This window comes from Pseudomonas sp. DD1, from assembly GCF_044510355.1.
Taxonomy (GTDB): domain Bacteria; phylum Pseudomonadota; class Gammaproteobacteria; order Pseudomonadales; family Pseudomonadaceae; genus Aquipseudomonas; species Aquipseudomonas shahriarae.
In genome coordinates this window covers 518,300-575,970 of record NZ_MSAJ01000029.1, presented here as the reverse complement: position 1 = coordinate 575,970, position 57,671 = coordinate 518,300, and the positions used below count along the sequence as shown (strand labels likewise).

Here is a 57,671-nt window from a genome sequence, read left to right as displayed (position 1 = left end):
TCGGCCACCGCCTGGCGGATGCGCTGCTCGGTCAGGTCGCTCTTGATCCGCGGATCGTCAGGGCGGTACTGCAACGCCGGGTCTTTCCAGGCCCAACTGCGGTAGGCGGCAAAGTCGCGGCTGGCGTCAAAATCGTGATTGACCTGATGAGTCTGGCAACCGCCCAGCAGCACGGCAAAAGCGAGCAAAGCGATACGACGCAACATGGTAGTTCTCCAAAGGGCAAACCGAGCCTGAAATGAGAATAGCTGTTAACTGGGAGGATACGCCGTCATGGCCTTCTGCACAGCCTGGCGCAAGGCATCGCCGCGTTCACTCAGGCTGCCCTGGCTGCCCGTTTCGGCGCTGGCGCTCCATACCGCCTGGCCCGTGCGGGCGTCGAACAGGTTGACGCGCACCACCACGACTTGCACTTCATAGGTGCGCACGATCGGCACCGAGTTGTACATGCCGTAGCCGTTGCCATAGCGGTTGTAGCCACCGTAGCCGTAGCCATAATCGTCCTGCACCTGGCGCAGGCGTTTTTCCAGATGCACATCGGCGCTGACCAGCAAGTCCGGCGCGCGCTGGTCATGCACCGGTCGCAGACCACGCTGGTCAAGGGCACCGCTGACGGCTTCGGCGATCTGCGCAGGATCTGCCCAGGCCGAGCCGGCCGGCAACTGGCCGTTGCGCCAGGCCCAATTGCGATAGGCACCGTAGTCACGCACCGGCGCCGGGTAGGCGCTGGCATCAAAGGTGTTGGCCGCCTGGGCAGGCGCCGGCGGCATGGGCTTGGAGGCCGCCACATACGGGTTGTTGCTGGAGCAGGCCCCCAGCCCCAGGCACAGCAGGATCAATGCACAGCGCTTCATTTCGATCTCCGCAGACTGGGCCGCTTAAACCGGACGGCAGATCCAGTGCAAATAACGCCCAAGTCCGGCAAAGCTTGGGTGACGACGGTGAGCGAGTTCCATCTCCAACAAGTCCTGCAAATCGGCGCGGGCCTGGAATTCCACCGGCATATAGTCGTGGAAGACCCGCACCCCGCTCTGGCTTTCGACCTGCCACAAGCCTTCAAGTTGCGCCGCCAGTTCCCGTGGGTCCAGGGGCTGTTGCGGGGTCAGGCTCTGCTTTTCGCCGGCCATGTCATTTTTGCGCATCTTGCGAAAGTGGCCCTTGAGCAAGTTGCGGTAAATCAGCGCATCACGGTTATAGAACGCCAGGGACAACCAGCCACCCGGCGCCGTCAACTGGTGCAGCACCGGCAGGATCGCATGGGGTTCGGCCAGCCATTCCAGCACGGCGTGGCACAGCACCAGGTCGTAGGGCTCGGTGAGCTGACCCAACAGGTCCTGCCAGGGCGCCTGGATGAACGTTGCACTCTGCCCCGCTGCGGCGAACCGCTGGCGGGCGCCTTCGAGCATCGGCTCGGCGGGCTCGGCCAAGGTCACATGATGCCCGCGCTCGGCCAGCCACAACGACATATGGCCCAGGCCGGCGCCGATATCCAGCACGCGCAACGGCCGCTCCGGCAGGGCCTCGGTCAAGTCGGCCTGCAACACCGCCAGGCGAATCGCGCCCTTGGCACCGCCGTAGATCTTCTCGGCAAAGCGCGTAGCCAACTGGTCGAAATGGCGATCACTCATGGGTAAACCGCCGCTCGTTGTCGGCCAGCTTGGCGCTGACCACTTGATCCATATCCAGGCCCAGCTCACCGCAGAGCAGCAGCAGATAGAGCACGATGTCCCCCACTTCCTGGCCGGCATGGGCGAGTTTGTCGGCGGGCAACTGGCGCGACTGGTCTTCGCTCAGCCACTGGAAAATCTCCACCAGCTCGGCCATCTCTACGCTGGCGGCCATGGCCAGGTTTTTCGGGCTGTGGAATTGTTTCCAGTCGTTGTTATCGCGGATGCGATGCATGCGTTCGGTAAGGTGTTCGAGATTCATGGGGCGCTCCTGAAGGGGTATAGCTTCAGGCTCAAAGGCGGGGATGGCAAATAAATTTGCGGTGCTTGTCAGGGCGCTATCGCAGGCAAGCCAGCGCCCACATTGGACGGTGTTAACAAATCAAACTGTGGGAGCCGGCTTGCCTGCGATGGCGATTTTAATCAACCACGCTGAACTCAACCCTGGCCGTCTGCCCCGCCTCATCGAGCACACTCAGTTGATAGCGCCCCAACTGCTCCAGGCTGGCATTGATGCTGTCCTGGTTGGCACTGTCGCCCAGCGGCGCACCATTGAGGAACCACCAGCGCCGCCCACTGCCGCCCAGGGCCGAGAGCTTCAGGCGCAGTTGCTGCTGGCTGCCCGCCGGCAAGCGCAGTTGATCGCCCTCACGCACACCCACCACCGACAACGGCGACGACGCCGCCAGCGCCGGTGGCGGGCAATCCGGGTCTGGCGCGGGGATGCGTGCGTCACGCCGCTCGATCCTCGGCAACCACGGTTCCAGCGGTGCCGGCCACAGGGCAATGTCCCGCGATACCGCGCCTGGGCAACTGGCCGCCACGCGCAGGCCCTTGGCATTGACCCACACGGTTTCCATCAAGCCGACACCCAAAGGTTGGTCCAGGGCCTGCAAGGTCGGCGGCGTGGTGTTGTCCAGCGTCCAGGCAAACCGCTGGCGCCGGCAATTGGCGTCGCTGCGGCTCATGGGCTGGCCCAGGGGCCAACAGATCGCCGCCACGCCGACATTCATCGGCACGGGTTTAACCGGCGCGGTAATGCCGCGCTGGCTGTCGCGGTTGGTCAACACATCGTGCACTTGCAGCATCAACGGCGCCGCCGAGGCCAGGCCAAACTGGCCGGGCACCGGGGTGCCGTCCGGGCGGCCGATCCACACACCAATCAAATAGCGCGGCCCGACGCCAATGGCCCAGGCATCGCGAAAGCCGTAGCTGGTGCCCGTCTTCCACGCCAACACCGGGCGCTGCACCAGCTCGGCCCGGGGATCACGGTCCGGCCGCGCCTGGCCACTGAGGATGCGCCGCACAATCCACGCCGAACCCGGCGATAACAACGGCCGCTCCTTGAGCACATCATCGGGCTGCAAACGGATGGCCGCGCTCTTGCCGTCACGGGCCAACGCGCTGTAGCCACCGACCAGGTCTTCCAGGCGGCTGCCGGCGCCGCCCAGGATCAACGCCAGGTTCGGCTCAGCCAGCGCCGGCAGCGCCAGGGGCATGCCGCCGATGCGCATTTCGCCAGCAAAGCGCTTGGGCCCATAGGCTTCCAATAGTTGCACCGCCGGCAGGTTCAGCGAGCTGGACAGCGCCGTACTGGCCGGCACCGCGCCGGTAAAGCCCATGGAGAAGTTGCCCGGCCGGTAATCGCCATAGCGCCGAGGCACATCCTGCAACAGCGATTCGGAGTGAATCAGCCCCGCGTCCAAAGCCATGCCATACAGGAAGGGTTTGAGGGTCGAGCCCGGCGAGCGCAGGGCGCTGATCATATCCACATGGCCAAAGCGCCGCGCATCGTTGATATCCACCGAGCCCAGGTAGGCGCGCACGGCCATGCTTTCTTCTTCGACCACCAGGATCGCGGCCGAGGTGTGCTCCGGCAGCCGCGCGCGCCAACCCAGTAGCAGGTCTTCGAGACGGCGTTGCAGGGTCGCGTCGAGAGTGGTGCGAATCAGCGGCGGGCTGTCGGGACGGTTCAGGCGGCGCGCCAGCAGCGGCGCCAGGCTGGGTTCCAGGCGCGGCGCCAGCAACAGGGGTTCTTCCAGGGCTTCGTCGACCGCCGATTGCGGCCACACCTGGAACTCGGCCAGGCGCCGCAGCACTTTGTCCCGGGCCTCCTGGGCGCGCTGCGGGTGACGGTCCGGGCGCAGACGGCTCGGTGCCTGGGGCAGTACCGCGAGCAACGCTGCTTCGGCGTGGGTCAGCTGTTGCGGCGACTTGCCCAGATACGCCCAACTGGCTGCCGCCACGCCCTGCAAGGTGCCGCCAAAGGGCGCGCGATTGAGGTACAGGTTGAGGATCTGGTCTTTGGACAGGTGCCACTCCAGCTGCGCGGTGCGCCACAGCTGGCGCAACTTGCCCGGCAGGGTGCGCGAATGGGGATCGAGCAGGCGCGCCACCTGCATCGACAAGGTGCTGCCGCCAGACACTACCCGCGCGCCGGTCAGGTTCTGCCAGGTCGCCCGCACCAGGGCCAGCGGGTTGACGCCGGGGTGCTGGTAGAACCAACGGTCTTCGTAGGTCAGCAGCGCATCGAGGTAATACGGCGAGACTTCATCGGTCGCCACCGGGTAACGCCATACGCCGTTGGCATCGGCAAAGCGCCACAACGGCGTGCCGTCCTCCGCCAGTACCACACGGGCCAGATCGTCCTTGGGCAACGGCAGGGGCCAGAGGCGGTCGGCCAGCCACAGCAGGGCTATCACCACCAGCAGGCTACCCAGGGTAGCGCGTGCAACTATTCGCAAATTCAAACGGGCAAACCTCTATGCTTCTAGGGAACTCGCCCAAGGGATTGGCGACCAAAGGCTCAGGTCCGGCAGATACGCCCACCCTTTCATCAGGAAACTCATATGCAGGTAGAAAGCTTTTTCGAATGGCTGGGCCAGGCGCTCGGTTCGGTCATCCGCTTTATCGTCGATGGGCTCAGCGGCTTGTTCGGCGCCCTGACCAATGCCGGCGGCAACTTTATCGACGGCCTGTCGCGCACCCTGGGCATGGACACCTCGATCATCAGCATCATCACCCTGATCATTGGCCTGATGCTGCTGTACTCGGCAGTCCGGGCGTTTATGCGGGCCTCGATCATCATGGGGATTATCTGGTTGATGCTGGGGTTGTGGCTGCTCAGTTGGGTTGTGCATTAAATACAGACCCTGTGGGAGCGATCTTGCTCGCGATAGCGGTGTGTCAGTCGCCGAATACATCGGCTGAAAAACCGCTATCGCGGGCAAGCTCCCACATTAAAGGCAGCACCAGTTCCTACAGAAGGCGCTTAACGCCCCTTGATCACCATATCCACTGGGGTATCCCCCACTGCCTGCCAGTTCGGCCGGTACATCGACTCCACTTGCGGCGGCGGTACGCGATAAGTCCCAGGCGTGACAGCGCGGGCCAGGTACAGCAGGTGCGTGGTGCCGTAGCCGTCCAGGTTCAGCGCGGCCACATAGCGATCATCGCGGTATTCCTGATGCTTGATCGACGCATTCTGCATCGACTCGCGCCATTCCTTGACCTGACTGCTGGCGTTTTCCAGGCTGGCGGCGCTTTGGCCCAGGTTCTGGTTCTCCAGCTCCAGGCCAGCTGGTAGCAGGTCGACCACCAGTGCATCCGGCACCCGTTGCTTGTTGGCGCTGACCGCAATGTGCACCAGCACCAGGTCGCCGCTGCGCAGGTTTTGCAGGTTCAGCGGCTGGCCGTTCATCCCCAGGTACTCACGACGAATACTCAGGTTTTCGCCACCCGCTACCGGCGCGTGCTGTGGATAACCGGAGATGCTCAGTTGCTGGTAAATCGGCTCGCTGCCCGGGTTGCGCAGGGTCAGCGGTGAAGCCAGCAACGGGCCTTCCAACTTCAGGCCGGACTGGCCGTTGTTCAGCTCGCGGGTTTCGCCGCCGCTGCTCAACTGCGCCGTCCAATTGGTTTCCGGTTTGCCCAGCAGGCCACGGCCGGCGAGGAACAGCGAGTTGCGCTCCTGGGTCGACAGCCATGGGCTGGCCGCCATCTGGTCCGACAGCTCGAACAGGCGCTCTTCACGCTTGCCCTTGGCCAGGTCGTTTTCTTCCAGCAAGGCCAGGATCATCGCCTGATCACGCAGTGGGCTGCCGTAGTCGGCCAGCCATTCATTGGCTTTGCGCTTGACCGCCAAACCGGCAAGCAATGCCTGGTCGGCGCGCGGCTGGTCGCCCATTTTCTGCAAGGCAATCGCCAACTGCACCAGGGGCAGGCCGGAACGCGCATCGCTGCGGCGTTCGAACAAGCTGCGCAATGCGCCCAGCGGCGCCTGTTGACTGCGCGCCAGCACCAGCCCGGCGTAGGCCTGCACGGCAAAGCGCGTGTGGTCGGCGTTGTCGCTGTAGTCGACTTCAATCAGATTGCGTTCCTGCACATAGCGCAGCAGGCGTTCGCTGGCCTTTTTCAGCGCTTCAGGCGGTACGGCAAAACCCTGGTCGCGGGCGCGCAGCAGGAAGTCGGTGACGTACGCCGTCAGCCAGTATTCTTCCTCGCCATCGGCGCCCCACAAACCAAAGCTGCCGTTGTAGCGCTGCATGCCCAGCAGGCGCTCGATGCCCAGTTCGATCTTGCGTTTGCGCTCGGCATCCGGCTCGCCGGTCAACCCCAGGCGCGTCAGCACGGCGGCGTCGGCGTACAGCGACGGGTACAGGCCGCTGGCGGTTTGCTCCAGGCAGCCATACGGGTAGGCCTTGAGCGCACGAATCTGCTCGCCCAGGTTCAACGGCGGGCGGCTCGACAGGCTCAACAGCGCCTCACGCCCGGCCGGTTCAAACAGGGCCAGTTCGCTGTCCGGCAGGCTCCAGGCTTCGTCCTTGAGCACTGCGCGGTATTGCTTGAGCAGCGCCGGATAAGCCGGGCGCACACCCAATGTCCATTCGCGGGTAAACGCCGGCAGGTTCTCGCCCGGCAGGTCCAGGCCGTTGACCGTAACCTTGATCTTGCCCTGGCCAAAACCGCCCAGCGCACGCACTGGAATCTGCAAGGTGGTGCGCTGGCCCTGGGTCACTTGCACGCTTTGCGATGGCTCGCCCAGCAGGGTCAGTTGACCTTCGGCGGTCAGTTGCACATCGAGCTTCTGCGCCTTGCCCGACAGGTTGGACAGGTCCAACGCCAGGCGCGTCTGGTCGCCACCAGCGAGGAAGCGTGGGGCCGACAGCTCGGCAATCAAGGGCGCGGCGATCACGGTCTTGGCTTCGGCCATGCCGTAGCGGTCATCGCTCCAGGCCTGGGCCATCAGGCGCAGCTCGCCGTTGAAGTCGGGGATATTGACGCTGACTTCGCCCTCGCCTTTCTCGTTCAGGGTCACCGGCGCGCTTTGCAGGGCGACGATGGTGACGCTGGTGTCCGGGCGCTTACCGCCCTTGGCCAGCGCCGCGTCACCACCAAAGGCCAGGCTGGCCAGGCGGCCCTGGCCGGCTTCGATCAACTGCCCATAGATATCGAACTGATCCACGCCATACGCCTTGCGGCCGAACAGGCTGGAGTAAGGATCCGGGGTCGGGTACTCGGTGATATTGAGGATGCCCACGTCCACCGCCGCCACCAGCACATGCACCTGTTTCGGCACGCTGCCATCGGCATTTTTTGCCGCGACCTTGACCGTCAGTGGCTGCTTGGGGCGCATTTTTTCCGGTGCAGTCAGGGTCAGGCCCAGTTTGCGCTGGGTACGATCCAACGGCAGGTGCAGCAAGCCCACGGCGCGTTTGGGGGTGATGTTGGCTTTGCGCTCGCCGGGACGGATCACCAACGCGCTGACATACAGATCATGACGCGACCATTTCGGATCGAGCTTCACTGCAAAGCTCTTGCCTTCGGCCGGCACCTCGATTTCCTGCCACCACAACGGGCCTTCACTGGATTCGACCAACAGGTAGCCCTTGCCGGCTGCCGGCGGGGTGACGGTGACGTTGGCCGTATCGCCATCGCCATATGCCGGTTTGTCCAGCGCCAGCTTGACCTGGTCCGGGCGCACGGCGCCGCCTTCGGTGTTGTCCTGAGCCTGGTAGCCAGCCCAGAAGCGCTTGCTGCTGATCAACCCGGTCTGTGGGTCTTCGACTTCGACGCGGTAAGGGCCCCACTCCACCTGGAAGCTGACCTTGGCCGTATCGCCGGCCTTGATGTTGACGGTCTGCTCATCGAGGTTGAGGAATTTCTCGTTGTAGTGATAGCTCCAGCCGTCGTTGTCCGAGTAGTTCCAGTAGTAGTCGCGGCGCTCGCGGATCAGGCGGACCTTGAGGTTGTCCGCCGCCAGCTTGTCACCTTGCTGGTTGGCCAGCAGTACTTCGAATTCCGCCGGGCCATCGCCATCGGTCTCCTTGCCATCGAACAAGCCGCGCAGGCCGGGCAGTTGCTCGGCCGGCCATACCGGCTGTACCAGGCGGCGGGTGATCGGGCGCCCGCCGGATTCTTGCAGGCTGGCCTGCACGATCAGTTGCAGCGGCGACTTGGCCTCGCTCCATTTGCTTTCCAGGGTCAGCTTTTCCTGGCCCTGGGCATCGAGCACGCTTTCGTCCAGTTCAAAATCCTGGCTCAGCTCTTCTTCCGTTACCGAGCCAAACTCGTAGCCCGGCAGGGCTTTGACCGCCTCGCGCAGAGGGCGCACATACACTTGCCCGCTCAGGCGATTGCCCGCCGCCGGGGCGCCGTAGAGGTAGCGGCCGTTGACCTGGATAACGGCGTTGTCCGCCGGGCTCAACGGCGTGTCGCTGCCCTTGAGTTCCAGGGCCAGGCGCTCGGGCAGGAAGTCCTCGACGAGGAATTCATACAGCTGCGGCTTACCGTCACCCAGGTCAAACACCAGCTGCCAGCGCCCGGTCGGCGCTTCGCCGGCCAACTGCAACTGATACTGATAGAGGCCAGAGGCATCGGCGTCCCATACGAATTTGCGGCTGACCTGTTCATCCGGGCGGCGCACTTCGACACTCACGGGCTGCGGCTTGACGGCATTGCCGTCCTTGTCGCGCAGCAGGGCGTTGAGCAGCACGGTTTCGCCAGGACGGTACAGATCACGCGGGCCGAACACAAAGAATTGCAGCGGGTGCGCGGGCTGGCCACCGATATCGAACTCGGCCAGGTCCAGCGCTGCGCTGTCGAGGCGCAACAGGCTGGTTTGCTCGCCCTGCTTGGCCAGCAGTACCTGGGCCTTTTTCGGCAATGGCAGTTCGGCGTGGCCGCCCTTCTCGGTCTTGCCCTGGCCCAACACGCGGCCTTCGGCATCGAGGATTTCCAGCTCGACGCCATCGAGTGCCTTGCCGCCTTCCAGCGCCTGGGTAAACACATCCAGGCGGTTGGCGTAACGGTGCACCGACAGGCCGATATCACTGAGGGTGAACAGCGTGGCCGGTTGCGAATAGTTGTAAGTGCCCGAGGCGCGCATCACCGCCAGGTACACGCCCGGCTGTTGCAGTTGCTTGAGGCCGGCGATGGGCAGCAGCAGGGTTTCACGGGTATTGCGCGCAGGATTGAGGTCGAAACGGCCGCCGTACACCAGGTCGGCCATGGGCAGTAGTTCGCGGGATTCATAGCTTTGCAGGCTGGTATTGCGGCCCCACTGGGCGAGAAACGCCGGCAGCGATTCGGACTTGATGCGGAAGAATTCGACGTCGATCTTGTCGACATTCAGCGCGATCACCGGCAAACCTTCGGCCAGACGGGTGGGCAACAGGGTGCCACGGCTGGCGAAGCCGACGGTGGCTTGCAGGTCGCGGGTTTCCAGGCGGCTGACGTACTCGGCGGCGAGCTTGGCGTCATTCACCCCACGCAGGCCGGCGTCCACGGTCAGCACCAGTTTGCGCTGGGGCTCCAGGTGGCGCAGGCGCAGTTCCATCAGGTTGTCGGAAAGCTCCCAGGCACCGTCGACCTTGCCGGATTTGCTGTCCACCAGGTGCAGCTTGTCGGCGAACTTCTGGTCCGGGTCCAGCGGAATCGAAAAACTCACCGACAAGGTGCTGGCGCCATCCAGTTGCACCTCAGACACGTCCACCACGCTTAACTCACGGCCGGCATAACGCTGCTTGAGCGTCGCCACGTCTACCGCGGCCTTGGCCGGCGCCGTCACCGCTGCCGCAGGGGCTGCTGGGGCTGCTGGTTTGTCGGAAGAATCGCAGGCGCTCAGCAGGGCCAGCGTGCAGGCCAGGAACAATCCTTTGTTAAGCATAGGGCACTCGTTGTGAGGGTGTCTGAGGGGGGAACTATATATCAGCGCCAGTGAAGCGGGTTATGGTGGCGATCACATTGACCGACGGAGGGCGATTTGGTTCTGCGTGCAGGCCAAGTCAGGTCAAACCCTACCTCTGAAATGCTCCAGCGCCCGCTATTTGCGGATGCCTCGCCCCAACCTCCCGCAAAAATTCACCCGCGCTGAGCTTGAGCCACTCAATCAACCGGGCGATGGCCGGCTCGGACTGTCGACCATTGCGGCAAATAATGTAGTACGCCGCCGGCGACATCATCACCGGGCTGCTCAAGGCAACCAACGCCCCCTCTTCCAATTAGTCGTATACCAACGCCGTCCGGCCCAGAGCGATCCCACCCCCCTTGACCGCAAGGCTTATAGCCAGGCTCGAATCCGGAAACCGAGGCCCAGGGTGATACGGGGGCGCCGCCACCCCCTGGAACGCAAACCAACTCTCCCACCCCGGACAGATCTGATCATCCGCCCGGTGAATCAATGGGTACCGGGCGATATCCTTCGGCGCAATATCGCCATGCTCGCGATAAAACGCCGGCGAACATACGGGAAACACCGCATCGCGCATCAGCAACTCGACATGATGCTCCGGATAGTCCCCACCACCTATGACCACTGCGACATCAAATTGATGAGCACCCAGGCTGGCAGGGCTCATATCTGCGCTGGTCAGCACCAGGTCGAGATTGAACGAGGCGTCAGTATGCGAGCCATGCACTCTGGGAATCAGCCAGGTCGAACAGAGTGAAGAGGTGCACGAGAGGTACAACGGTTGGGCTTCGCGCGGATTGAGAACCTGCAACGCCGCCTCCAGCCCTTTGAAAAACCCATCAGTGACCGGCAACAAGGCGTGCCCTGCCGACGTCAGCTTGACGCCACGTGAGTGCCGCTCAAACAACTGCACGCCCCACCACTCTTCCAGGCCCGCAATTTGATGGCTGATGGCACTGGCGGTGAGGTTAAGCTCAGATGCCGCACGCGCGAAACTGCCCGTTTGCGCGGCGCTGACAAAAGCCTGAAGCATCGCAGTAGGTGGAGGACGCTGAGCCATCAAGTGCTCACTTTGATCAGGATGATCCCGCAAACAATGACGCACGCCGAGAGCATCCGTCGCCAGCCGAACCGTTCATGAAAGAACAGCGCGGCAATAATGGCGCCGATAATAACACTGGTTTCCCGCAGCGCTGAGACCTTGGCCACCGCGTCCAGCGACAGCGCGAACAACACCAGGCCGTAGGATGCCAGGTAACCCCCCCCCCCCCCAAGACACCCACTCGCCAATGACTGCCAATGGTTTGGACAAGTGCCGCACGCTCCTTGCAAAACGCCAGCAGCGGGATAGGAATGTTCTGGAACACCGTCAGGTAAATAATGTATTGCAGCACCGTTTCACTGGCTCTCACACCCTTGGCGTCCACCACTGTGTAGGACGCAATAAACACTCCAGCGCCCACCGCCATCAGGATTGGTTTGAGCATGTGCGCGGTCATCCTGCGCACAAATGTCAGGCTGATGATCCCCAGGCAAATCAACAACACCCCGGCCATCGCCTGGAACGACAGTTGCTCATGCAGCAGAAAGTAGGAAAACAACGCCACCAGCACCGGCGGCACACCACGCATCACCGGGTAGACCTGACCGAAGTCGCCCGTCTCATAGGCCTTGATCAGAAACAGGCGATAGACCGTATTCAATATCACCGAGAGCAGTACATAACCCCAGACTTGCAGGCTCGGCACATTGACCAGCGGCAGCGCCGCCAGGCAGATCACCAGCGCCGTGCCATCGACGATGGCCAGGGTCATGAAGCGGCTGCTGCCGGCTCGGACAACAGCGTTCCAGGTGGCGTGCATGAAGGCGGAGATCAGGACCAGGGTGATCGCGATATCGGAGTTATCCATGGAGTTTGGCTGTTCTGAGGAGAAGGCGGGTATTTAACTCAGCCTCGCGTGCTGGCCAGAAGCGAAAGCTCATCAGCGCAGCCATGAGCCTTCATCATGCCGACATTGCCACCCACAACGCTGGGACCTGCTGTGGGAGCTGGCTTGCCTGCTCCCACATTGGGTCTGCGATGCTGCCCAGGCAGCGTTACAATGCCGCTCCCCCAAGGAGCCCGCATGTCCACCTTACTCACCGACTGGCGTCATCGCCCCACTCACCGCCGTGTCTGGGCCCTGGCCGCGCCGATGATTCTGTCGAATATTTCGGTACCGCTGGTGGCGCTGGTGGACAGCATGGTCATCGGCCACCTGCCCCACGCCCACCAATTGGGCGCCGTGGCCGTAGGGGCCAGCCTGTATACCTTCCTGGCCTGGGCCATGGGCTTTCTGCGCATGGGCACGACCGGGTTTGCCGCCCAGGCCGCCGGGCGCAATGATGGCGCGGCGCTGCGGCAAATCCTGCTGCAAGGTCTGCTGCTGGCACTGGGGTTGGCGATGGTGCTGGGCACGGTGGGCATTCCCCTGAGCCACCTGGCGCTGGAGTGGATGCAGCCCTCCGCCGAGTTGAATCAACTGACCCGCGAGTTCTTCCACACCCGCCTGTTCGGCCTGCCCGCCGCCCTGGCTACCTATGCCTTGGTGGGCTGGTTCCTGGGCACGCAAAACGCCCGGGCCCCGCTGGCGATTCTATTGACCACTAACCTGGTGAATATCGCCCTGAACCTGTGGTTTGTGCTGGGCCTGGACTGGGGCGTGGTCGGCTCGGCGCGGGCCTCGGTGATTGCCGAATGGACCGGCGCCCTGCTCGGCCTGGCCCTCACGCAAAAAGCCCTGCGCGCCTACCCTGGGCATATCGCCTGGGCGGCGCTCAAGGTCTGGCAAAGCTGGCGCGCGCTGCTGGCGGTCAACCGCGACATCTTTATCCGCAGCCTGGCGCTGCAGTCGGTGTTTTTCATGATCACGGTGCAAGGCGCACGGTTGGGCGACGCCACCGTCGCGGCCAATGCCCTGCTGCTCAACGGGCTGTTGCTGACCGCCCATGCCCTGGATGGCTTGGCCCACGCGGTAGAAGCGCTGTGCGGCCACGCCATCGGCGCCCGTGACCGCCAGGCCCTGCGCCGCTCACTGGTGGTCGCTTGCGGTTGGTCGCTGATCGCCAGTCTCGGCTTCGCCCTGCTGTTTACCTTCGGCGGGCACCTGTTTATCGCCATGCAGACCGATATCCCCAGCGTGCGCGCAACCGCCGATCTCTACCTGCCGTACCTTGCGGTACTGCCGTTGATTGCGGTGTGGAGTTACTTGTTGGACGGTTTGTTTATCGGCGCGACCCGCGCGCGGGAGATGCGCAATGGCATGTTGCTGACGGTGCTGATTATGCTGCCGCTTGCCTGGGCGTTGCAGGGGTTGGGGAACCACGGGCTGTGGATAACGTTCCTGCTGTTTATGGCGGTGCGCAGTCTGACGTTGTGGGCGATTGCGTGGCGACTGAACAAACAGGACCGCTGGCTCGGCCAACCCTGAGAACGCGGGCTATCTGTTGATTGTTACAAAACAGCTTGGCTGTTTTTCGGGGAGCAGACCACAGAGCATTTACACCTTCGAGGTCAAACATCACCTCTCATCCAAGGTAGGTCTGTGAATGAATATACTCCCGACACCAGCAACCGCAGCCCCCCTTTCACCACGCGTCACTCCACCGGCGGAACCGGTCGGCACCCCACATATCAGCGTTTTAGCGGATGATGGAAACACCAAGATCCAGCAGATTTCAACCTATAAAACAGACCCTCAAGGCAAGCGTGTGCCCGATGTCAGCAGAGTGCTGATTACCACCTCCGACCGGGCTGACAACGTCAGTATTACCGTAGGCGCAAACCACCAGCTCAACGCGCGTATCAATGGCAAAGACTACAAACTCCCACTGACAGCAAACAACAACGCGCACTCACTGAGGATCAACACTGCTGGAGGCAATGACCGTATTACCGTCGACAAGTACGTCAACATCGAAATGCACATAAACAGCGGCGACGGTGATGACGATATTGTTTCAAATGGGCGAGTGGGGACCGTGATCGGTGGAAAAGGAAACGATCACATACGCTTGGGCACCGGCGATATGGCGGTAACTGGCGGTGATGGCGACGACACAATTACTGCCGGCACGGGCAACGCTGCGATATCGGGAGGAAAAGGAAACGATCACCTGTATGCAGGCTTTGGTCCTGCCAACAGAGTGTTATTCCTCAACGGCGACAGGGGAGATGACCATCTTTACGCTGGGCCTGGCAAGGTTGTACTAAACGGGGGAAGGGGCAATGACACACTGAGTGGTTATTACCGGACTACCTTTTATAGCGGCGAGGGCGCCGACGCCATTAACTCTTATGATAAAAACGATAAGATCTATGCCAAGTCTACCGACACAATTAACAACCAAGGCAACTCTAAAATCATCCCTGTTACATATTCCGAGAGCGGTAGAAAAGGCCTGGTAATAAAAGGTACAGAACAATTCATAGAACAGACGGAAGATGTTATAGACCGACTAAGAGCCTCACCAGCGGGTCAAAAAGCACTCGAAGCCATGGATCAATTTGTTGAAGACGGGCATAGGCCTATCGTCCTTACCGAATCGCACACCCCAGGCTTTAGCGCCTACGGATTCAGGAATGAGTACACCTCAAACGCTGAACTCAGGAAAGACCCTTTCCGCCCTGAGTTTGGTTATATAAAAGACAACAAACCGGGTTCAGTTTCGACCCAGCCCGAAATCGTTTTCGAACCCGCTGACTTTGACCAGACCTTTTCCATCTCCCCGGAGATTACGCTCCATCATGAACTCGCTCACGCGTTCAATGGAGCCACAGGGACGGGCATACCTGGCAAACAAATCCTGAAGGACGCTAATGGAGCCCCCCTCCTCAGAAGCGGAGTGCCGAGAACCGTAAACAACGAGGAATACCAAGTGGTTGGAATTCCCACGGATGCCACGCCTTTCGACTTTGACAATAACCCCAACACTCCAGCGACCAACGTCAACCCTTATCCCTTCACGGAAAACGCCCTCCGTGAGGAAATGGGCGTTCCGCTGCGCGACCGTTATGACGTGGATGAGGCGCCGCGCATCTGATAAGTCAGGAAGACAGGTACGAGGAGCGGGTCAGGCCCAGGCGCAAAGCATCCAGGAACTGCGTACGCTCCGCCGCCGTGATCTTCGCGCTGGCGCACTTGTCACGGTAGTGGGTCATCAACTCCTCCGGCGACAAGTGCACGTAGCGCAGCATGTCTTCGATGGTGTCGTGGGTCTCGATCCCAGCGCTGTAGACCGTGCCGTCGTCGCGCTGGTAGATGTTCACCGAGTCGGTGTCACCGAACAGGTTGTGCATGTCCCCGAGGATCTCCTGGTAGGCGCCCACCAGGAAGATGCCCAGCAGGTAATCTTCGCCTTCGTTCAAACCGTGCACCGGCAAGCTGGTCTCGATGCTCTGCTCGTCGACGTATTGCTTGATCTTGCCGTCGGAGTCACAGGTCAGGTCTTGCAGTACTGCACGGCGCAGCGGCTCTTCGTCGAGGCGATGCAGCGGCAGAATCGGCAGTACCTGGCCGATGGCCCAGGTGTCCGGCAGGCTCTGGAATACCGAGAAGTTGCAGATGTACTTGTCGGCCAGCTTGTCATTGAGTTCGTCCAGCACCTGGCGGTGCGAGCGCTGGCGGGCCTTGAGCGAGTTGTGCAGGCGGCGGCACACGGCGAAGTAGCACTGTTCGGCCAGGGCTTTTTCCGCGAGGGTCAGTTTGCCGTCGGCGTACTGGGCGGCCACGTCGCTCATGTAGTGGGTGGCGCGCCAGTAGGTTTCGGTGACCATTTCAATGTCGGTCGGGCCCAGCAGGTCAACCAGCCATTGCACGGTTTCCGGCAGGCTTTCCTTGTTCTCGATCACCGGCACGTCGTCGTTGTGTTTCTCGACGTCGGTGACTTGCACCACCAGCATGGCGTGGTGAGCGGTCAGGGAGCGGCCGCTTTCGGAGAAGATGTTGGGGTGCGGCAGGTTCTGCGCGTCGCAGAACTCCTTGAGCATGCCCACCACCACGCCGGCGTAGTCGTCCATGTCGTAGTTGATCGAGCTGGCGTTGCGCGAGTGGGTACCGTCGTAGTCCACGCCCAGGCCGCCGCCGACGTCGATGTGGTCCACCGGCAGGCCAAGGTTGCGCAGTTCACCGTAGTAACGGATGGCTTCCTTGAACCCGTGCTGGTAGTCCGCCAGGTTGGCGATCTGCGAGCCCATATGGAAGTGCAACAGGCGGATGCCCTGGTCCAGGCCGGCGGCGCGGAAGCGCTCGACCACCGACAGCAACTGCGCCGCCGACAGGCCGAACTTGGACTTCTCGCCACCGGTGTCTGCCCACTTGCTCGACGCCAGGGACGACAGGCGCACCCGCAGGCCGACCTGTGGCTTGACCTTGAGGTTGGCGGCTTCTTCGATCACCAGGCCCACTTCGGACTCTTTCTCGATCACGATAAACACGTTGTGACCCAGCTTCTGCCCCATCAGCGCGAGGCGGATGAACTCACGATCCTTGTAACCGTTGCAGACGATGGTGCCGCCTTTCGGTGCCAGGGCCAGCACCGCCAGAAGCTCAGGCTTGGAGCCGGCTTCCAGGCCGATGGACACGTCCTGGGTGGCGATGATGTTCTCGATCACCGCTTCCTGCTGGTTGACCTTGATCGGGTACAGCGCGGTGTATTTGCTCTGGTATTCCAGGCGCTCGATGTTCGCGTCGAAGGCGCCGGTCAGCTGGCGCACGCGGTCTTGCAGGATATCCGGGAAGCGCACCAGCAACGGCAGGGACAGGCCGCTTTTGCGCAGCTCGTCCACTTGCTCGTACAAGTCGATGGGCGAGCTGTTCGGGCCGTTCGGACGGACTTCAACGCGACCGGCATCATTGATCGCGAAATATCCGGCCCCCCAATGGCGAATCCCGTAAACACTGCGGCTGTCCGCAACTGTCCATTGGCTGCCATCGTCTTTGCGTGTGCGTCGTACGGACATCGAAGTCCCCTATATAAAGTCGAAGAGCGCCACCCAAGTCAGAGGCTGGCGCAGTCTAAAGAGTGAAAATGACGATTTGCCTGTGAGAGAGGTAGACCCCGCTCGCAGGACAGAGTTTAGACACCGGTCAGGAACAGGCTCTGTGAAACCATGGAAACGACGAGCGCGCTCGTCGGTGCGGGTTTCACAGAGGCTGCTAGCCGCCGGATTTCTTCGCCTTGTAACCGAGCTTGATCAACTCGGCCAACAGCAACTCGACGTGATCGCCCTGGATTTCGATGATCCCGTCTTTCAGGGCGCCACCGGTGCCACAGCGCTTTTTCAGCACGGTGGCCAACTCCTTGAGTGGCTCGGCCGCCAGAGGCACGCCGGTGATGGTGGTCACCGTCTTGCCGCCACGGCCCTTGCTCTCGCGGCGTACGCGGGCAATACCGTCACCTTCGGGAATCAGGGTCTGTTTGCAGGTACAGGCGTCCACGGGCTGGCGACAGTCCGGGCAATGCCGACCTGCGTCGGTGGAAAACACCAGGCCACCAAGGGCGGCGAAGGATGCGGCTTTTTTGGCCACCGGCAATCCTCTTGGGAGGATGAAGACTGATCAGTGCCCGTCAACCGGCCACCAACCGCGAAGCCCCACTCAGGCAGGGGCAGCGCTACCGAACCGCCAAGGCAGTTCGGCTTGAAAAGTCGCGCAGTGTAACGGCAAAAAGCCTACTTGCTAAGAGCCAAATGGCGCCAATTTATGCAACTTTAGCGACGCGCCGCCAGATAGCGTTTTAAGGCGGCCAGGGAGTCGGGGCAATAGGACTTTTGCTCGATATCGGCCAGGACTGCCTCAATGGACATAAAACGCGCTTCCAGCACCTCTTCGGGCTGCAGCTGCAGCGGCCCATCCCAGACCGCCGAAAACGCCGAGCACCAGAGCCGGTTGCCCGTGTCCTCGAAAAAGAAGTGGTCGTGGGCGGTCAGCTCTACACCGCTGACGCCCAATTCTTCTGCCAGCTCACGGGCGGCCGACTGCTCGTAGGTCTCGCCAGCCCCGACCATGCCGCCCGCCGCCACGTCCCAGTAACCGGGATAGATGGCTTTGCTCAGGGTGCGCCGGTGCACGCACAGTTCACCCTTCGAGTTAAATAGCATGATGTAGGTGCCGCGCCCGATCAGCCCGCGCTCGCGCAGGTCAGCACGCACCAGGGCGCCGAGCAGGTTGTCCTGCTCGTCGACCCAGGCGATGTGTTCGGCATCCGAGGCCGCGCGGTGCGCGACCTCCTTGGCGCTATCGACCATGACTCAACCCTGGTTCAGCAGTTGACGCAAGTCGATCACCGCCGCGTTGGCGCGGGAGATGTAGTTGGCCATCACCAGCGAGTGGTTGGCCAATACGCCATAGCCGCTGCCATTGAGGATCATCGGGCTCCACAGGGTTTCCTGGGACGCCTCCAGCTCACGAATGATCTGGCGCACGCTGACGGTGGCGTTTTTCTTGGCCAGCACGTCGGCAAAGTCGACTTCGATGGCGCGCAACAGGTGGGACAGGGCCCAGGCCTGGCCGCGGGCCTCGTAGAACACGTTGTCGATCTGCATCCATGGGGTTTCCACCACTTCTTCATCGAGCTGCGGCACTTCGCCCGGCGCCAGCGTTTCGGTTTTCAGCGCGGTATTGAGCTTGACCCGGCCGACACTGGCCGACAGGCGCTGCGACAACGAACCGAGGCGGGTAGCAACATCGCCCAGCCAGTTGTTCAGGTTGTCGGCACGCGCGTAGAACAACGCGCCTTTCTGGTTGGGGTCGGACAGGCGCGCCTGATAGCGGTTCAGGGAGTTGATGCCTTCCTGGTACTCCGATTCGCTGGAGGGCAGCACCCAGCTCTTGTTGTCGAAGTTAAAGCGCGGCTCGGCCTTGGCCAGGTCGGCGTCTTCTGCCGATTGCGATTGCGAGCGGGCGAAGTCCTTGCGCAGGGCACGGGTCAGGTCACGCACCTGCACCAGCACGCCATATTCCCAGCTGGGCATATTGTCCATCCACAACCCAGGCGGGAAGCGGTCATTGGAAATATAACCACCAGGCTTGTTCAGCAGGGTACCCACCACGGTCTTGACGGTTTCGACAGTGGTAAAGCCGATGACCATTTGCTTGCCGTCTTTTTCGGCGGCAATTTGCGCGTTTTGCTGGACCGGGAACAACGCTGGCTCCTGGCTCCAATACCAGCCCAGGCCACCGGTGACCAACAGGTAAATCACCACCAGGGTCATCAGGGCACGGCTCATCAACAGATTACGAAAATAGCTGCGGGAGGCCGACTTGGGCGCAGGGCTTGGGCCTGGGGCGCTGCCTGCACGGTTTTTCCAGTCCAGCATGGCGGATATCCTTTCAGTCACTTGAGTTCAATAGCTACGACCACAACCCTACCCCATCGTGCCCGTCGGTGCGGGGCTTTTAATCAAGGTGGCGTAAAGCTGGCACTCAACTATAAAGGATGGGCGCCGATGCGCCTACGCGACCCAAGGGTCAGCAAATGAATCCACAGGACGCTGCAGTTAATTGACGTATGACACTCGTGCGAATGAAAAGAGGTGCTAGCATAGAGCCACCAGTCGACCTCAGCATGCACCCTTACCTAGTAGTCAGGATATGACCGAGCCAGAAGACCCCAGTCGTGAGCGTCTCAAGCACCACTTTGCCCAGCGGGTAATTCATCAGGCGCGTCAAATTCTTGAGATCTGGCAGCGTTTACAGCGCAGCGAATGGTCGAACGCCGAATTGAATGAACTCAGCGAGGCCAATCTGCGCCTGCTGCGTTTTGCCGAACGCTTCGAACAACCCGAGCATGGCCAACTGGCCCGGCACATCATCGAGTCGCTTAAAGCCGTGGACGAAAACCGCGGCCGCCTGAGCAGCCACCTGATCACCGACCTCAACCGTTTGATGCAGCGCCTGTCGCGGACCGGTCTGCGTCAGGGCGACCAGTTGGACCAGACCTTCCTGCCGCCGATGCGCAAGCCGATCTACGTGATGCTCGCCGATCACGACCGCGCCGAGCGCCTGGCCAAGCAGCTGGAATTCTTTGGCTTGAGTGCGCAGTCCCTGGACAGCGTGGCCGCCTTCCGTTCGTCCATGGCCGAACGCCTGCCGGCGGCGATTGTGATGGACGTGGACTTCTGTGGCGCCGGCCTGGGCCTGAAGTTGGCCGCCGAAGCCCAGGAAGGCCTGGAGCAGAAACTGCCGCTGCTGTTCTTCAGCCTGCACGAAACCGACACCCCCACCCGCCTGGCCGCCGTGCGCGCCGGTGGCCAGGAGTTCCTTACCGGGACCCTGGAGGCGTCGAGCCTGCTGGAAAAAATCGAGGTGCTGACCTGCGTCGCCCAGTACGAACCCTATAAAGTGTTGATCATCGACGACTCCCGCGCCCAGGCGATGCACACCGAACGCCTGCTCAACAGCGCCGGGATCGTCACCCGCACCCTGATCGAGCCGATTCAGGCCATGGCCGAGCTGGCGGACTTCCAGCCCGACCTGATCATCCTCGACATGTATATGCCAGCCTGTACCGGCACCGAGTTGGCCAAGGTGATCCGCCACAATGACCGCTATGTCAGCGTGCCGATCATTTATCTGTCGGCCGAAGATGACCTGGATAAACAGCTGGACGCCATGAGCGAAGGCGGCGACGACTTCCTCACCAAGCCGATCAAGCCGCGCCACCTGATCACCACCGTACGCAACCGCGCCGCCCGCGCCCGCCACCTCAAGGCGCGGATGGTGCGCGACAGCCTGACCGGCCTGTACAACCACACCCATATCCTGCAACTGCTGGAAGACTGCAGCTTCCGCTCGCGCCGCGAGAACAAGCCGTTGAGCTTTGCCATGCTCGACATTGACCACTTCAAGCGGGTCAACGACAGCCACGGCCACCCCATGGGCGACCGCGTGATCAAGAGCCTGGCGCTGTTTCTCAAGCAGCGCCTGCGCAAGACCGACTACATCGGCCGTTACGGCGGCGAAGAATTCGCCATCGTGATGCCCGACACCGACCTGGACGCCGCTTGCAAAGTGCTCGATGAAATCCGTGGGCGCTTTGCCGAAATCCACTACCCGGCCCAGCCCCAGGACTTGTGGTGCACCTTCAGCGCCGGAGTGGTCGAGCTGTGCGACGGCTCCGACAGCCTGATGATGGCCGCCCAGGCCGACGAAGCGCTGTACCGGGCCAAGGACGCCGGGCGCAATCGCGTGCACGCCGCAGGCACATCAAGGCAAAGTGCCACCTTTTCATCGGATTCCACTCAGTCCGTCATAACGCTGTAACGAAAACGCAATAACTTCAGGCACTTATTCTTCCGCCGTTGGTTGAAACCACGCATGCGCCTGAAGCTGCTGACAAATCTCAATACCCTTCTGCTGGTCGCCGTTTGCCTGGCCCTGGGCGCTACGCTCTGGTGGTCGCAACGGGCGCTTGAACGCCCTTATGTGCTGATGGAGCGCTACCTGGGCCTGTCCCAAGCCTTCCAGAACCAGACCGCGCGCAATATCGACGACTATTTGGCCAGCGGCGATGCCTTGCGCCTGAGCGCTGCCGGCCAGAGCCTGGAAAGCCTGGCGCTGAACCTAGACGAACTGCCGCCTGAGCTGAGCGAAAAATTGCGCCCCGGCTTGCTGGACCTTGAGGGTTTCAGCAAGACCGACCTGCTGGCCGCCGGCAAGCTGGCCGGCGACCCACAAGCCTTGCTGCTGCAAGCCGAGCGGGAGCTGGGGGCCAATCTGGAGCAACTGAGCCAGTACGCCATCGGCGTCAGCTCACCGGACGCGGCGCGTTATCTACCACCGTTGCTCGCCGCCGCGCAGCATCTGGGGCGGCTATCCCTGGCGCGGGACAAACTGGTGAGCAGTGGGCGCAGCGAGCTGGCGGCCGATGTGGAGCGTGAACTGGCCAACATCCGCAGCCAGGCGGACTTGATTGAGCAGCTACCACTGTTGGGCGTGACCGCCAGCAGTGCCTCCAACAGCGATGATTTTTCGGCGTTGATGGGCCTGGAAAGCAGCGAAACCACGGTCGCCGAAGACACCGGCGTAGGCCTCAAGCGCGAGCTCAACAGCCTGCTCACGCGCTACCCTTCCGAACTGGCGCGGACCCGCGAGCAAATCCAGAAACGTACCGAACTGGCCGCCGCCACCCACCTGAAAATCAACACCGTGCAGCACGCCATTGCTGCGCTGGAGCCCGAAGTGCGCGCCCAGCACGCTCGAATCCAGGGCGAAGTGCGGGTGATCCAAGGCGTAATGATTGGCCTGATCCTGCTGATCGCCCTGCTCATCGACACCCTGCAACGGCGCCTGGCGCGGGTGCTGACCAGCCTGGCGCCGGCCCTGTCGACCTGGGCCGAGGGCGACTTCAGCCAGGAGATCGCCCTGGGTGTAACCAACCGTGAACTGCATGATATTGAAGCCTCGCTCAATCGCCTGCGGACTTACCTGGTGAACCTGGTGGGCACTATTCGCGCAAATGCCGAGCAAGTGGCCGGCAGCAGCCGCGCCCTGGCCGAACTGAGCGGCGGCCTGCATGACGGCGCCGAACGCCAGGCCGGGGACACTGCGCAAATCCGTGATTCATTGGGCGAGTTGGAGGCCACTATCCAGCAGGTCGCGGGTGACGCCAGCCAGGCCGCCGGGGCCAGCCGCAGCGCCGGCGAGGCCGTGGAGCATGGGCAACGGGTGATCGGCTTGAGCCTGACCGGCCTGCACGCGCTGGTGGGCGAAGTGCAGGGCAATGCGCAAATGATCGAGAAACTCGCCGAAGAGTCCGCGACCATTGGCAACGTGCTCACGGTGATCCGCTCGATTGCCGAGCAGACCAACCTGCTGGCGCTCAACGCCGCCATCGAAGCCGCCCGCGCCGGCGAGGCCGGGCGTGGGTTTGCCGTGGTCGCCGACGAAGTACGCTCCCTGGCCCAGCGCACGGCGGGCGCCACCGCCGAGATCCAGACCTTGATCGCCGGCCTGCAAACCGCAGCACGGCAATCGGTGGAAGGCATGCGCGCCCAGGTCGAACACGCCGAAGCCACCGCCCAGCAAGCCGAAGCGGCCGACGGCGCACTGGACGAAATCGTCGGCGCGATCCAGACCATTTCCGACACAGCCATCCGGATTGCCGATGTAACGGCCCAGCAGAGCGGCGCGGTCAGTGAGATCCGCGATAATAGCGAGCGCATCCACCAGTTGGGTGAGGACAACCTGCTGCGCATTGGCCAAGGCCGCCGCCAGGGCGAGCATCTGTTGGTGCTCGGCGGGCAGCTCAACACGGCCGTGCAGGCATTTCGCGTCTGACTCTATCTCCCAAATCAGACGGGAATCAAAAATGTGGGAGCGGGCTTGCTCGCGAATGCGGTGGGTCAGTGATGGATAGGTTGACTGATACACCGCATTCGCGAGCAAGCCCGCCCCCACATTTGATCTCCGGTGTACTCGCAACCGTGTTACCAATGACCGGATCCAAGGCCCTAGTCACAAATTTTGCGCAATCCTCGCTAATCGTGCTGGCTATTGCAGAGAACTGGACAGTCACAAAGGCTTTGCGGCATAGTCGCCGGGTTCTGACGTACCCACATCAATAACAAGGAACAGCCGATGGCGACCTTACTGGTTCTGCACGGACCCAACCTGAACCTGCTCGGCACCCGCGAACCGGGTGTGTACGGTGCAGTCACCCTCGAACAGATCAACCTCGATCTGGAGCGACGGGCCCGTGAAGCCGGCCACCATCTGCTCTACCTGCAAAGCAATGCCGAGTATGAATTGATTGATCGCATTCACGCCGCGCGCAGCGAAGGCGTGGACTTTATCCTGATCAATCCCGCCGCTTTTACGCACACAAGTGTTGCTTTACGTGACGCGCTGCTGGCGGTGAGCATCCCATTCATCGAAGTGCATTTATCGAACGTGCATAAACGCGAAGCTTTCCGCCATCACTCTTACTTCTCCGACGTAGCGGTAGGAGTGATCTGCGGCCTTGGCGCCAGCGGTTACCGACTGGCCCTGGAGGCCGCCCTGGAACACATTGAAGAACAGGCTAAACGCCCCTGACCGACCCTTGGGAGTTGATGATTCATGGATATCCGTAAAGTTAAGAAACTGATCGAACTGCTGGAAGAATCCGGTATCGACGAGCTGGAAATCAAGGAAGGCGAAGAATCCGTACGGATCAGCCGTCACAGCAAGACCCCGGCCCAACAGTTCTACGCACCCCAGATGCAAGCGCCGGCGCCTGCCGCTGCTGCTCCAGCCGCCGCACCTGCTGCTAGCGCTGCACCTGCCGCACCTGCTGCCCCTGCGCTGAACGGTTTCGTGGTCAAGTCGCCAATGGTCGGTACTTTCTACCGCACCCCGGCACCGACCTCGCCAGCCTTCGTTGAAGTGGGCAAGACCGTGAAAGTGGGCGACACCATCTGCATCGTGGAAGCGATGAAGATGATGAACCACATCACGGCCGAAAAAGCCGGCGTCATCGAATCCATCCTGGTAGAAAACGGTCAGCCGGTTGAGTACGACCAGCCGCTGTTCACCATCGTTTGAACCGCGGAGCGCCTTCGATGTTGAAACCTGCGAAGAAACTGCAAAAAGTCCTGATCGCCAACCGCGGCGAGATCGCGCTGCGGATCCTGCGCGCCTGTAAGGAAGAGGGCATCAAGACCGTCGCTGTTTACTCGACGGCCGATACCGAATTGATGCACGTGAAACTGGCGGACGAAAGCATCTGCATTGGCCCGCCACTGGCCACGAACTCGTACCTGAAGGTCTCGAACATCATCGCCGCGGCTGAAGTGACCGGCGCTGACGGCATCCACCCTGGCTACGGCTTCCTCGCGGAAAACGCCGATTTCGCCGAACAGGTGGAAAAATCCGGCTTCGCCTTCATCGGCCCGAAAGCCGAGACCATTCGCCTGATGGGCGACAAGGTGTCGGCCAAGGACGCGATGATCGCAGCCGGCGTGCCAACCGTTCCAGGCTCCGACGGCCCACTGCCGGAAGACGAGGAAACCGCCCTGCGCATTGGTCGCGAAGTCGGTTACCCGGTGATCATCAAGGCCGCCGGCGGCGGTGGTGGTCGCGGCATGCGCGTGGTGCACAAGGAAGAAGACCTGATCGAAGCGGCCAAGCAGACTCGCTCCGAAGCGGGTGCCTGGTTCGGCAACCCGATGGTCTACCTGGAAAAGTACCTGACCAACCCACGTCACGTGGAAGTCCAGGTACTGTCCGACGGCCAGGGCCACGCCATCCACCTGGGCGACCGCGATTGCTCGCTGCAACGCCGTCACCAGAAAGTCCTGGAAGAAGCTCCGGCACCGGGCCTGGATGAAAAAGCACGTCAGGAAGTCCTGGCACGCTGCGTCAAGGCTTGCATCGATATCAACTACCGTGGCGCCGGGACTTTCGAGTTCCTCTACGAGAACGGCCGCTTCTACTTCATCGAGATGAACACTCGTGTGCAGGTAGAGCACCCGGTTTCGGAGATGGTCACCGGTATCGACATCGTCAAGGAGATGCTGAGCATCGCCGCTGGCAACGTGCTGTCCTTTACCCAGGACGACGTGAAGATGCACGGTCACTCCCTGGAGTGCCGGATCAACGCCGAAGACCCGAAAACCTTTATCCCGAGTCCAGGCCTGGTCAAGCATTTCCATGCACCAGGCGGCAACGGCGTTCGCGTCGATTCGCACCTGTACAGCGGCTACAAGGTTCCGTCCAACTACGACTCGCTGATCGGCAAGCTGATCACCTGGGGCGCCACTCGCGACGAGGCCATGGCCCGTATGCGCAATGCCCTGGACGAAATCGTGGTCGACGGCATCAAGACCAACATCCCTCTGCATCGGGATCTGGTTCGTGATGAAGGCTTCTGCGAAGGTGGTGTGAACATTCACTACCTGGAACACAAGCTGGCCAACCAGTAAGTTTGTGCTCCACCCACAAAACCGCCTTCGGGCGGTTTTGTCGTTTATGCGCACACAAGAACACCACAAAACCCTGTAGGAGCTGGCTTGCCTGCGATAGCGGCAGGCCAGGCACTGATGAGCAAGCTGACACCCCGCCATCGCAGGCAAGCCAGCCCCCACATTTGGCTCCCGTGCTGTCAGTGGTGTCGTCTTCTGGCCTGCTCTCGCGTAAACTTGCGCCCTTTCGCAGCCCCACCCCGCTGCACACTCATTTTTTCAAAGGTGCCCGCCATGCCTTGGCTGCAAGTCCGTCTCGCCATCAGCCCAGAACAAGCCGAAACCTATGAAGACGCGTTCCTCGAAGTCGGCGCCGTATCGGTGACCTTCATGGACGCCGAAGACCAGCCGATTTTCGAGCCTGAGCTGAATACCACGCCGCTGTGGTCCCACACCCACTTGCTGGCCCTGTTCGAAGACGGCACCGACGCCAGCAGCGTGTTTGCCCATATGGAACTGCTGACCGGCGGCCCGCTGCCCGAGCACCATAGCGAAGTGATCGAAGACCAGGACTGGGAGCGCAGCTGGATGGACAACTTCCAGCCCATGCGTTTCGGCCAGCGCCTGTGGATCGTACCAAGCTGGCACGCGGCCCCGGAGCCTGAGGCGGTCAACCTGCTGCTGGACCCGGGCCTGGCGTTCGGCACCGGCACCCATCCGACCACCGCCCTGTGCCTGGAATGGCTCGACGGCCAGGACCTGCAAGGCTGCAACGTGCTGGACTTCGGTTGCGGCTCGGGCATCCTGGCCATCGCCGCGCTGTTGCTGGGCGCCAAGGAAGCCGTCGGTACCGATATTGACGTGCAGGCCCTGGAGGCCTCCCGCGATAACGCCGGGCGCAACAACATTCCTGAAGGCAAATTCCCACTGTACCTGCCGGAGCAATTGCCCCAGGTACAGGCCGATGTATTGGTCGCCAATATCCTCGCCGGGCCGCTGGTTTCGCTGGCTCCGCAACTGTCGAGCCTGGTCAGGCCCGGTGGGCGCCTGGCGCTGTCGGGGATCCTCGCCGAGCAGGGCGAAGAAGTCGCCGCCGCCTACGCCCAGGACTTCGACCTGGACCCCATCGCCAACCGCGATGGCTGGGTACGCATCAGCGGTCGTCGGCGCTAGAATGAGCGCCTGCATGAATCGGATGGCCGCATGACCGACAGTTTCGTCACCCAGTGCCCGCATTGCCAAACCCGCTTCCGCGCCAGCCATGCTCAATTGAGCGTGGCCCGTGGTGTGGTTCGTTGCGGCTCGTGCCTGCAAGTGTTCAATGCCGCCCGGCAACTGCTGGAGCAACGCGCCCACGCGCCTGAAGCGCCGGCTGCCGAAGCCCCGCCACGCGCCATCAGCCAGAAGCAATGGACCGCCGAAGAGCTGGACCTGGACCACCTGAACCTCGACGAAGAATTGGCCAAGCTTGAGCGCCGGGAGATCCAACACACCCAGCCCCAGGGCAGCGACCGCCGCCAGGCCGGCGCGGACCGTCGGCAAAAAGACGAGTCGATGATCGCCAGCCGCGATACGGTCAAGGCTGAAGAAGAACAGTGGGCCGCCAGCCTGTTCAGCGACCCGCCGGACGAACGGGCTGCGACAATCGCCCACACCGAGGAAACCGTCGAACCAGCCCCGGCCCCCACGGGCAAGCCCCAGCGTACCGAGCCCTCGATGTCCTTCGACATTCACGAGGTGGACGATGAGCCCGTGCTGCGTGCCGACGACGCTCTCGAGTCGCCCGAACCAACGCTCAGCAGCGAGCCGGACGAACCCGAGCCTGAACCACGCCGCAAGCGCACACGCGCCACGGGCAACGTCCATGACGAGATGCTGCAGGACCTGGAAGACGACCCGCTGCACCTCTACGCCGGCAAGCGCCCCGCCGGCTGGGGCCGCCGCCTGCTCTGGCTGACCCTGGTGCTGCTGGCCGCCGCCGCCCTCGCCGGCCAGTACATTGCCTACCAGTTCGACGACCTGGCCCGCCAGGACAAGTACCGCCCATGGTTCCAGGAACTGTGCCCGAAACTGGGCTGTACCGTGCCGTCGCGGGTGGATATTGCCCATATCAAGAGCAGCAACCTGGTGGTGCGCAGCCATCCGGAGTTTGCCGGCGCGCTGGTGGTGGATGCCATCATCTATAACCGTGCGACGTTCTCCCAGCCGTTCCCGCTGCTGGAGCTGCGCTTTGCAGACCTTAATGGCCGGATGATCGCCAGCCGGCGCTTCAAACCCGCCGAATACCTCAGCGGCGAGTTGGCCGGCCAGACCGAGATGCCGTCCCAGACCCCGATCCATATCGCCCTGGACATTCTCGACCCAGGCAACAAGGCCGTGAACTACAGTTTGAGTTTCCACTCCCCCGAGTGATTGGTTGCGCGCGTCAAGGTTCGGACGGCAGGTTATTGACTTGCTCGTCCACGACCAAACCGCTGGCGATAAGAAAATAACTGCTCAGATTTTATCCAATTCAGCCTTTAACCAGTCATCGAGAGCGGGTATCATGCCAACCCTTTTTCGAACTCTAATGATCCGGCCCCACAACAGGGAAGTCCTATGTCGGCGGTACGCATCGGCCCATATACATTGCCAAACGCTTTGATTCTCGCCCCGATGGCGGGCGTCACTGACCAGCCCTTTCGTCAGCTGTGCAAACGTTTGGGGGCAGGGCTTGTAGTCTCGGAAATGGTCACCAGCGACATGAGCTTGTGGAACACCCGCAAATCGCGGATGCGCATGATCCACGAAGGTGATCCCGAGCCCCGCTCGGTGCAGATCGCCGGCGGTGATGCGCAAATGCTGGCGGATGCAGCCCGAGCCAACGTAGAGCTGGGTGCACAGATTATTGATATCAACATGGGTTGCCCGGCAAAAAAGGTCTGCAACAAGGCCGCCGGTTCCGCCCTGTTGAAGGATGAGCAGTTGGTGGCCGAGATCCTGCACGCCGTGGTGGGTGCAGTGGATGTGCCGGTCACCCTGAAGATTCGCACCGGCTGGGACCGGGACAACAAGAACGGCCTGACGGTGGCGAAGATCGCCGAACAGGCAGGCATTGCAGCATTGGCGGTGCATGGCCGCACCCGCGCTGACCTTTATACCGGCGAGGCCGAATACGACACCATTGCCGCGATCAAGCAGGCAGTGTCGATTCCGGTCTTTGCCAACGGCGACATCGACTCGGCCGAGAAAGCCCGGCGCGTATTGCACGCAACCGGTGCCGATGGCCTGTTGATCGGCCGGGCCGCCCAGGGGCGGCCATGGATTTTTCGTGAGATCGAGCATTTCCTGCGTACCGGCGAAATCATGCCGGCACCGGGGCTGATCGAGGTGGAACGTATTCTGCTAGAGCATCTGGCCGCCCTGCACATCTTCTATGGGGACGTGATGGGCGCGCGCATTGCTCGCAAGCATGTGGGTTGGTACCTCGCAACCCTGCCCGGCGCCAAAGAGTTTCGCACCGGGTTCAATCGTTTGGATGAAACGCAAGCACAGGTCACCGCCGTTCGTGAGTTCTTTGCCGAACGAGACAAGAGCCTGAGAGCAGGGGACGGAGAAGGGGTGGCCGCATGACGATGATGACCGAGACTTTAGTGAGTGGAACAACACCCGTGAGCGACAACGTCAATTTGAAACAGCACCTCAACACGCCGAGCGAAGAAGGCCAGACCCTTCGCGGGAGCGTCGAGAAAGCGCTGCACAATTATTTCGCCCACCTTGAGGGCGCGGCCGTCACGGATGTGTACAACCTGGTGCTCTCCGAAGTCGAGGCGCCCTTGCTCGAAAGCGTGATGAACTACGTCAAGGGCAACCAGACCAAAGCCAGTGAGCTGCTGGGCCTGAACCGTGGGACCCTGCGCAAGAAGCTCAAACAGTACGATTTGCTGTAAGCATTCAATCAAACCAGAAAGGCGCCCGCGTAAAACCGGTCGCCTTTTTTGCTGACTCCTTTGCTTTTGATGGAAATTGAGATGACCGACCAGACTACCCGCCTGCCGATCCGCCGCGCCTTGATCAGTGTTTCCGACAAGACCGGGATCCTCGAATTTGCCCGGGAGCTGGAAGCCCTGGGTGTGGAAATCCTCTCCACGGGCGGGACCTTCAAACTGCTGCAGGACAACGGCGTGGCCGCAGTAGAAGTCGCGGACTACACCGGTTTCGCAGAAATGATGGACGGTCGGGTCAAGACCCTGCACCCGAAAATCCACGGCGGCATCCTCGGCCGTCGCGGTATCGACGACGCCATCATGAACGAGCACGGCATCAAGCCGATCGACCTGGTGGCCGTCAACCTCTACCCGTTTGAAGCCACCATCAACAAGCCAGGCTGCGACCTGCCGACCGCTATCGAGAACATTGATATCGGCGGCCCGACCATGGTGCGCTCGGCAGCCAAGAACCACAAAGACGTGGCCATTGTGGTCAACGCCAGCGACTATGCCCAAGTATTGGAAAGCCTGAAAGCTGGCGGCCTGACCTACGCCCAGCGTTTCGACCTGATGCTCAAGGCCTTCGAACACACGGCTGCCTATGACGGCATGATCGCCAACTACATGGGCACCGTGAACCAGGCCGCCGAGACCCTCAGCACTGAAGGCCGCAGCCAGTTCCCGCGCACCTTCAACAGCCAGTTCATCAAGGCCCAGGAAATGCGCTACGGCGAGAACCCGCACCAGAGCGCGGCGTTCTACGTGGAAGCCAAGCCTGCCGAAGTCGGGATCGCCACCGCGACCCAACTGCAGGGCAAAGAGCTGTCCTACAACAACGTGGCTGATACCGACGCCGCGCTGGAATGTGTGAAGAGCTTCGTCAAGCCGGCCTGCGTGATCGTCAAGCACGCCAACCCGTGCGGCGTGGCCGTGAGCCCGGACGCTGAAGGCGGGATCCGCCAGGCCTACGAACTGGCCTACGCCACCGACACCGAATCGGCATTCGGCGGCATCATCGCCTTCAACCGCGAACTGGACGCCGAGACCGCCAAGGCCATCGTCGAGCGTCAGTTCGTCGAAGTGATCATTGCCCCATCCGTCAGCGAAGAGGCCCGCGCCATCGTCGCCGCCAAGGCCAATGTGCGCCTGCTGGCCTGTGGCGAGTGGTCGGCTGAGCGTGCCGCTGCCTGGGACTACAAGCGCGTCAATGGCGGCTTGCTGGTGCAGAGCCGCGACATCGGCATGATCGGCAGCCAAGATCTGAAAGTGGTGACCAAGCGCGCACCGACCGAGCAAGAGATCAACGACCTGATCTTCGCCTGGAAAGTAGCCAAGTACGTTAAGTCCAACGCCATCGTCTACGCCAAGAACCGTCAGACCATCGGTGTCGGCGCCGGCCAGATGAGCCGCGTGAACTCGGCGCGTATTGCGGCGATCAAGGCCGAACACGCCGGCTTGCAGGTGGTCGGTTCGGTGATGGCCTCGGACGCGTTCTTTCCGTTCCGTGATGGCCTGGACAACGCTGCAAAAGCGGGCGTGACTGCGGTGATCCAACCGGGTGGCTCGATGCGTGATGCTGAAGTGATTGCCGCCGCTGATGAAGCCGGCATAGCCATGGTCTTCACCGGCATGCGCCACTTCCGTCACTGATTGATCGCGCCCACGCTCCGCGTGGGTGCGCAGCCCGGGACGCTCCGCGTCCCTCGGACGCAGAGCGTCCGTAGAGGCATTCCCACGCAGAGCGTGGGAACGATCAACTAACAGAATTTGAGGTTTTTGAAATGAATGTTTTGATCATTGGCAGCGGTGGCCGTGAACACGCCCTGGCCTGGAAAGTCGCCCAGGACCCTCGCGTCCAGAAAGTCTTCGTCGCGCCCGGCAACGCCGGTACCGCCATTGAAGCCAAGTGCGAAAACGTCGCCATCGACGTCTTGGCCCTGGAGCAACTGGCCGACTTCGCCGAAAAGAACGTGTCCCTGACCATCGTCGGCCCTGAAGTACCGCTGGTGGCCGGCGTCGTGGACCTGTTCCGCAGCCGTGGCCTGGACTGCTTCGGCCCTACCGCTGGCGCCGCCCAGTTGGAAGGTTCGAAAGCCTTCACCAAGGATTTCCTGGCTCGCCACAAGATCCCGACTGCCGACTACCAGAACTTCACCGAGATCGAGCCCGCCCTGGCTTACCTGCGTGAGAAAGGCGCCCCCATCGTGATCAAGGCCGATGGCCTGGCCGCCGGTAAAGGCGTGATCGTGGCGATGACCCTGCAGGAAGCCGAAGACGCGGTGCGCGACATGCTCGCCGGCAATGCCTTCGGTGACGCTGGTTCGCGGGTGGTGATCGAAGAATTCCTCGATGGCGAAGAAGCCAGCTTCATCGTGATGGTCGACGGCAAGAACGTCTTGCCGATGGCCACCAGCCAGGACCACAAGCGCGTCGGCGACGGCGACACCGGCCCGAACACCGGCGGCATGGGTGCCTACTCCCCTGCCCCGGTGGTCACCGCCGACGTGCACCAGCGCGTCATGGACCTGGTGATCTGGCCGACCGTGCGCGGCATGGCCGATGAAGGCAATGTATACACCGGCTTCCTGTACGCCGGGTTGATGATCGACAAGGCCGGCAACCCCAAAGTCATCGAGTTCAACTGCCGCTTCGGCGACCCGGAAACCCAACCGGTGATGCTGCGTCTGCAGTCGAGCCTGGTGCTGCTGGTGGAAGCCGCCCTGGCGCAAGCGCTGGACAAGGTTGAAGCCCAGTGGGATCCACGCCCAAGCGTCGGCATCGTGCTGGCCGCCGGCGGCTACCCTGCCGACTACGCCAAGGGTGACCTGATCCAGGGCCTGGACGCCGCGGCTACGCTGGAAGGCAAGGTGTTCCATGCCGGGACCGCGCTCAAGGATGGCCAGGTGGTTACCGCCGGTGGCCGCGTGCTGTGCGCCACCGCCATGGGTGCCAGTGTCGATGCCGCCCAGCAGCAAGCCTACAAGCTGGCTGCAAAAATCGACTGGCAGGGCTGTTTCTACCGCAAGGACATCGGCTATCGCGCCATTGCCCGTGAGCGGGGCGAGAGTCAGTAAACAGCTATCCGTTCGGCTAGGCAGGGGCCTTTGGCCCTTGCCGTCCCATTACGGTCCCGCGCATAGTTAACCCCGTGCATTAACCTACGAAGGGATTTCGCCGTGCGCTGGCTCAGGATCGCCATAATCTTCACGGTCAGTCTGCTGACCCTGCTCTGCCTGTTGCCGGCCCAGGCCGTTGCGCAAGGCAGTGGCTGGGCCGTATTGCTTGATGAACAGGCCGACCTGCAATTGAGCGATATTCGCTCGCCACGCTACATCAACCAATTCAGCCCTATTGAACTGGAACGGATCACCGCCGCCGAACCCAACGGTGCGCTATGGGTACGTTTCAAGCTGCAGCCCGGCAAGCACGAGCAAGTGCTGCGGGTCTTCGCGCCGGACCTGGCGCATCTCAATCTGTATGTGCTGGACGGCGACACGCTGATCGAGCAGATCAACACCGGCACCCGCCAACCCCAGGCCGAACGCCCACTGCCCAGCAGCGAATTCATGCTGCCCATGCCCCAGAGCCAGAGGCCCCTGGATGTGTATGTGCGCCTGGTCTCGGAGCATGAGCTGCGGCCCTACCTGACCCTGGAACCGGCCGTGCAGGCCGCCGCCAACCAGACCCAGACCCTGGTCTACGGCCTGTTGTTCGGCTGCCTGCTGATGCTGATCCTGCACAACCTCACCCGCTACGCCTACCATCGCTCGCGCAGCAGCCTGTGGCTGGCGGCCTGCGAAGTGCTGCTGATGCTCAGCCTGTTGCTGTTGCTCAACCTGCTGGGCCCGTGGCTGCCGAACTGGCAGGCGGTGCAAACCCCGGGCGCCTACATGGCGTTGCTGCTGACCGCGCCATGCGGCCTGATGTTCGCCTACCGTTTCTTCGCGCCATTGGGCCCGCACCCGCTGAACAAGTTGCTGATGGCGGACATCCTGTTGATCGTGCTGTGCGGCCTGTTGCTGCTGTTCGTCAACACCCTGCCGCTGAATATCATCACCTACGCCCTGGTGGCGCTGGCCGGCCTGAGCATGCTGTTTGTCTCGGCCTACCACTGGCAAAAAGGCTACCGGCCGGCACGCCTGTTCCTGCTCGCCATGGTGGTGTTCAACACCGGCACGCTGATTATCCTCCCGGCCCTGCTGGGCCTGACCCTGGTGGCGCCGCAAGGCCTGATCATCACCTTGCTGGCGGTGATCTGCGTCAGCGGCCTGTTGATGAGCCAGGCCCTGGGCGAGCGCCAGCGCAGCATCGTCGAGGATCGCTTCAGCCTCAGCCGCGACCTGGCTGCCAGCAATGCCGAAATTGCGGCCAAGGCCGAGTTCCTGGCGAAGATCAGCCACGAAATCCGCACCCCCATGAACGGCGTGCTGGGCATGACCGAGTTGCTGCTGGGCACGCCGCTGTCGGTCAAGCAGCGCGACTACGTGCAGACCATCCACAGCGCCGGCAATGAACTGCTGACCCTGATCAACGAGATTCTCGACATCTCCAAGCTCGAGTCCGGGCAGATCGAACTGGACGATGTGCAGTTCGACCTCAATGCCCTGATCGAAGACTGCCTGAGTATTTTCCGCGCCAAGGCCGAGCAGCAGAACGTCGAGCTGATCAGCTTTATCCAGCCCCAGGTGCCACGGGTCATCAGTGGCGACCCGACACGCCTGCGCCAGGCCCTGTTGAGCCTGCTGGAAAACGCCCTGCAAAAGACCGACGAAGGCGAAGTGCTGATCGTGGTCGCCCTGGATGAGCGCAGCAGCAAACCGCGCCTGCGCATTGCTGTGCAAGACAGCGGCGTGCCGATGGAGGCCGCCGAGCGCGATGCCCTGCTGCACAGCGAACTGCACAGCAAGAACTTCCTCTCGGCCACGCGCCTGAGCGGCCACCTCGGCCTGGTGATCGCCCGCCAGTTGATCCTGTTGATGAATGGCGAGTTCGGCATCAAGGCGGGCAGCCAGCAAGGCAGCACCCTATGGCTGACCTTGCCCCTGGACCCGGAGCGCCTGGAACACCCGACCTCGGACCTCGACGGCCCGCTGCAAGGTGCGCGGGTGTTGGTGGTGGACGACAACGACACCTGCCGCAAGGTGCTGGTGCAGCAATGCACCGCCTGGGGCCTGAATGTCAGCGCCGTACCGTCGGGCAAGGAGGCCCTGGCCCTGCTGCGTACCAAGGCGCACCTGCGCGACTATTTCGATGTGGTGCTGCTGGACCAGAACATGCCCGGCATGACCGGCATGCAACTGGCGGCGAAGATCAAGGAAGACCCGAGCCTGAACCACGACATCCTGCTGATCATGCTCACCGGCATCAGCAACGCGCCGAGCAAGATCATCGCGCGCAACTGCGGGATCAAGCGCATCCTGGCCAAACCAGTGGCGGGCTACACCCTCAAGACCACCCTGGCCGACGAGTTGACCCAGCGCAGCAAGGGTGTGGTCCAGCCGCGCCATGCCGCGCCGAACGTCCCCGTGACCATCACCGTGCCCAGCGATTTCCGCATCCTGGTGGCCGAAGACAACAGCATCTCCACCAAAGTGATTCGCGGCATGCTCGGCAAGCTCAACCTGCAACCCGACACGGCCAGCAATGGCGAGGAAGCCTTGCAGGCGATGAAGGCCCAGCGCTATGACCTGGTGTTGATGGACTGCGAAATGCCGGTGCTCGATGGCTTCTCCGCGACCCAGCAATTGCGGGTCTGGGAAGTCAGCAACCAGCGCACCCGCACGCCGGTGGTGGCGCTGACCGCGCACATCCTCTCGGAACACAAGGAACGCGCACGCCAGGCCGGGATGGATGGGCATATGGCCAAGCCGGTAGAACTGTCGCAACTGCGCGAGCTGGTGGAGTACTGGGTGACACAGCGCGAGCAGCCGCAGGAGCAGGCGCACACGTCCTGAATCACCACACATCCCTGTGGGGGCCAGAGCTGGTTTGGGGGAACTGGCTTGTGTGGGAGCTGGCTTGCCTGCGATGCAGGCACCCTGGTTTTCCAGTTGCACCGAGGTGATGCTATCGCAGGCAAGCCAGCTCCCACACAAGCCCACTCCCACATTGGTTCGCAGTCGCGCCTTCTGGCCCACAAGCCTGATAAACTCCCCCTCGCCCTTCCTTCGCTGTGAGCTCCCACCATGCTCCACGTGTTGTTCAGCGTTTATTTGAAGATGCTGGTGCTGTATAGCCCCTTCTTCGTCCTGTCCTGCTTTATCAGCCTGACCCGGGGCTATTCCAGCAAGGAGCGGCGACGCCTGGCCTGGAAGGTCGCCCTGGCGACGCTGGTGTCGAGCGTGTTGCTCTACCTGTTTGGCCGGGTGATTTTCAGTGTATTTGGCATCACCGTGGACGCCTTCCGCATCGGCGCCGGCAGTGTGCTGTTTATCTCCGCCCTGGGCATGGCCCAGGGCAAGTCGGCAGTGCAGACCGACAATGTGCAGCAGGACGTGACTATCGTCCCCCTGACCATCCCCTTGACCGTCGGCCCCGGCACCATCGGCGCACTGCTGGTAATGGGCGTCAGCCAGCCCCATTGGGATGACAAGCTCATGGCCATTCTCAGCATCGCCCTGGCCAGCCTGACAGTGGGCGTGGTGTTGTATCTGTCCAACCGCATCGAACGTATCCTCGGCGACCAAGGGCTGCAGATTGTCAGCCGCCTGATGGGCTTGTTCGTCTGTGCGCTGGCGGCGCAGATCATCTTTACCGGCGTACGCGGTTACCTGGTGCCCTGAGGCCCCGGTCAGATCCGGTATTGGGCGATGGCCAGCAAGACCTTGTCGCCCGCACTCTCACGCAACTGCTGGAGGGTTGCGTCGTTGACCACGGCAGGGTTGAGCATCAGGCAGGTCTGGCCGCTGTAGGCTTCGACCGTGGAGCTGTCCCATTCAAAAAACGGCACCCCCACTTTCTTGCTGACGCCCTGGGCGCTGTAGGTCACCAGCACCATCAACACCTCACCGTCGACCTCGGAACAGGACGCCAGGCCAAAGTCGCCGCCCTCATGGTTGACGATGTTGCGCTTGAACAGATCAAAGGGTGCCGACAGCTGTTTCAAGGCGTCGAAAGCATCCGCCGCCAACTTGGGCAGCACCATCGCCAGGGAGCCTGACAGAAACGTCGAGGCCACCGTGGAGGTGATGATATTCAGCGCTGCCACCTGCACGCTCAGGCCCTTCACGGAGGTGGTGACGCGCTCGAAACTGCTGCGTATCGGCAGCCACCCCAGGTTGCCCATGACCTTGATGAACTCGTCGTACCAGGCCTGCGTGCCGCGCCCCACTTTCAGCACATCACTCACGTAGCTGCTGGCCAACAGGTAACTCTTGCGGGTGTATTCCTTGTTGAGGCGGCTCATGCCCGCGACAAACGAAAACACACTGTTATTGATCACCGCGCCATTCAGGTCGCCGTCAGCCTGCACCGGCGCCGGCGAACCCGCCGGCCGGCTGCTCAGCGGCAGTCGGTACGCTGCGATCAGCTTGTTCTTTTTAGCCAGATTGATTCGTTTATGTTTGCGCTCCATAACTGTTTCTCCACAAAAACCCACATGGGCTTACAAGAAACACTAGTCGCGTGATTGAACTTTTTTCAGGGGGTACGCAGAGCGTCATTTCACCGTAGGAAAAATCAGAGTTTGTTGCACCCCGCGTAAATACTGGGGATGGGGTGACGCCTGATAATCGCAGGCTTACTTTCTGCAACTGAAAGAGAGGAACCGTTAATGGCATTGCGAAATGACGCGGCAGAACACAGAAGCTTCTGTCATCAATGATTAGCCTTTTCTGACAGATTAGCGGCCCCATTGCGGGGCCGCTGCCGTTTCAGGAGGCCGGTTTCTCGCCATACCAGCGTGGCGTGTACACCCACTCACCACCGCCCACCCGAGGGAACGCGCAGGTGGTGGACGAACCGATCAGCACCATGGTGCGCATGTCCACCTGGTCCGGGGTCAGTTGGCCCAGGGTGGTGGTGCGCAGCGTTTGCCCGGGGCGACCGATATCGCGCCCCAGCACGACCGGCGTGGCGGCGAGGCGGTGCTGGGCGACGATTTCCAGGGCACGCCCCAGTTGCCAGGGGCGCGAACGGGAGATGGGGTTGTAGAACGCCAAAGCCAGGTCGGCCTGGCAGGCCAGGTCCAGGCGTTTCTCGATGATGGACCAAGGCTTGAGGTTGTCCGACAGCGACATCACGCAGAAGTCATGGCCCAACGGCGCACCCGCCTGGGCTGCGGTGGCGAGGGACGCCGAGACCCCCGGCAAAATCTCCAGCTCGACCCGTTGCCAGGCCGGGTCGCTGGATTCGTGCAACGCCTCCAGCACCGCCGCAGCCATGGCGAACACCCCTGGGTCGCCGGAAGACACCACCACCACCGAACGCCCCTGGGCCGCCAGCTCGAAAGCATGCCGTGCCCGTTGCATCTCTTCGCGGTTATCGGTGCAGTGCTGCACCTGGTCGGCGCGAAACGGCCCGGCCATGCGCACATAGGTTTCGTAACCCAGCACATCGGTGCAGCGCGCCAGTTCTGCCTTGACTGCCGGCACCATCAACTCGGCTGCGCCGGGGCCCAGGCCGATCACGGCGAGACGGCCACGGGGGCGGCCCAGTTGCGCCAGGTCCACGGGCCCGGCGGCCGAGTGGATGATGATATCGGGGCCTGCCGCCAGCGCCGTAAAGCGCAGCGGCACGCCCAGTTCCAGCGCCGCCTCATGCAGTTCGCCACTAGCCATGTCGGCGTCATCGGCCAGCAGGCACGCCAGGGACTGCACGGCGATGCCGTCCTGCTGCAACGCCTGGCGCACCCGCGCGGCCAAGCCGACGCCGGGGCGGCAGGTGACCCAAGTGTTTTTCGGATAGATCAGCAGCTCATTGGCCGCCGGCACGCGCTCGGCACTGCCGACATGAATGCTCAGGCGCGCCTGCTGGTCCTGCGGCAGGTTGGCCTGCTCCAGCCATGGCGCAGCGCCTTCAATGCGCACCTGTTCGCCGGCCAGCAAGTCCGAGACAAAACGCTTGCCAAGCTCAAGGTCCGCCAACTGATAACCCTGGGGCGGGTTGAGCAGGCAGGTGCCAAAGCGCAGTTCACCACTGGTGGTAATCGCAGCCGCCACCCCCAGGGCCGCCGCGATTTCCCGCGCCATGATATTCACCCCGCCCAGGCCGCCGAGCAACGGCACCACCGCACTGCCGTCTTCAGCGACGGCCAGCACCGCCGGCTCTTCGCCTTTCTCCAGCAACAGCGCCGCCAAGGTGCGGATCACAATCCCGGCCGCGCACAGGGCAATGATCGGCGTGCCCTGTTGATACAACTGGCGCACGGTCGCGCCAAATTCGCTGTAGGCCTGGTCGGCGCCTTCCACCCGGCCTGCCAGGCCGTGGATCAAGGCGCCGGGGTACACCTGCTGGATGCTGCGCGCGGTGGCGAGGCTGCCCTGGCCGAGAATGACGATCGCCGGCGTCATCACCCTTGCCACCTTTCGCCCGGCACGATGATCAACGAGAAATATGGCGAAGACATGGGCTCCACCTGATCCAGCGCGACGATTTTCTGGTTGGCCATGGTGGCGCGCTCCACATACAGCGCACGCCCGGCCAGCCCCAGTTCCTCCAGCACCTGGCGCACCTTGGTGAAGTTGCGTCCCAGCTTCATGATCACCGCCGCATCGGCATCCGCCAGGCGGCGTTTGAGTTCGTCGTGGGGCAGCACCCCGGACAATACCGACAGGCTCTGGTTGCGATACACCAAAGGCGCCCCCAGCACCGAGGCACCGCCGAGCATCGAGCACACCCCAGGGATGACTTGGGCGTCATAGCGCTCGGCGAGGCGGTCATGCAGGTACATGTAGGAGCCGTAGAAGAACGGGTCGCCTTCGCAGATCACCGCCACATCGCGCCCGGCATCCAGATGCGCGGCCACATCAACACTGGCCGCGTCGTAGAAATCGCTGATCACCTGTTCATAGGACAGCGGCGCCGGCAAGGCTTCGGTGGTCACCGGGTACACCAGCGGCATCAGCGTCTGCTGGGGCACCAGGTGTTCTTCGATAATGCCGAACGCATTGCCCTTCTTGCCCTTGGCGACGAAGTACGCCACCACCGGCGATTCGCGCAGCAGGCGCAGGGCCTTGAGGGTAATCAGTTCCGGGTCGCCGGGGCCGACGCCCAGGCCGATCAAACGTCCACGTGCCTGCATCATTCGACCTCCGTGGCCAGGGCGTTGACCGCTGCGGCGGCCATCGCACTGCCGCCCAGGCGGCCTTGCATGATCACAAACGGCACGCCACGGCTGTCTGCGGCTAGCATCGCCTTGGACTCGGCGGCGCCGACAAAACCCACCGGGAAACCGAGGATCAGCGCCGGCTTGGGGGCGCCAGCGTCGAGCATTTCCAACAGATAGAACAAAGCAGTCGGCGCGTTGCCGATCACCACCACACTGCCTGCCAGGTGCGGGCGCCACAATTCCAGGGCGGCAGCGGAACGGGTGTTGCCCAGCTCCCGCGCCAGCTCCGGCACGCTATCGTCACGCAAGGTGCAGATCACTGGGTTATTGGCAGGCAGGCGCGCACGGGTCACGCCTTCGGAGACCATCCGCGCATCGCACAGAATTGGCGCACCGGCGGCCAGGGCCTCACGGCCGGCTTTGCCTGCGCCTTCAGAAAACTGCAAACCGTCGATAGCCTCGACCATGCCGCAGGCGTGAATCACCCGCACGGCGAGTTTTTCCAGGTCGGCCGGGATGCGATCCAGCTTGGCCTCTGCGCGAATGATCGCAAAGGAGTTGCGATAGATCTCCTGACCGTCGCGGATGTAATCAATCATCGGTGTTGCTCCGTGGACGGGCACGCAACACGGCGCCCGCCGCTTCAATAGAAAGGTTGTGCGCGTGCAGGCGGCCGAAACCCGGCTGACCTGCATCGCGAAAATAGAGGTCGTAGTGCCCGGTGCCCACTGCCAGCAGGGTAATCGGGGCAATGTGTGCCGCAGCGCAGGTGCGTGGGCAGCCAGACAGGTGCACATCAAGGCCATGGTCCTGGAGCAGCGTGGCCAGGTGCAGGGCGTCGGCCTTGGTGTCGGCCTGGGCCTTGGCGCAGCCGCTGGAACCGGTGCAGGCAATCAGCCGCGCCAGGGCCTGGTCGGCGGAACAGAGGAAGCCCAATTGCGCCAGGCCCGCCGTCACGCGCACGGCGGCGTCCGGCGCCAGGTTGGGCAGCAGCAGGCCTTGCCACGGGGTGAAACGCAATGTGCCGTCGCCCTGTTCGAGGGCCAGTTGCGCGGCGCCACGCAGCATGCTCGAGTCCAGGCGTCCTAATGGCGTGCCCGCCGCCACGTAGACTTGCTGCGGTTGGCGCTGTGGATAAGTGCCCAGGCGCAAACTGCTCGGGTTGGCGCGGCGACGATAGCCATCGGCGGGCAGTAACGGCAGGCGCAAGCGCCCGACGAAGTTATCCACAGACGTGTGTGTCAGCAGGTCGCGCATGCGGTTCTGGTCGGGTCGGGCCAGCTCAAGAAACAGTTCCAACACCGCCACGACCAGCTCATGGCCTTGCTCCAGGGGTACGGCGCCCAGCGGCCTGTCACGCCCCGGGCAACCGGCCAGGCCGAATGCCAACAAGGTCTGGCCCTGCGCTGGGTAAGCCGATAACCACAGGTCGTGATGATGTTCGAGCATCGCCAGGGCTTCGCCGCCATCCAGTTGCACGGCGAACTTGGCCGACAACTCATGGAACCGTGGATGGGTCTGCAGGGTGGCGAGGATCTGCTCCGCCAGGGGCCGGGTGTCCAGCAGCATGTCGCGGTCGATGCCCGCGCCGGGGCTGAGCATCACATTGCGCACATCATCGCCCGCAGCGGTGGTCGGGCCCAGGCCTGCGGCCAGCAGGTGCGCGATCAAACCCTCGTGCTCCAGGCCAATGCCGCGGATCTGCAGGTTGGCGCGGTTGGTCGCCTCGATCACCCCGCCGGCGTAGCTCTGCGCGGCGTGTGCCACGGCCAGCGCCTGCGCGGCGGTGATGACCCCACCGGCCAGTTTGATCCGGCAAATCCCGCCATCCAATGCCTGGACAATACGCAGCAACCCCGGACAACCCGAGGGACGTTTGCTGGCGGACAGAGGAAGTGGCTTCACGGGGGCTACCGGTTCACGGGTAAAGGCGCGGTATTATGCCTGCTTTGTCCGGCAGCATGAAAAGCCTGCCCGTCGGATGTCGTTCAAGGAATCAATATGTCGCCCTGGCTGACAGTAGTAGGCATTGGTGAAGATGGCTTCAAGGGCCTGGGCAGGAATGCCCGGCATGCTCTGTTGCGCGCCTCTCGTATCATCGGCGGCCAGCGCCAGCTGGATTTGCTGCCGGTGTGCATCCGCGGCGAACGCGAGCTGTGGCCCAGCCCGTTTTCCCTGGAGCCGCTGCTGGCACGGCGCTTTGAACCGGTGTGCGTACTGGCCAGCGGCGACCCGATGTTCTACGGCGTCGGCGCCAGCCTGGCGCGGCAGGTGGCGGCGGATGAGCTGTTGATCCTGCCGGCGCCTTCGTCGGTGTCACTGGCGGCGGCGCGCCTGGGCTGGCCGTTGCAGGACGTGGTGACACTGTCGGTGGTCGCCCGCCCGGTGGCCGCGCTCAATGCTCATCTGGCCAGCGGCGTGCGCTTGCTGGTGTTGAGCAACGACGGCCAGAGCCCGACGGCCATCGCCGCGTTGCTGCGCGCCAGCGGGTTTGGCCCGAGCCGCCTGAGTGTGTTTGAACACCTCGGTGGCGCGGCCGAACGGCGTATCGATGGCCACGCCGAAAGCTGGCAAGACCCAGCCATTGCCGCGCTGAACCTGGTCGCCATCGACTGCCTCGCCGACGCCAATACCCCACGCCTGTCGCGCCTGGCCGGCCTGCCGGACTCAGCGTTCAAGCATGACGGCCAACTGACCAAGCGCGATGTGCGGGCCATGACCCTCGCGCGCCTCGCCCCCACCCCTGGCGAATTGCTGTGGGACGTCGGCGCCGGCAGCGGCTCCATCGGCATCGAGTGGATGCGCGCCCATCCCAGCTGCCGCGCCCTGGCGATTGAAGCCGACGCTGGCCGCCAGCAACTGATCGAACATAACCGCGATGCCCTCGGCGTGCCTGGCCTGCAATTGATTCGCGGCAGCGCGCCCCAGGCCCTGGCAGGGCTGGAAGCGCCTGATGCGATTTTCATCGGCGGCGGCGTGACCCGCGACGGCGTGCTCGACACCTGCTGGCAACACCTGCGCCCCGGTGGGCGGCTGGTGGCCAATGCCGTGACCCTGCAAAGCGAAATGACCCTGATGGCCTGGCGCGCGCAACACGGCGGCGAGTTGACCCGCATCCACGTGGCCCAGGCCCAGCCCCTGGGCGACTTCGATACCTGGCGCCAGGCGCTGCCCATCACCTTGCTTGAAGTGCTCAAGCCGCTATGAAGCGCATCCTGCTGCTGGGCGGCGTGACGGAAGCCCTGGCCATCGCCCGCACCCTGGGGCCCCAGCATATCTACAGCCTGGCCGGGATTGGCCGGGTGCCCACTGACCTGAGGTGCCAGGTGCGCGTCGGTGGTTACGGCGGCGCCGCAGGGCTGGCGCAGTTTATTCGCGAACAGGGCATCGACCTGCTGCTGGACGCCACCCATCCCTACGCCGCACAAATCAGCGCCAACGCCGCCCAGGCCGCGCGCTTGTGCACGATCCCCTGCTGGGCCCTGCGCCGTCCCGCCTGGCAGCCACAACCGGGTGATGACTGGCGTGAAGTCAGTGACTGGAGCGAACTGATCGAGGCATTGAAACCCTTCCAGCGCCCACTGTTCACCCTCGGTCGCGAACCGCTGCAACACCTCGATGAAATCCCCGCCGGGCAGTTCTGGACCTTGCGCGCACTGGACGTCTACCCCGGCAACGAACGCTGCGAAGTGATCGGCGCCCGTGGGCCGTTTTTGATCGAGGATGAACGGGCGTTGTTCGAACGACGGCGGATTGATGTGCTGATCAGCAAGAACAGCGGCAGCAGCGCCACCGAACCCAAGCTGGAAGTGGCCCGCGAGCGCGGCATACCGGTGGTGGTTTTGCAGCGGCCGGTGTTGGCGGGGGTGGATCGGGAGTTTTTGACGGTCGACGCGATACTGCAGGCTTTATAGAACAACACAGCTCAAATGTGGGAGTGGGCTTGCCCGCGATAGCGGTGTATCAGTCAGCATATTTGATCCTGACATACCCCAATCGCGGGCAAGCCCGCTCCCACATTTAGGACTGCGGTGTTTTCGCGATTGGTAATCCTGCGTTCGCGTCTATCATGATAAGCACAGCCACTGACATCACTGCGACACCAAACCACACCAGCAACTTTTACTTATGCACCCCGATCAGGCTAAATACCCACCTGATCGCTTAACCCTACGGATTGTCCGCCATGGCCCGTCAACGCTTTGCATTTGCCTGGATCGCCTGCCTTGCAGTGCTGTTCAATGCGTTTGCCATGCCATTGGCCGGGGCAATGCAACAGGGTAAAAGCCCTGCCGAGCAATTGCTGTGGGGCAGTTTCTGTTCGTCCAATGGCAGCAAGCTGGTGGCGATGTCCCTGGGCACGCTGGATATACCGGCGCCGCAGCAGGACGAACATTCCAGCATGCAGCATTGCTGGTGCTGTTCGGGCTCGGCGCCGTTGGTGGCGCTGCCGGGACATGTGCCGCAGTTGTATCTCACACGAATCGACCCGGCGCCTGGCCTGCCATCGCCTGCCCTGCAAGCCCCGACTCCGCGCCAGCAATGGCCGAGCCTCAGCCCCCGCGCCTCTCCTACCGTTTGATCACTTCGCAATTGAACTGCGTTTGAATCGTTCTGGAGAACTGCCATGCTCAAATCTTCCCTGCTTCTGGCGGCCTTGCTGCTGCCTGCGTTCAGTGCCGCCAATGCCGATGACTACAAGGCCGGCGACCTGCTGGTGAGCGACCCCTGGTCACAGGAGTTGCCGCCCAATGCGCCGACGGTAGCCGCCTACTTTGTGATCCATAACCAGGGTGAAGCCCCGGACCGCTTGCTCAGTGTCGACACGCCAGTGGCGGCCAAGGCCGAGCTGCATGAGCATGTGATGCACGGTGACCTGATGAAGATGCAGCAGGTGCCCAGCGTGGCCGTGCCGTCCAAGGGCGAGCTGACCTTTGCGCCGATGGCCTATCACGTGATGCTCCTGGATCTTAAAGATCGCAGCCAGTTGCGCGACGGCCAGCACTTCCCGCTGACCTTGAACTTCGAAAAGGCCGGGCCGGTAAAAGTGCAAGTCTCGGTGCAAAAAGTACCGCCGATGGCCGAGCACGGACACAAGCACGCCCATTAACCAGCCCAGGCCGCTCCCCATGGGTGCTCGCGCCAATAGGTCGACCACGCGCCGCCGCCAGCCTTTAAGGTTGGCGGGCGGCAGTTGGATCAGCCTGTTCGCCATGCTGATGATCTTTATCGGACCGCTGATTTCCCAAGCGATGCCGATGGATCATCACGCCGGCATGTCTATGCAGATGTCCATGGACGACACCTGCCATGCCGCGCCCCAGCACCCGGCCGAGCACGCCAAGGTCCCCGCCGCCGACCACGTGATGTGGGAGAAATGCGGCTATTGCAGCCTGTTGTTCAGTTGCCCGGCCCTGCCTGGCAGCGTGTCATTCGTGGCCCTCGGCAGCCCGCCGCCGGCCACTGGCCTGATCCCCGCACCGCGCCTGGGCCATGCCCGGCAGAGCATTTTTCCCGGCGCCCGCAGCCGCGCCCCGCCCAGCCAGTCGTAGACCGCCAATAACACACAACTTCGCACGGCCGCCTTCACACAGACAGCCGCAGGCTGCTGGCCGTGTTGTTTACGACTGATTGATGGAATTTTTATGTCCAGGTTTCCTGCTGACACCCGTATGGGACGTACCCCTGTGCTCGCCGTTTTGTGCGGCGCACTGTTGGCGCCACAGGCGTATGCCGACGAACACGCCGAGCACCACAATGAGCTGAGCCCGACAGTGATTACCGGCGTCGCCCCCAGCTCCCCCCTGACCATCGTCACCAACCCCAAGGACCCGCGCCAGCCTGTGCCGGCCAGTGATGGCGGTGATTACCTCAAGACCATCCCCGGCTTTGCCCTGGTGCGCAATGGCGGCACCAATGGCGACCCGGTGCTGCGCGGCATGTTCGGCTCGCGCCTGAATATCCTCACCAACGGCAGCATGATGCTCGGCGCCTGCCCTGGCCGCATGGACGCACCCACCTCCTATATCTCGCCGGAAACCTACGACAAGCTGACCGTGATCAAAGGCCCGCAAACCGTGCTCTGGGGCCCGGGCGCCTCGGCCGGTACGGTGCTGTTCGACCGTGAGCCGGAGCAGTTCGGCGAGTTGGGCACCCGAGTCAATGCGAGCATCCTCGCCGGCTCCAACGGTCGCTTCGACAAAGTCGTGGATGCCGCCGCCGGCGGTTCACTGGGCTACATTCGCGTGATCGGCAACCAGGCTCACTCCGACGATTACAAGGACGGCAACAACGACACCGTCGCCTCGCGCTACGACAAATGGAACGGCGACGTCGCCCTCGGCTGGACCCCGGACGCCGACACCCTGCTGGAGCTCACCGCCGGCCGTGGCGATGGCGAAGCGCGTTACGCCGGGCGCGGCATGGACGGCTCGCAGTTCCTGCGCGAAAGCCTCGGCCTGCGTTTCGAGAAATCCAACATCGGCGAGGTGCTGGACAAGGTCGAAGCGCAGGTCTACTACAACTACGCCGACCACGTGATGGACAACTACAGCCTGCGCACGCCGTCGGGCACCGGGATGATGGCCGGGCCCATGGCTTCCAACGTCGACCGCCGTACCCTCGGCGCGCGGATCAAGGCCACCTGGCGCTGGGCCGATGTGCAACTGATCAGCGGTATCGACGCACAGACCAACGAACATCGCCAGCGCAGCAGCGCCGGGGTCGACACCTACAAGAACCTGCCGCGCAACAAGGACGCCGACTTCCATAACTACGGGGTGTTTGGCGAGTTGACCTGGTACGCCGCCGACAATGACCGGCTGATCACTGGCGCCCGCCTGGATCGCGCCTCGGCCAAGGATTACCGCCAGCGCACCGGCAGCGGCATGATGAGCCGCGCCAACCCGACCGCCGGCGATACCCGCGCCGACACTCTGCCGTCCGGTTTCGTACGATATGAACATGACTTGGCCGACAGCCCGACGACCCTCTACGCCGGCCTCGGCCACGCCGAACGCTTCCCGGACTACTGGGAGCTGTTCTCCCCCGGCAAGGGCCCAGCGGGCTCGCTGAATGCCTTTGATGCAGTCAAGCCTGAGAAAACCACCCAACTGGACTTCGGCCTGCAATACAAAACCGCTGACTTGGAAGCCTGGGCCTCCGGGTATGTCGGCCAGGTGCGCGACTACATCCTGTTCAACTACACCCCGGGGATGATGGGCATGACCTCCCAGGCGCAGAACATCGACGCGCGGATCATGGGCGGTGAATTGGGCGCAGCCTACAAGCTGACGGCCAACTGGAAAGCCGATGCCACCCTGGCCTACGCCTGGGGCAAAAACAGCAGTGACGGCAAGGCCCTGCCACAAATGCCGCCATTGGACGCGCGCTTCGGCCTGACCTACAGCGAAGACGACTGGAGCGCCGGCGCCTTGTGGCGCGTGGTGGCGGCACAAAACCGCATCGACCAGAACAAGGGCAACGTGGTCGGCAAGGACTTCGCCAAGAGCGGTGGCTTTGGCGTGTTCTCCCTCAATGCGGCGTACCGCATCAACAAGAACTTCAAGGTCAGCACCGGCGTCGACAACCTGTTTGGCAAGGCCTACGCCGAACACTTGAACCTGGCCGGCAACGCTGGCTTCGGCTACCCGGCCAACGACCCGCAAGCCATCAATGAACCAGGGCGCACGCTCTGGACCAAGGTGGATATGAGCTTCTAACAGCTAGTGGAAGGTGGCTTTGTGTGGGAGCGGGCTCGCTCGCTCCGACACAGGCCCGTACCTCCAGACCTACCTATAAATAAAAAACCTTGCGGAGCACCCTGATGAACCCGCCAAAGATTTCCTTCTACAACCTGGCCTGGCGCTGGCATTTCTACGCCGGGCTGTTTGTCGCGCCCTTCATGGTGTTGCTGGCAGTGACCGGCATCATCTACCTGTTCAAACCCCAACTGGACCCGTTGATGTATGGCGACCTGCTCAAGGTCGAGCCCGCCGCGCATGTCCTCAGCGCCGACGAGCAATTGCAGCGCGCCAAGGCCGCCTACCCCCAAGCCACCCTCAGCAAATACCTGCCACCTGTGGACGCCAGCAGCAGCGCGCAATTTGTCCTGCACAACGCCGGCCACGAACTGACGGTGTTCGTCGACCCCTATCGCGGCAACGTGCTCGGGGAGCAGGACGCGACCTACAACCTGCAAGCCATCGTCCGTGCCCTGCATGGCGAGTTGATGATCGGCACCACTGGCGACCGCCTGATCGAACTCGCGGCGGGTTGGGGCGTGATGCTGGTGGTGTCCGGCCTGTACCTGTGGTGGCCGCGCGGCCGATCGGCCGCCGGGATCCTGTGGCCACGCCTGGGCAGTCGCGGGCGCCTGTTCTGGCGCGACCTGCACGCGGTCACCGGGTTTTGGGGGGCGGCGTTCCTGCTGCTGATGATCCTCAGCGGCCTGACCTGGACCGGCTTCTGGGGCAAGCAATACGCCGACCTGTGGAACCGCTTCCCGGCCGCCATGTGGAACGACGTGCCGCAATCCGACCAGCAAGCCCGCAGCCTCAATACCGCCACGCAACAGACCGTGCCCTGGGCCATGGAAAACACCCCCATGCCGATGTCCGGCGAGCATGCCGAGCACATGCAGCACGGCGGCATGCACCACGGTCCTGCCGCCCCGACGATCAGCCTGCAACAGGTGGTGGACCTGGCCACCGCACGCCAAGTCGAGCCGGGCTACAGCATCACGTTCCCCACCACAGCCACGGGAGTGTTCACCATCGCGGTGTTCGCCAACGACCCGCGCAATGATGCGACCCTGCATGTCGACCAATACACCGGCAAGGTCCTGGCCGATGTGCGCTGGGAGCACTACAACACCGTGGCACGGGTCACCGAGTCCGGGGTGATGCTGCACGAGGGCAAGATGTTCGGCGTGGTCAACCAGATCATTGTGCTGCTGGTGTGCCTGATGATTCTGCTGAGTTCGGTCAGCGGCCTGGTGATCTGGTGGAAGCGCCGGCCACAGGGTGGCCTGGGGGTTCCGCCGTTGCGCCATGACCTGCCGAAGTGGAAAACCGCGATGGTGATCATGCTCGCCCTGGCGATTGTTTTCCCGCTGGTCGGCGCCTCGCTGATCGTGGTCTGGGTATTGGATCGGCTGGTCTTGTCACGCCTGTTCAAGCAACGTGAATCGGCCTCATCTTCTGCATGAGGTAGGCGAGATGCCCTACATAGAGGCGTTATGTAGTCTTACGCGGGCTTTCATCCTCCACGTAAGAAGTGTTAACTTATAACACTTGTTGCTCTGTCCCCACTCGCCGCGCCCAGCGGCGAGTGCCGTCTCGAAGAAGCGATCTGCCGCCCGATGAACAAGTACCTTGCCAGCGGCCTGTGCCTGCTTGCCTTGCACAACAGTGCCCAGGCACTGACCCTGCCCGTCAGCCCCGTGACCGCCCCGGCGGTGGACAGCGCACCGGTCGACCTCAACACCCCGACCACCGCCGGTTCGCGCCTGGGCCTCAGTGCCCTGCAAACCCCCGGCAGTGTCGAAAGCCAGACCGGCGAGCAGATCCGTGAACGCGCTGATGCCAGTGTGCAGGACGCCATCTCCCGCGCCACCGGCATCAGCCGCACCGGCACCCCAGGCGACGGTGGCACCTCGCTGCAGGCTCGGGGTTTTGCCGGCCAGGGCTCAGTGATGCAACTGTATGACGGCAACCGCCTGTACAACGGCATGGGCACCTCGACCTTTCCGGTCGACACCTGGGCCGTCGAGCGCGTGGACGTGCTGCGCGGCCCGGCATCGGTGCTGTATGGCGAAGGTGCCACCGGCGCGGTGGTCAATACCGTCGCGAAAAAGCCCTTCGAGGGCGAGATCGAAAACCACATCCGTCTCGGCTACGGTTCCTATGATCGCCAGCAACAGGCCCTGGACAGTGGCGGCTCGCTGACCGACACCCTGAGCTATCGCCTGAACCTCAACCGCCTGCGCAGCCATGGCTTTATCGACCGTGGCGACTCGGCCAGCGATTTTGCCAGCGGCGCCCTGCGCTGGCAGGCTGCCGACAACCTGAGCTTCACCCTGGCCCACGACTACGGCGACCAGCGCCCGCAGAACTACTTCGGCACACCACTGCTCAACGGCCACTTGCACAAGGGCCTGCGTGACAAGAACTACAACGTCAGCAACGACACCCAGCATTACAACGACCAGTGGACCCGCCTGAGCAGCGAGTGGCAGATCAACGACAGCGTCAGCGCGCGCAACGAGCTGTACTACCTCAAGGCCCAGCGCCGCTGGCAGAACGCCGAGAACTACAATTTCAGCGCCGGGCAGCTGACCCGCAGCGGCTTCTACGGCATCAAGCACAACCAGGAACAGGTCGGCGACCGCCAGACCTTTACCTTCAAACACACCCTGTTTGGCCTCGACAGCCAGACCGTGACCGGCGTGGAATACAACCGCATCCGCTTCCGCCTGGCCAGCAACTATCCGTTTACGGATGCAGTGACCGGCGGCCAGCCCATTGACCTGAAACACCCGGCCCAGGCACCGTTTGAAAGTGCCACCCCGTTCCTGCCGCTGTTCGCCACCACCACCAAGCAGTTCGCGGGCTTTGCGGAAAACCGCCTGCAACTGACTGACCGGCTCTCGCTGATCACCGGCATCCGTCGCGACTACGTGCACCTGGACCGCGATGAACTGCGCAGCGGTGAACGCAACGACAAGACCCTCACCGGCAACAACTGGAAGGCCGGCCTGGTGTTTACCCTCACCCCGGACACCTCGGTCTACGGCCAGTACGCCACCAGCACCGATGGGGTCGGCGGCCTGATCTCCCTGAGTTCAAGCCAACAGGCGTTCGACCTGTCCACCGCCAAACAGACGGAAATCGGCATCAAGCAAGCCTTCTGGGACCAGCGCGGCGAGTGGACCCTGGCGGCCTACCATATCGTCAAAAAGAAACTGCTGACCGATGTACCGGGCAACCCGCAGTTCAAACAGCAGGTGGGCCAGCAATCCTCCGACGGCCTGGAGGCCAGCCTCGACCTGCAACTGCCCCACGCCTGGCAACTGCAGGCCAATGCGGCCATCGTGCGGGCGCAGTACGACGACTTCCAGCAGGACGTCGGCGGCCTGCAGGTTTCGCGCGACGGCAATCGCCCGGTGGACGTGCCGCGCCGCACCGCCAACCTGTGGCTCAGCAAGGCCGTGACCGACGACATCCGCGCCGGGGCCGGCGTGCGTTATGTGGATGCGCGTTACGCCGACATGGCCAACCGCAATGAGCTGCCCAGCTACACTGTGGTCGACGCCACTGTTTCGTGGAAAGCCCTGCGCAACACGACATTGGGCCTGCAATTGAATAACCTGTTCGACCGCACCTATGCCGTAAGCCAATACAATGACGGCCAGCAATGGATTCTGGGGGAGCCGCGCTCGTTCTTCGTGACGGCGGACTACACCTTCTGACCCCCACCCCGGATCGCTGTTTGACTTGAGATATTTGATGCCCACACTCAACCTTCACCACCTCGCCTGGTCCCCCCTGGGGCATGGCCACTGCCATCACCAGTTCCATCTGCGTGATGCCAGCCTGCAGGTGGGTGCCGGGGAGTTTGTCGGGTTGATCGGGCCCAATGGCAGCGGCAAGACCAGCCTGTTGCGCTGCGCCTACCGCTTCAGCAAACCCGAGCAGGGCGAAGTGCACCTCGATCACCAGAACGTGTGGAAGCAATCCTCGCGCTGGTGCGCCCAGCGCATCGCCGTGGTGCTGCAGGAATTCCCCGATGCCTTCGGCCTGCGGGTCGATGAAGTGGTCGCCATGGGCCGCACTCCGCACAAAGGGCTGTTCGACAGCGATACCCTGCACGACCGCCAATTGATTCAACAGGCCCTCGAGTCCGTCGGCCTGCTGGGCTTTGAAGACCATGCCTTCGCCACCCTGTCCGGTGGTGAAAAGCAGCGCGTGATCCTCGCCCGCGCCCTGGCCCAGCAACCGCAACTGCTGATCCTCGACGAGCCGACCAACCACCTCGACCCGCGCTACCAGCTGGAGCTGCTCAAGCTGGTCAAGCGCCTGCAGATCGGCACCCTGGCCAGCATCCACGACCTGAACCTGGCCGCGGCCTTTTGTGATCGCCTGTACGTGATCAACCATGGCCGCATCGTCGCCAGCGGCACGCCCCACCAAGTACTGACCGTCGAGCTGCTGCGTGAGGTGTTCGGGGTTGATGCCTTGATCGACACCCACCCTTTGTCCGGCTACCCACGAATCACCTGGATAACCCAACCATGATCCTGCGTTCCCTGCTGTGCCTTACCCTGCTGTGCGGCGCAACCCAGACCTTTGCCGAAGCCACCCGCTACCCGTTGAAGATCCAGAGCTGCAACCGCGAGGTAACCTTCAATCAAGCCCCTGAACACGCGGTCAGCCACGACATCAACATGACCCAGATGATGCTCGCCCTGGGCCTCAAGTCGCGCATGGTCGGCTACAGCGGCGTGACCGGCTGGAAAGCGGTGACCCCGCAAATGGCCACCCTTCTCGACGGCCTGCCGGAGCTGGCGGCCAAGTATCCGTCGGTGGAAACCCTGCTCAATGCCAACGTGGATTTCTTCTTCGCCGGCTGGGACTACGGCATGCGCGTCGGTGGCGACCTCACCCCGCAAACCCTGCAACCGTTGGGCATCAACGTGCTGGAATTGACCGAGTCGTGCGCATTCGTGATGAAGCGCCCGGCTGCGACCCTGGACGACACCTATAACGACCTGCGCAACCTGGGCCGGATCTTCGACGTGCAGGACCGCGCCAATGCCCTGATCGCCCGGATGCAGGCCCAGGTCGGCGCCGTGCAGAAAACCCTGCCCGCCGAACAGCCACGGGTATTTCTCTACGACAGCGGCGAAGACCGCGCCATGACCTCCGGCCGCCTGGGCATGCCCCAGGCGCTGATCGCTGCCGCCGGCGGGCGCAATATCCTCGACGATGTCGATGCCAGCTGGACCCGGGTCAATTGGGAGACCGTCGTCGAGCGTAACCCCCAGGTGATCGTGATCGTCGACTACAGCGAAATCACTGCCGAGCAGAAAATCCAGTTCCTGTTGGATAACCGGGCCCTGCAATCGGTGGATGCGATCAAGCAGCGACGCTTTATCGTGATCCCCTACGTGCAGGCCACGCCGGGCATCGACAATGTGCTGGCGGTGGAAACCCTGGCCAAGGGGTTCCACGGCCAATGATCGAGCGCCGCTATGCCCTGCTGCTCGCCGCCCTGGGTGCGGTGCTGCTGGTGTCCTGTGTGGTCTCGCTGGGCTTCGGCTCGGCGCGGGTGCCGGTGGACGTGGTGTGGCGGATTCTGTTGCACAAGGCCCTGGGGATCGGCGAAGTGGATTGGTCGGTGGGCCAGGAGCATATCGTCTGGCTGATCCGCGTGCCGCGCATGGTGCTCGGGGCACTGGTGGGCGCCGGCCTGGCGCTGATCGGCGCGGTCTTGCAGGCAGTCACCCGCAACCCGCTGGCCGACCCGCACCTGCTGGGCGTGACCTCGGGCGCCACCCTGGGCGCGGTGATTGTGGTGCTGCATGTCGGCCAGATCATCGGCCTGCTGACCCTGCCCATCGCCGCCTTTATCGGCGCCTTGCTGAGCATGCTGGTGGTGCTGGCGGTAGCCAGTCGCAACGGCCGACTAGAAAGTGATCGCCTGTTGCTGTGCGGCGTGGCGGTGTCGTTTGTGATGATGGCGGCAGCCAATCTGCTGCTGTTCATGGGCGACCATCGCGCCGCGTCGGCGGTGATGTTCTGGATGCTCGGCGGCCTCGGCCTGGCACGCTGGGAACTGCTGGCGATTCCCAGCGCCACCGTGCTGTTGGGCCTGCTGTTGCTGCTGGGCATGGCCCGCCCACTGAACGCGCTGATGGCCGGCGAGCAGACCGCCGTGACCCTGGGCCTGAATGCCCGCACGGTACGGCTGCGGGTGTTTTTGATTGCCTCGCTGATGACCGGCGTACTGGTGTCGATCAGCGGCTCTATCGGCTTTGTCGGGCTGATGGTGCCGCATATCGCCCGGCGCCTGGTGGGCGCCGAGCACCGGCGCTTATTGCCGGTGTGCGTGCTGGTGGGCAGCCTGTTCCTGGTCTGGGTGGACGTCGCCGCGCGCACCCTGATCGCCCCCGAAGACCTGCCGATAGGCGTGGCCACGGCGGCGATTGGCGGGCTGTTTTTTATTGGCCTGATGCGCAGGCGCTAGGCCTCCTCAACACTCATCGACCGGCGGCGTATCGGCAGGTTGACCCTCGCCCTTACAACTCATCGCGGTCGCGTATCCTCAACGCTTCATCCATCTGGATTTCTTCGGTTTGCGTGTCGTCGCGGGTATCGACCTGAGCGTCTGACAGGCGTCCCTCGTACCGCCATAACGCATCCCGCTCCAGTACAAAAAGCTCGCCGCTACTGGTCACGCGTTTCAAAAAGACACTGGGCTGAAGGCCGGTGCCCAACACCATGACTTCCTCTTCCATCCTGGAAAAACTCGGGATGTATTTGAGGAGCGCCCCTTCGCGAACCGACAGATAAACGCTGGCTGGCCGTTGCGCATGGGCACGTACCACGCGCAGATAGAATCCGAGGAGGGTCGGGCCGACAAAGTTATTGATCAGCCTCTGTTCCTTGGGATCACTGCTTTGAGTAGACGGCATGCTTTTATAGACAAGCTGGGCAGCGACCACTTCATAGCGCGACGGGAACACGGGTAACGGCACCGGGCGGCCCACCGGCTGTACCAGAGGTTGTACCGGCCCGTCGGGCCCCGTGTAGAAAAGTGCCAGTTGCTGCGCCGTATCGAGCCCGGCCGCCAATGGTTGCGTGCCGACAAACGAGGTGCGCGTGGGGTTGCCCAATACGGCGGCCAGGTACTCCCGCCCCCGATACGGCGCGAGCCTGCGGTGGATGGAGCGCGCTGCATCGTCGGCAAGGGAAAACAGCGGGCCACAGGCCTGCCAGGTTGCAAAAAAGCCTTCCCCCGTACCGGGTCGCCAATCGGCGGCGACCCGCACGGTGCCGGACCAGACCCGGCCCTCGATCAATATATCCAGATTGCCTCGGGCAATCAGGCTGCGCACGTAGTCGAGCATGCGGGCGCCCCCCTGCAGTAGCTGCAAACGCAGGGTCTGTAGCGTGCTCAGGGTGTCCAGTTGCTCATCAGTGCCAAGGTACTGATACCTGAGCAGCGCGCCGTCCAGGCACGACAGGTAAAACGTTAGTTTTTTGTCCTTGAGCCCGTGAATGGAGAAGCGTATCCCCGTATCAATATCCGAGGGCAGAAAGAACGCCTGATGCAACGGGTCATCCTCCGCGGTCAGAACCTCCCGGGTAGCACAGAGGTAGAAACCTTCGAGCGTATAGCCCTGGGGAAACAGGCCCTGGGGGAAAACCTGGTTGTAGTCGCGATAGCTCTGGCGCACCAGCGGCAGACTGACCATGTAATGCCCCGATCTGTGCGACTTGAAGATGTAGCCGAACTGCAGGCTTTCGCCGTGCCTGCAGTGCTCATGGGCATAGCGCACTGCATCCTGTTCCTGAGTGAAGACCGGGCTGAACGGCGGATCGGCCAGCGAGTTCCTGATCAATAACGGCTCAGGTCGGTCGAGGTTGGCAATGAACGGGGTGCTGATCCTGCGCGGCAGGCCCCACACCTGGCTCCCCTCCACGACCCGCAATACACCAGCCAGGCCCAACCGGGACACAAACTCGACCGGGGTCAGCGTGCCATCGCGCATCTGGCGCTCGACAAGGTTATCCAACAGTTCCGCCCGTTCGAGCGTCAACGGCAGCAAGGCCTTTTTCAGCTCATCCTCCAGGACTGTATGGCTTCGGGTGTAACTGAGCACACAGCCGTCACTGCCCAATAGATACTCGCGGGTCAGACGCGTGTCCGGGGACTGCAACGATGAACTGATCACCCGGGTGGAGAGCATGTTGCGATAGACGTTTTTTTGCGTGACCTCCAGAGCAAACGGCAACTCCCGCACCGGGCTGGTGCGGTAGCGCGCGACAATCGTGTGTCCCGCCGGAAAGCCCCCGGAGGCGACCACTTCATCCGGCAGGATCCACTTGGGATCGAAATCTTCCCGAGGCACCCTCAACGGTTCGGTCGCCACGAACAGGCCGTCAGGGCGTTTGAGGATCACCCCCCCCATCCCTCCGTTATCGTGATTGCTCAGCTGCGAGCGCACATGCCGCACCGCATCATCCTGCTCCTGGAAAGCCGGCCCCAGGCGACGACGGACAAAGTTCCTGTAGGGCCGCCATAACACAGCGTTTTCGCTCACCGGGCCCCGTCGGTCCCAGCACTGGCTGCTGTACAACACCCGCAAGTCCCCGGCCTTGGCAATCAGCGAAATATAGCGGCGGGTATCCAGGGAGCCATTGCGCAGGCTCATGCCCTGGATCGTCACACCGTCCCCGCCACTACTCTGCTTGAGCAATGACGAAGCCTGGGGCTGATACCGCAGCAAGGCCCCGTCCAACGTCGAAAAATACACCGGCAGCACGGGAGTGGTGGAAGACCGCGGTAAATTCCGGGCATCCTCTTCAGCACGCAACAACACCTCGGGCGTGACAAAAAAACTCGTCAGCCAGGCCTCTGTCGTGGATAGCCCCACGGGCAGCCATTGCTGTGAATACAGCAGGCCCACCAGGACAAACCCCTTGGCGAAATCGCCACCGGCCAGATACCCGGCGCCTCGGGTGGAATCACTCAACCAACGCCCGTCCGGCTTGACCGGCAACAGTTCACTGACCACGAATTCATCGCGTTGCGGGTGTTTGAGGATGTAGGCCGCCCCTCCCTGGGCATCCAGGTTCCTGCCGTACCAGCGAACGTGGGCGTTGAGTGCCGCCGCGTCCTGGCTGTTGAAAATCGCACCAAACGCCGGGGCTTGCAGAGCCACTTCGGCGTACTCGAAGTTGGGCGTCCAGTCGTTGTAGACCTTGCCACGCGGCCCCCACAACTGGCTGCGAATCAGCACCTGCAGATTGCCCGCCTCCGCCAGGCGGCTGACAATGTCCACGGGCTTGAGCTTGCCGCTTTCCAACCGTTCGAAATACCCATGCTGGCCCGGCTCGCGGGTGGTGTTGTTCAGCACCAGCAATTCATTGGCCGAGCCACTGGGGGTGTAGCCGATCAGGTTGTTCGGCGACCCGCTCAGATAGGCCGGCTGCCGGGATTCGATCACCGAGCGGATCTCCCTGTCCGAGAACATCGTGATATTCACCTCCAGGTCGGCAGGGGTCCAGCCAAGACGCCGCTGGCGCCCCAGGTCACTCAAGGACAAAGCCGCATGGGAGGCGTAGCGGGCATGAATTTCATAACCCGCCGGGGGCACCAGCAAGCCACTGCCCTGTGTCGGCAGCAGCAGGTCGGAGGCAAAGCCGTCACCGTGGATGCTCACCGGATCAGTGAACACAAACCGCCCGTCGGTCTTCTTGAGGAGGTAGCCACCCAGAGCGGTCCCACGGCGAAAGCCGATCTTCTCGTGGGCATGGCGTGCGGCGTCATCGGCCGTCAGGAACGAGGCACTGAGCACCATGGCGCCCGAGCCCAACGGCAGTTGCTCAAGGTCATGCAGCGGCCCCAGGACGTTCCATAACCCGCCCTG

Annotated in this window: 43 protein-coding genes and 2 pseudogenes (2 of these 45 running past the window's edge); 27 read left to right on the top strand and 18 right to left on the bottom strand. The window is 62.8% G+C overall.

What is annotated here, in order from left to right; translation table 11 throughout:
• The 5 genes from PSFL_RS18845 to pbpC all read right to left on the bottom strand — a co-directional run.
• On the bottom strand, window positions 1–206 hold the beginning of the coding sequence (locus PSFL_RS18845) for a DUF4136 domain-containing protein (protein WP_057437600.1). Its footprint begins 352 nt before the window's first position; the window shows 206 of its 558 coding nt (coding positions 1–206); its start codon is at window positions 204–206; its stop codon lies beyond the left edge, outside the window.
• Between the two features lie 45 nt (window positions 207–251).
• Window positions 252–854 carry a DUF4136 domain-containing protein gene (locus tag PSFL_RS18840; RefSeq protein WP_057437597.1) on the bottom strand — a complete coding sequence of 201 codons (603 nt, stop codon included), beginning with the start codon at window positions 852–854 and terminating at the stop codon, window positions 252–254.
• Window positions 855–878: 24 nt separating this feature from the next.
• Window positions 879–1,628, bottom strand: a complete 750-nt coding sequence (locus PSFL_RS18835) for a methyltransferase (protein WP_057437591.1) — start codon at window positions 1,626–1,628, stop codon at window positions 879–881.
• Complete coding sequence (locus PSFL_RS18830) at window positions 1,621–1,929, bottom strand: MazG-like family protein (protein WP_057437589.1); 309 nt, start codon at window positions 1,927–1,929, stop codon at window positions 1,621–1,623. The genes PSFL_RS18835 and PSFL_RS18830 overlap by 8 nt, the downstream gene beginning before the upstream one ends.
• A 157-nt stretch (window positions 1,930–2,086) precedes the next feature.
• The gene (gene pbpC / locus PSFL_RS18825) at window positions 2,087–4,417 is read right to left on the bottom strand and encodes a peptidoglycan glycosyltransferase PbpC (RefSeq protein ID WP_120731459.1); all 2,331 of its coding nucleotides are present in this window, start codon (window positions 4,415–4,417) and stop codon (window positions 2,087–2,089) included.
• A 99-nt stretch (window positions 4,418–4,516) separates the two neighbouring features.
• Between pbpC and PSFL_RS18820 the strand changes: the two genes are divergently transcribed.
• Window positions 4,517–4,810 (top strand): hypothetical protein, encoded by a 294-nt coding sequence (locus PSFL_RS18820; RefSeq protein ID WP_057437585.1) that lies wholly within the window; start codon window positions 4,517–4,519, stop codon window positions 4,808–4,810.
• 128 nt (window positions 4,811–4,938) lie between these two features.
• Here the strand turns inward: PSFL_RS18820 and PSFL_RS18815 are convergent, their stop codons facing one another.
• From PSFL_RS18815 to PSFL_RS18805, 3 genes and pseudogenes are all read right to left on the bottom strand, one after another.
• Complete coding sequence (locus tag PSFL_RS18815) at window positions 4,939–9,834, bottom strand: alpha-2-macroglobulin family protein (RefSeq protein ID WP_397470363.1); 4,896 nt, start codon at window positions 9,832–9,834, stop codon at window positions 4,939–4,941.
• Between the two features lie 334 nt (window positions 9,835–10,168).
• Window positions 10,169–10,918: a LysR family transcriptional regulator gene (locus tag PSFL_RS18810; RefSeq protein ID WP_397470362.1), complete on the bottom strand. Its 750-nt coding sequence runs from the start codon at window positions 10,916–10,918 to the stop codon at window positions 10,169–10,171.
• Window positions 10,918–11,768: pseudogene (locus PSFL_RS18805) on the bottom strand (EamA family transporter). The gene PSFL_RS18810 and the pseudogene PSFL_RS18805 overlap by 1 nt, the downstream one beginning before the upstream one ends.
• 216 nt (window positions 11,769–11,984) lie before the next feature.
• On the opposite strand from PSFL_RS18805, the gene PSFL_RS18800 reads away from it, so the two are divergent.
• Together PSFL_RS18800 and PSFL_RS18795 are read left to right on the top strand one after the other, a co-directional pair.
• Window positions 11,985–13,328 (top strand): MATE family efflux transporter, encoded by a 1,344-nt coding sequence (locus PSFL_RS18800; RefSeq protein WP_057958218.1) that lies wholly within the window; start codon window positions 11,985–11,987, stop codon window positions 13,326–13,328.
• Window positions 13,329–13,446: 118 nt separating this feature from the next.
• Complete coding sequence (locus PSFL_RS18795; RefSeq protein WP_120731451.1) at window positions 13,447–14,940, top strand: M91 family zinc metallopeptidase; 1,494 nt, start codon at window positions 13,447–13,449, stop codon at window positions 14,938–14,940.
• Between the two features lie 4 nt (window positions 14,941–14,944).
• Here PSFL_RS18795 and speA read toward each other — a convergent pair whose 3' ends face one another.
• The 4 genes from speA to PSFL_RS18775 all read right to left on the bottom strand — a co-directional run bounded on the left by speA (window position 14,945) and on the right by PSFL_RS18775 (window position 19,216).
• A complete protein-coding gene (speA, locus tag PSFL_RS18790; RefSeq protein ID WP_029297633.1) occupies window positions 14,945–16,858 on the bottom strand; it encodes an arginine decarboxylase in 1,914 nt (637 codons plus the stop codon).
• A gap of 196 nt (window positions 16,859–17,054) precedes the next feature.
• Window positions 17,055–17,426: a translation initiation factor Sui1 gene (locus PSFL_RS18785; protein WP_029297635.1), complete on the bottom strand. Its 372-nt coding sequence runs from the start codon at window positions 17,424–17,426 to the stop codon at window positions 17,055–17,057.
• Window positions 17,427–17,608: 182 nt separating this feature from the next.
• Window positions 17,609–18,145, bottom strand: a complete 537-nt coding sequence (locus tag PSFL_RS18780) for an NUDIX hydrolase (protein WP_057437578.1) — start codon at window positions 18,143–18,145, stop codon at window positions 17,609–17,611.
• Between the two features lie 3 nt (window positions 18,146–18,148).
• A complete protein-coding gene (locus tag PSFL_RS18775; protein WP_057437575.1) occupies window positions 18,149–19,216 on the bottom strand; it encodes a DUF2333 family protein in 1,068 nt (355 codons plus the stop codon).
• A gap of 274 nt (window positions 19,217–19,490) precedes the next feature.
• Here PSFL_RS18775 and PSFL_RS18770 point away from each other — a divergent pair, with 274 nt between their 5' ends.
• The 13 genes and pseudogenes from PSFL_RS18770 to PSFL_RS18710 all read left to right on the top strand — a co-directional run bounded on the left by PSFL_RS18770 (window position 19,491) and on the right by PSFL_RS18710 (window position 36,530).
• Window positions 19,491–21,161 (top strand): PleD family two-component system response regulator, encoded by a 1,671-nt coding sequence (locus PSFL_RS18770; RefSeq protein ID WP_115127297.1) that lies wholly within the window; start codon window positions 19,491–19,493, stop codon window positions 21,159–21,161.
• A gap of 1,506 nt (window positions 21,162–22,667) precedes the next feature.
• Window positions 22,668–23,177, top strand: a pseudogene (locus PSFL_RS18765) (methyl-accepting chemotaxis protein); the annotation flags it as partial.
• A gap of 300 nt (window positions 23,178–23,477) precedes the next feature.
• Window positions 23,478–23,933 (top strand): type II 3-dehydroquinate dehydratase, encoded by a 456-nt coding sequence (gene aroQ / locus PSFL_RS18760; RefSeq protein ID WP_057437567.1) that lies wholly within the window; start codon window positions 23,478–23,480, stop codon window positions 23,931–23,933.
• A 24-nt stretch (window positions 23,934–23,957) separates the two neighbouring features.
• Window positions 23,958–24,422 (top strand): acetyl-CoA carboxylase biotin carboxyl carrier protein, encoded by a 465-nt coding sequence (gene accB, locus PSFL_RS18755; protein WP_057437565.1) that lies wholly within the window; start codon window positions 23,958–23,960, stop codon window positions 24,420–24,422.
• A 17-nt stretch (window positions 24,423–24,439) separates the two neighbouring features.
• Entirely contained in the window at window positions 24,440–25,801 is a 1,362-nt protein-coding gene (gene accC / locus PSFL_RS18750) for an acetyl-CoA carboxylase biotin carboxylase subunit (protein WP_003188188.1), read from the top strand.
• 273 nt (window positions 25,802–26,074) lie between these two features.
• On the top strand, window positions 26,075–26,953 hold the full coding sequence (gene prmA / locus PSFL_RS18745) for a 50S ribosomal protein L11 methyltransferase (RefSeq protein WP_057958210.1): 879 nt from the start codon (window positions 26,075–26,077) through the stop codon (window positions 26,951–26,953).
• 30 nt (window positions 26,954–26,983) lie between these two features.
• On the top strand, window positions 26,984–28,192 hold the full coding sequence (locus PSFL_RS18740) for a DUF3426 domain-containing protein (protein ID WP_057437561.1): 1,209 nt from the start codon (window positions 26,984–26,986) through the stop codon (window positions 28,190–28,192).
• 186 nt (window positions 28,193–28,378) lie between these two features.
• Window positions 28,379–29,392, top strand: a complete 1,014-nt coding sequence (gene dusB, locus PSFL_RS18735; RefSeq protein ID WP_057437552.1) for a tRNA dihydrouridine synthase DusB — start codon at window positions 28,379–28,381, stop codon at window positions 29,390–29,392.
• The gene (gene fis / locus PSFL_RS18730) at window positions 29,389–29,709 is read left to right on the top strand and encodes a DNA-binding transcriptional regulator Fis (protein ID WP_003186237.1); all 321 of its coding nucleotides are present in this window, start codon (window positions 29,389–29,391) and stop codon (window positions 29,707–29,709) included. The genes dusB and fis overlap by 4 nt, the downstream gene beginning before the upstream one ends.
• An 81-nt stretch (window positions 29,710–29,790) precedes the next feature.
• Window positions 29,791–31,398, top strand: coding sequence for a bifunctional phosphoribosylaminoimidazolecarboxamide formyltransferase/IMP cyclohydrolase (gene purH, locus PSFL_RS18725; RefSeq protein WP_057958208.1), 1,608 nt, complete (start codon window positions 29,791–29,793; stop codon window positions 31,396–31,398).
• A gap of 131 nt (window positions 31,399–31,529) precedes the next feature.
• Window positions 31,530–32,822, top strand: a complete 1,293-nt coding sequence (purD, locus tag PSFL_RS18720) for a phosphoribosylamine--glycine ligase (RefSeq protein ID WP_057437548.1) — start codon at window positions 31,530–31,532, stop codon at window positions 32,820–32,822.
• Between the two features lie 102 nt (window positions 32,823–32,924).
• Window positions 32,925–35,702, top strand: coding sequence for a hybrid sensor histidine kinase/response regulator (locus PSFL_RS18715; protein ID WP_198830432.1), 2,778 nt, complete (start codon window positions 32,925–32,927; stop codon window positions 35,700–35,702).
• Window positions 35,703–35,933: 231 nt separating this feature from the next.
• Complete coding sequence (locus tag PSFL_RS18710) at window positions 35,934–36,530, top strand: MarC family protein (RefSeq protein ID WP_057437546.1); 597 nt, start codon at window positions 35,934–35,936, stop codon at window positions 36,528–36,530.
• 8 nt (window positions 36,531–36,538) lie between these two features.
• Here PSFL_RS18710 and PSFL_RS18705 read toward each other — a convergent pair whose 3' ends face one another.
• The 5 genes from PSFL_RS18705 to cobG form a co-directional block, all read right to left on the bottom strand.
• Entirely contained in the window at window positions 36,539–37,321 is a 783-nt protein-coding gene (locus PSFL_RS18705) for a hypothetical protein (protein WP_120731444.1), read from the bottom strand.
• Window positions 37,322–37,619: 298 nt separating this feature from the next.
• On the bottom strand, window positions 37,620–39,257 hold the full coding sequence (gene cobJ / locus PSFL_RS18700) for a precorrin-3B C(17)-methyltransferase (RefSeq protein ID WP_115127292.1): 1,638 nt from the start codon (window positions 39,255–39,257) through the stop codon (window positions 37,620–37,622).
• Entirely contained in the window at window positions 39,257–39,991 is a 735-nt protein-coding gene (locus tag PSFL_RS18695) for a precorrin-2 C(20)-methyltransferase (protein WP_370694595.1), read from the bottom strand. The genes cobJ and PSFL_RS18695 overlap by 1 nt, the downstream gene beginning before the upstream one ends.
• Window positions 39,988–40,614, bottom strand: a complete 627-nt coding sequence (locus PSFL_RS18690) for a precorrin-8X methylmutase (protein WP_057437540.1) — start codon at window positions 40,612–40,614, stop codon at window positions 39,988–39,990. The genes PSFL_RS18695 and PSFL_RS18690 overlap by 4 nt, the downstream gene beginning before the upstream one ends.
• Window positions 40,607–41,905, bottom strand: coding sequence for a precorrin-3B synthase (gene cobG / locus PSFL_RS18685; protein ID WP_397470375.1), 1,299 nt, complete (start codon window positions 41,903–41,905; stop codon window positions 40,607–40,609). The genes PSFL_RS18690 and cobG overlap by 8 nt, the downstream gene beginning before the upstream one ends.
• Before the next feature lie 111 nt (window positions 41,906–42,016).
• On the opposite strand from cobG, the gene cbiE reads away from it, so the two are divergent.
• From cbiE to PSFL_RS18630, 11 genes are all read left to right on the top strand, one after another.
• A complete protein-coding gene (cbiE, locus tag PSFL_RS18680; protein WP_115127291.1) occupies window positions 42,017–43,222 on the top strand; it encodes a precorrin-6y C5,15-methyltransferase (decarboxylating) subunit CbiE in 1,206 nt (401 codons plus the stop codon).
• The gene (locus tag PSFL_RS18675) at window positions 43,219–43,929 is read left to right on the top strand and encodes a cobalt-precorrin-6A reductase (RefSeq protein WP_057437534.1); all 711 of its coding nucleotides are present in this window, start codon (window positions 43,219–43,221) and stop codon (window positions 43,927–43,929) included. The genes cbiE and PSFL_RS18675 overlap by 4 nt, the downstream gene beginning before the upstream one ends.
• 272 nt (window positions 43,930–44,201) lie before the next feature.
• Window positions 44,202–44,597 (top strand): DUF2946 domain-containing protein, encoded by a 396-nt coding sequence (locus tag PSFL_RS18670; protein WP_057437532.1) that lies wholly within the window; start codon window positions 44,202–44,204, stop codon window positions 44,595–44,597.
• A 45-nt stretch (window positions 44,598–44,642) separates the two neighbouring features.
• Entirely contained in the window at window positions 44,643–45,125 is a 483-nt protein-coding gene (locus PSFL_RS18665; RefSeq protein ID WP_115127288.1) for a copper chaperone PCu(A)C, read from the top strand.
• 19 nt (window positions 45,126–45,144) lie between these two features.
• Entirely contained in the window at window positions 45,145–45,567 is a 423-nt protein-coding gene (locus tag PSFL_RS18660) for a DUF2946 domain-containing protein (protein WP_115127287.1), read from the top strand.
• 93 nt (window positions 45,568–45,660) lie between these two features.
• Window positions 45,661–47,736 carry a TonB-dependent copper receptor gene (locus PSFL_RS18655; protein ID WP_057958197.1) on the top strand — a complete coding sequence of 692 codons (2,076 nt, stop codon included), beginning with the start codon at window positions 45,661–45,663 and terminating at the stop codon, window positions 47,734–47,736.
• Window positions 47,737–47,840: 104 nt separating this feature from the next.
• On the top strand, window positions 47,841–49,223 hold the full coding sequence (locus tag PSFL_RS18650) for a PepSY domain-containing protein (protein WP_169959869.1): 1,383 nt from the start codon (window positions 47,841–47,843) through the stop codon (window positions 49,221–49,223).
• Window positions 49,224–49,376: 153 nt separating this feature from the next.
• Window positions 49,377–51,485 carry a TonB-dependent receptor gene (locus PSFL_RS18645; RefSeq protein WP_397470361.1) on the top strand — a complete coding sequence of 703 codons (2,109 nt, stop codon included), beginning with the start codon at window positions 49,377–49,379 and terminating at the stop codon, window positions 51,483–51,485.
• A gap of 37 nt (window positions 51,486–51,522) precedes the next feature.
• Window positions 51,523–52,311, top strand: a complete 789-nt coding sequence (locus PSFL_RS18640) for an ABC transporter ATP-binding protein (protein ID WP_057437525.1) — start codon at window positions 51,523–51,525, stop codon at window positions 52,309–52,311.
• Window positions 52,308–53,255: an ABC transporter substrate-binding protein gene (locus PSFL_RS18635; RefSeq protein WP_200656722.1), complete on the top strand. Its 948-nt coding sequence runs from the start codon at window positions 52,308–52,310 to the stop codon at window positions 53,253–53,255. The genes PSFL_RS18640 and PSFL_RS18635 overlap by 4 nt, the downstream gene beginning before the upstream one ends.
• A complete protein-coding gene (locus PSFL_RS18630) occupies window positions 53,252–54,262 on the top strand; it encodes an iron ABC transporter permease (protein WP_057958193.1) in 1,011 nt (336 codons plus the stop codon). The genes PSFL_RS18635 and PSFL_RS18630 overlap by 4 nt, the downstream gene beginning before the upstream one ends.
• 52 nt (window positions 54,263–54,314) lie before the next feature.
• Here the strand turns inward: PSFL_RS18630 and PSFL_RS18625 are convergent, their stop codons facing one another.
• Window positions 54,315–57,671, bottom strand: partial view of a DUF4329 domain-containing protein gene (locus PSFL_RS18625; protein WP_397470360.1) — the 3' portion only. 2,571 nt of this gene lie beyond the right edge of the window; the window shows 3,357 of its 5,928 coding nt (coding positions 2,572–5,928); its start codon lies off the right edge, out of view; its stop codon occupies window positions 54,315–54,317.

Excerpts from the sequence above, each read along its gene's own strand:
- PSFL_RS18840 (WP_057437597.1), bottom strand. The coding sequence starts at position 854 with ATGAAGCGCTGTGCATTGATCCTGCTGTGCCTGGGGCTGGGGGCCTGC.
- PSFL_RS18835 (WP_057437591.1), bottom strand. The coding sequence starts at position 1,628 with ATGAGTGATCGCCATTTCGACCAGTTGGCTACGCGCTTTGCCGAGAAG.
- PSFL_RS18830 (WP_057437589.1), bottom strand. The coding sequence starts at position 1,929 with ATGAATCTCGAACACCTTACCGAACGCATGCATCGCATCCGCGATAAC.
- PSFL_RS18820 (WP_057437585.1), top strand. The coding sequence starts at position 4,517 with ATGCAGGTAGAAAGCTTTTTCGAATGGCTGGGCCAGGCGCTCGGTTCG.
- PSFL_RS18815 (WP_397470363.1), bottom strand. The coding sequence starts at position 9,834 with ATGCTTAACAAAGGATTGTTCCTGGCCTGCACGCTGGCCCTGCTGAGC.
- PSFL_RS18810 (WP_397470362.1), bottom strand. The coding sequence starts at position 10,918 with ATGGCTCAGCGTCCTCCACCTACTGCGATGCTTCAGGCTTTTGTCAGC.
- PSFL_RS18800 (WP_057958218.1), top strand. The coding sequence starts at position 11,985 with ATGTCCACCTTACTCACCGACTGGCGTCATCGCCCCACTCACCGCCGT.
- PSFL_RS18795 (WP_120731451.1), top strand. The coding sequence starts at position 13,447 with ATGAATATACTCCCGACACCAGCAACCGCAGCCCCCCTTTCACCACGC.
- speA (WP_029297633.1), bottom strand. The coding sequence starts at position 16,858 with ATGTCCGTACGACGCACACGCAAAGACGATGGCAGCCAATGGACAGTT.
- PSFL_RS18780 (WP_057437578.1), bottom strand. The coding sequence starts at position 18,145 with ATGGTCGATAGCGCCAAGGAGGTCGCGCACCGCGCGGCCTCGGATGCC.
- PSFL_RS18775 (WP_057437575.1), bottom strand. The coding sequence starts at position 19,216 with ATGCTGGACTGGAAAAACCGTGCAGGCAGCGCCCCAGGCCCAAGCCCT.
- PSFL_RS18770 (WP_115127297.1), top strand. The coding sequence starts at position 19,491 with ATGACCGAGCCAGAAGACCCCAGTCGTGAGCGTCTCAAGCACCACTTT.
- aroQ (WP_057437567.1), top strand. The coding sequence starts at position 23,478 with ATGGCGACCTTACTGGTTCTGCACGGACCCAACCTGAACCTGCTCGGC.
- accB (WP_057437565.1), top strand. The coding sequence starts at position 23,958 with ATGGATATCCGTAAAGTTAAGAAACTGATCGAACTGCTGGAAGAATCC.
- accC (WP_003188188.1), top strand. The coding sequence starts at position 24,440 with ATGTTGAAACCTGCGAAGAAACTGCAAAAAGTCCTGATCGCCAACCGC.
- prmA (WP_057958210.1), top strand. The coding sequence starts at position 26,075 with ATGCCTTGGCTGCAAGTCCGTCTCGCCATCAGCCCAGAACAAGCCGAA.
- PSFL_RS18740 (WP_057437561.1), top strand. The coding sequence starts at position 26,984 with ATGACCGACAGTTTCGTCACCCAGTGCCCGCATTGCCAAACCCGCTTC.
- dusB (WP_057437552.1), top strand. The coding sequence starts at position 28,379 with ATGTCGGCGGTACGCATCGGCCCATATACATTGCCAAACGCTTTGATT.
- fis (WP_003186237.1), top strand. The coding sequence starts at position 29,389 with ATGACGATGATGACCGAGACTTTAGTGAGTGGAACAACACCCGTGAGC.
- purH (WP_057958208.1), top strand. The coding sequence starts at position 29,791 with ATGACCGACCAGACTACCCGCCTGCCGATCCGCCGCGCCTTGATCAGT.
- purD (WP_057437548.1), top strand. The coding sequence starts at position 31,530 with ATGAATGTTTTGATCATTGGCAGCGGTGGCCGTGAACACGCCCTGGCC.
- PSFL_RS18710 (WP_057437546.1), top strand. The coding sequence starts at position 35,934 with ATGCTCCACGTGTTGTTCAGCGTTTATTTGAAGATGCTGGTGCTGTAT.
- PSFL_RS18705 (WP_120731444.1), bottom strand. The coding sequence starts at position 37,321 with ATGGAGCGCAAACATAAACGAATCAATCTGGCTAAAAAGAACAAGCTG.
- cobJ (WP_115127292.1), bottom strand. The coding sequence starts at position 39,257 with ATGACGCCGGCGATCGTCATTCTCGGCCAGGGCAGCCTCGCCACCGCG.
- PSFL_RS18695 (WP_370694595.1), bottom strand. The coding sequence starts at position 39,991 with ATGATGCAGGCACGTGGACGTTTGATCGGCCTGGGCGTCGGCCCCGGC.
- PSFL_RS18690 (WP_057437540.1), bottom strand. The coding sequence starts at position 40,614 with ATGATTGATTACATCCGCGACGGTCAGGAGATCTATCGCAACTCCTTT.
- cbiE (WP_115127291.1), top strand. The coding sequence starts at position 42,017 with ATGTCGCCCTGGCTGACAGTAGTAGGCATTGGTGAAGATGGCTTCAAG.
- PSFL_RS18675 (WP_057437534.1), top strand. The coding sequence starts at position 43,219 with ATGAAGCGCATCCTGCTGCTGGGCGGCGTGACGGAAGCCCTGGCCATC.
- PSFL_RS18670 (WP_057437532.1), top strand. The coding sequence starts at position 44,202 with ATGGCCCGTCAACGCTTTGCATTTGCCTGGATCGCCTGCCTTGCAGTG.
- PSFL_RS18665 (WP_115127288.1), top strand. The coding sequence starts at position 44,643 with ATGCTCAAATCTTCCCTGCTTCTGGCGGCCTTGCTGCTGCCTGCGTTC.
- PSFL_RS18660 (WP_115127287.1), top strand. The coding sequence starts at position 45,145 with ATGGGTGCTCGCGCCAATAGGTCGACCACGCGCCGCCGCCAGCCTTTA.
- PSFL_RS18655 (WP_057958197.1), top strand. The coding sequence starts at position 45,661 with ATGTCCAGGTTTCCTGCTGACACCCGTATGGGACGTACCCCTGTGCTC.
- PSFL_RS18650 (WP_169959869.1), top strand. The coding sequence starts at position 47,841 with ATGAACCCGCCAAAGATTTCCTTCTACAACCTGGCCTGGCGCTGGCAT.
- PSFL_RS18645 (WP_397470361.1), top strand. The coding sequence starts at position 49,377 with ATGAACAAGTACCTTGCCAGCGGCCTGTGCCTGCTTGCCTTGCACAAC.
- PSFL_RS18640 (WP_057437525.1), top strand. The coding sequence starts at position 51,523 with ATGCCCACACTCAACCTTCACCACCTCGCCTGGTCCCCCCTGGGGCAT.
- PSFL_RS18635 (WP_200656722.1), top strand. The coding sequence starts at position 52,308 with ATGATCCTGCGTTCCCTGCTGTGCCTTACCCTGCTGTGCGGCGCAACC.
- PSFL_RS18630 (WP_057958193.1), top strand. The coding sequence starts at position 53,252 with ATGATCGAGCGCCGCTATGCCCTGCTGCTCGCCGCCCTGGGTGCGGTG.